Annotated in this window: 41 protein-coding genes and 1 pseudogene (2 of these 42 running past the window's edge); 31 read left to right on the top strand and 11 right to left on the bottom strand. The window is 42.5% G+C overall.

What is annotated here, in order from left to right:
- The 7 genes from ACJAZP_RS02720 to ACJAZP_RS02690 form a co-directional block, all read right to left on the bottom strand.
- A protein-coding gene (locus ACJAZP_RS02720; protein ID WP_415229196.1) for a nitrous oxide reductase accessory protein NosL crosses the window boundary here: on the bottom strand, positions 1–150 show its start. The gene continues 348 nt to the left of window position 1, outside the view; 150 of the gene's 498 nt are visible here — the first part of the coding sequence; its start codon is at positions 148–150; its stop codon lies beyond the left edge, outside the window.
- A gap of 1,534 nt (positions 151–1,684) precedes the next feature.
- Positions 1,685–2,503, bottom strand: a complete 819-nt coding sequence (locus tag ACJAZP_RS02715; protein ID WP_415229195.1) for an ABC transporter permease — start codon at positions 2,501–2,503, stop codon at positions 1,685–1,687.
- Positions 2,500–3,420: an ABC transporter ATP-binding protein gene (locus ACJAZP_RS02710; protein ID WP_415229194.1), complete on the bottom strand. Its 921-nt coding sequence runs from the start codon at positions 3,418–3,420 to the stop codon at positions 2,500–2,502. Before ACJAZP_RS02710 ends, ACJAZP_RS02715 begins: the two co-directional genes overlap by 4 nt.
- A 24-nt stretch (positions 3,421–3,444) precedes the next feature.
- Positions 3,445–4,824, bottom strand: coding sequence for a nitrous oxide reductase family maturation protein NosD (locus ACJAZP_RS02705; protein WP_415229294.1), 1,380 nt, complete (start codon positions 4,822–4,824; stop codon positions 3,445–3,447).
- A 697-nt stretch (positions 4,825–5,521) separates the two neighbouring features.
- Positions 5,522–7,414, bottom strand: a complete 1,893-nt coding sequence (nosZ, locus tag ACJAZP_RS02700) for a TAT-dependent nitrous-oxide reductase (protein ID WP_415229193.1) — start codon at positions 7,412–7,414, stop codon at positions 5,522–5,524.
- Positions 7,415–7,852: 438 nt separating this feature from the next.
- The gene (gene nosR, locus ACJAZP_RS02695) at positions 7,853–9,985 is read right to left on the bottom strand and encodes a transcriptional regulator NosR (protein ID WP_415229192.1); all 2,133 of its coding nucleotides are present in this window, start codon (positions 9,983–9,985) and stop codon (positions 7,853–7,855) included.
- A gap of 1,400 nt (positions 9,986–11,385) precedes the next feature.
- The gene (locus ACJAZP_RS02690) at positions 11,386–11,718 is read right to left on the bottom strand and encodes a hypothetical protein (protein WP_415229191.1); all 333 of its coding nucleotides are present in this window, start codon (positions 11,716–11,718) and stop codon (positions 11,386–11,388) included.
- 149 nt (positions 11,719–11,867) lie between these two features.
- Here ACJAZP_RS02690 and ACJAZP_RS02685 point away from each other — a divergent pair, with 149 nt between their 5' ends.
- From ACJAZP_RS02685 to ACJAZP_RS02655, 7 genes and pseudogenes are all read left to right on the top strand, one after another.
- Entirely contained in the window at positions 11,868–12,194 is a 327-nt protein-coding gene (locus tag ACJAZP_RS02685; protein ID WP_415229190.1) for a hypothetical protein, read from the top strand.
- Positions 12,195–12,276: 82 nt separating this feature from the next.
- Complete coding sequence (locus ACJAZP_RS02680; protein ID WP_415229189.1) at positions 12,277–12,471, top strand: YwbE family protein; 195 nt, start codon at positions 12,277–12,279, stop codon at positions 12,469–12,471.
- Positions 12,472–12,626: 155 nt separating this feature from the next.
- Positions 12,627–13,397, top strand: a complete 771-nt coding sequence (locus ACJAZP_RS02675) for a TSUP family transporter (protein WP_415229293.1) — start codon at positions 12,627–12,629, stop codon at positions 13,395–13,397.
- A gap of 1,012 nt (positions 13,398–14,409) precedes the next feature.
- Entirely contained in the window at positions 14,410–14,820 is a 411-nt protein-coding gene (mntA, locus tag ACJAZP_RS02670; RefSeq protein WP_415229188.1) for a type VII toxin-antitoxin system MntA family adenylyltransferase antitoxin, read from the top strand.
- Positions 14,813–15,241, top strand: a complete 429-nt coding sequence (gene hepT, locus ACJAZP_RS02665; RefSeq protein ID WP_415229187.1) for a type VII toxin-antitoxin system HepT family RNase toxin — start codon at positions 14,813–14,815, stop codon at positions 15,239–15,241. The genes mntA and hepT overlap by 8 nt, the downstream gene beginning before the upstream one ends.
- A 1,875-nt stretch (positions 15,242–17,116) precedes the next feature.
- Positions 17,117–18,690, top strand: a protein-coding gene (locus tag ACJAZP_RS02660; protein ID WP_415229186.1) for an IS3 family transposase whose coding sequence is annotated in 2 segments (ribosomal slippage) — positions 17,117–17,591 and positions 17,591–18,690 — 1,575 coding nt in all. Because the reading frame shifts where the segments join, the coding sequence is not laid out codon by codon here.
- A 35-nt stretch (positions 18,691–18,725) separates the two neighbouring features.
- Positions 18,726–19,841: pseudogene (locus ACJAZP_RS02655) on the top strand (ATP-binding protein); the annotation flags it as partial.
- Positions 19,842–19,966: 125 nt separating this feature from the next.
- On the opposite strand, the gene ettA reads toward ACJAZP_RS02655, so the two are convergent.
- A complete protein-coding gene (gene ettA / locus ACJAZP_RS02650) occupies positions 19,967–21,631 on the bottom strand; it encodes an energy-dependent translational throttle protein EttA (RefSeq protein ID WP_415229185.1) in 1,665 nt (554 codons plus the stop codon).
- 240 nt (positions 21,632–21,871) lie between these two features.
- On the opposite strand from ettA, the gene glyA reads away from it, so the two are divergent.
- From glyA to ACJAZP_RS02600, 10 genes are all read left to right on the top strand, one after another.
- Positions 21,872–23,137: a serine hydroxymethyltransferase gene (gene glyA / locus ACJAZP_RS02645; RefSeq protein WP_415229184.1), complete on the top strand. Its 1,266-nt coding sequence runs from the start codon at positions 21,872–21,874 to the stop codon at positions 23,135–23,137.
- 252 nt (positions 23,138–23,389) lie between these two features.
- Positions 23,390–23,839, top strand: a complete 450-nt coding sequence (gene nrdR / locus ACJAZP_RS02640) for a transcriptional regulator NrdR (RefSeq protein WP_415229183.1) — start codon at positions 23,390–23,392, stop codon at positions 23,837–23,839.
- An 81-nt stretch (positions 23,840–23,920) separates the two neighbouring features.
- A complete protein-coding gene (ribD, locus tag ACJAZP_RS02635) occupies positions 23,921–25,072 on the top strand; it encodes a bifunctional diaminohydroxyphosphoribosylaminopyrimidine deaminase/5-amino-6-(5-phosphoribosylamino)uracil reductase RibD (RefSeq protein WP_415229182.1) in 1,152 nt (383 codons plus the stop codon).
- Between the two features lies 1 nt (position 25,073).
- Positions 25,074–25,736 carry a riboflavin synthase gene (locus tag ACJAZP_RS02630; RefSeq protein WP_415229181.1) on the top strand — a complete coding sequence of 221 codons (663 nt, stop codon included), beginning with the start codon at positions 25,074–25,076 and terminating at the stop codon, positions 25,734–25,736.
- A gap of 198 nt (positions 25,737–25,934) precedes the next feature.
- Complete coding sequence (locus tag ACJAZP_RS02625) at positions 25,935–26,063, top strand: hypothetical protein (RefSeq protein ID WP_415229180.1); 129 nt, start codon at positions 25,935–25,937, stop codon at positions 26,061–26,063.
- Positions 26,064–26,090: 27 nt separating this feature from the next.
- A complete protein-coding gene (gene ribBA, locus ACJAZP_RS02620) occupies positions 26,091–27,197 on the top strand; it encodes a bifunctional 3,4-dihydroxy-2-butanone-4-phosphate synthase/GTP cyclohydrolase II (protein ID WP_415229179.1) in 1,107 nt (368 codons plus the stop codon).
- Between the two features lie 80 nt (positions 27,198–27,277).
- The gene (gene ribE / locus ACJAZP_RS02615; protein ID WP_415229178.1) at positions 27,278–27,745 is read left to right on the top strand and encodes a 6,7-dimethyl-8-ribityllumazine synthase; all 468 of its coding nucleotides are present in this window, start codon (positions 27,278–27,280) and stop codon (positions 27,743–27,745) included.
- A 5-nt stretch (positions 27,746–27,750) separates the two neighbouring features.
- Positions 27,751–28,182, top strand: a complete 432-nt coding sequence (gene nusB, locus ACJAZP_RS02610; protein ID WP_415229292.1) for a transcription antitermination factor NusB — start codon at positions 27,751–27,753, stop codon at positions 28,180–28,182.
- A 280-nt stretch (positions 28,183–28,462) separates the two neighbouring features.
- Positions 28,463–29,182, top strand: coding sequence for a DUF445 domain-containing protein (locus ACJAZP_RS02605; protein WP_415229177.1), 720 nt, complete (start codon positions 28,463–28,465; stop codon positions 29,180–29,182).
- A 25-nt stretch (positions 29,183–29,207) separates the two neighbouring features.
- Positions 29,208–30,107: a DMT family transporter gene (locus tag ACJAZP_RS02600; RefSeq protein WP_415229176.1), complete on the top strand. Its 900-nt coding sequence runs from the start codon at positions 29,208–29,210 to the stop codon at positions 30,105–30,107.
- Positions 30,108–30,755: 648 nt separating this feature from the next.
- On the opposite strand, the gene msrA is transcribed toward ACJAZP_RS02600, so the two are convergent.
- Entirely contained in the window at positions 30,756–31,304 is a 549-nt protein-coding gene (msrA, locus tag ACJAZP_RS02595; RefSeq protein WP_415229175.1) for a peptide-methionine (S)-S-oxide reductase MsrA, read from the bottom strand.
- Between the two features lie 375 nt (positions 31,305–31,679).
- On the opposite strand from msrA, the gene ACJAZP_RS02590 reads away from it, so the two are divergent.
- The 3 genes from ACJAZP_RS02590 to ACJAZP_RS02580 all read left to right on the top strand — a co-directional run bounded on the left by ACJAZP_RS02590 (position 31,680) and on the right by ACJAZP_RS02580 (position 36,127).
- A complete protein-coding gene (locus ACJAZP_RS02590; protein WP_415229174.1) occupies positions 31,680–34,724 on the top strand; it encodes an FAD-binding and (Fe-S)-binding domain-containing protein in 3,045 nt (1,014 codons plus the stop codon).
- A 60-nt stretch (positions 34,725–34,784) separates the two neighbouring features.
- On the top strand, positions 34,785–35,210 hold the full coding sequence (locus ACJAZP_RS02585) for a hotdog fold thioesterase (RefSeq protein ID WP_415229173.1): 426 nt from the start codon (positions 34,785–34,787) through the stop codon (positions 35,208–35,210).
- Positions 35,211–35,293: 83 nt separating this feature from the next.
- On the top strand, positions 35,294–36,127 hold the full coding sequence (locus ACJAZP_RS02580; RefSeq protein ID WP_415229172.1) for a S1 RNA-binding domain-containing protein: 834 nt from the start codon (positions 35,294–35,296) through the stop codon (positions 36,125–36,127).
- Between the two features lie 56 nt (positions 36,128–36,183).
- Here ACJAZP_RS02580 and ACJAZP_RS02575 read toward each other — a convergent pair whose 3' ends face one another.
- Complete coding sequence (locus ACJAZP_RS02575; RefSeq protein WP_415229171.1) at positions 36,184–39,513, bottom strand: mechanosensitive ion channel domain-containing protein; 3,330 nt, start codon at positions 39,511–39,513, stop codon at positions 36,184–36,186.
- A gap of 498 nt (positions 39,514–40,011) precedes the next feature.
- Entirely contained in the window at positions 40,012–41,682 is a 1,671-nt protein-coding gene (locus ACJAZP_RS02570) for a phosphoethanolamine transferase (RefSeq protein ID WP_415229170.1), read from the bottom strand.
- A 288-nt stretch (positions 41,683–41,970) separates the two neighbouring features.
- On the opposite strand from ACJAZP_RS02570, the gene add reads away from it, so the two are divergent.
- The 11 genes from add to ACJAZP_RS02515 form a co-directional block, all read left to right on the top strand.
- The gene (gene add / locus ACJAZP_RS02565) at positions 41,971–42,972 is read left to right on the top strand and encodes an adenosine deaminase (RefSeq protein WP_415229169.1); all 1,002 of its coding nucleotides are present in this window, start codon (positions 41,971–41,973) and stop codon (positions 42,970–42,972) included.
- Between the two features lie 197 nt (positions 42,973–43,169).
- Positions 43,170–43,328 carry a DUF3012 domain-containing protein gene (locus tag ACJAZP_RS02560; protein ID WP_415229168.1) on the top strand — a complete coding sequence of 53 codons (159 nt, stop codon included), beginning with the start codon at positions 43,170–43,172 and terminating at the stop codon, positions 43,326–43,328.
- 49 nt (positions 43,329–43,377) lie between these two features.
- Complete coding sequence (locus ACJAZP_RS02555) at positions 43,378–44,055, top strand: hypothetical protein (protein ID WP_415229167.1); 678 nt, start codon at positions 43,378–43,380, stop codon at positions 44,053–44,055.
- Positions 44,056–44,244: 189 nt separating this feature from the next.
- On the top strand, positions 44,245–47,694 hold the full coding sequence (recC, locus tag ACJAZP_RS02550; RefSeq protein WP_415229166.1) for an exodeoxyribonuclease V subunit gamma: 3,450 nt from the start codon (positions 44,245–44,247) through the stop codon (positions 47,692–47,694).
- Positions 47,694–51,362: an exodeoxyribonuclease V subunit beta gene (gene recB, locus ACJAZP_RS02545; RefSeq protein ID WP_415229165.1), complete on the top strand. Its 3,669-nt coding sequence runs from the start codon at positions 47,694–47,696 to the stop codon at positions 51,360–51,362. Before recC ends, recB begins: the two co-directional genes overlap by 1 nt.
- Entirely contained in the window at positions 51,356–53,452 is a 2,097-nt protein-coding gene (gene recD, locus ACJAZP_RS02540; RefSeq protein ID WP_415229164.1) for an exodeoxyribonuclease V subunit alpha, read from the top strand. The genes recB and recD overlap by 7 nt, the downstream gene beginning before the upstream one ends.
- Before the next feature lie 55 nt (positions 53,453–53,507).
- Positions 53,508–53,975 carry a Cys-tRNA(Pro) deacylase gene (ybaK, locus tag ACJAZP_RS02535; protein WP_415229163.1) on the top strand — a complete coding sequence of 156 codons (468 nt, stop codon included), beginning with the start codon at positions 53,508–53,510 and terminating at the stop codon, positions 53,973–53,975.
- A gap of 104 nt (positions 53,976–54,079) precedes the next feature.
- A complete protein-coding gene (locus ACJAZP_RS02530; protein WP_415229162.1) occupies positions 54,080–54,202 on the top strand; it encodes a hypothetical protein in 123 nt (40 codons plus the stop codon).
- Entirely contained in the window at positions 54,195–55,196 is a 1,002-nt protein-coding gene (locus ACJAZP_RS02525; RefSeq protein WP_415229161.1) for a GlxA family transcriptional regulator, read from the top strand. The genes ACJAZP_RS02530 and ACJAZP_RS02525 overlap by 8 nt, the downstream gene beginning before the upstream one ends.
- Positions 55,197–56,052: 856 nt before the next feature.
- Complete coding sequence (locus tag ACJAZP_RS02520) at positions 56,053–57,267, top strand: bifunctional succinylornithine transaminase/acetylornithine transaminase (RefSeq protein WP_415229160.1); 1,215 nt, start codon at positions 56,053–56,055, stop codon at positions 57,265–57,267.
- Positions 57,268–57,273: 6 nt separating this feature from the next.
- Positions 57,274–57,671 carry the beginning of an arginine N-succinyltransferase gene (locus ACJAZP_RS02515; protein ID WP_415229159.1) on the top strand. It continues 616 nt past the right edge of the window, so 398 of the gene's 1,014 nt are visible here — the first part of the coding sequence; the start codon lies at positions 57,274–57,276; its stop codon lies off the right edge, out of view.

Raw genomic sequence — 57,671 nt, 5'->3', positions numbered from 1 at the left:
AATCATGCCGCACAGGTGGCACTCATCGGAACTCTCAATAGCCACCGCCTGTTTAAGCATCTCTTTTTCGGTTTGTTCGTCCGAGCAGCCCAGTAACAGGGCTAACAGACTGAAAATTAGTATTGATTTGGAATAAAAAAAGCGCTTCATGTTGTTAACCTTTGTTGTTTAAATTAGATCGTTATTCCCTTAACTCAGTAAGAAAACAGTATTTTTTGCTTAAAAAGCCAATCGGCACATAACCAGATCCCCGATTAAAACACCTCGGGGATGACGACTAGAGGCGGCGTAAAGTCCAACATGTTTTACGTCATTCCCGAGGTCTTTTCCTCGTTCCCACGCTCTGCGTTCTCTTTCCAGTACAATAGAATGCCAAGCCAATACGGCTACGAAAATTCCCGTACGTTTTTCTTGAGATGAACAAGCGCTTTAGCAAGAAAAATCAGGGAGGATTTTTCTAATCTCAGCCAGTACAGGGACGTAATGTCTGAGGTGGTGCGTTAAAAAGCGGTTGGGCAGCACAAGAATAAAAAACGTCTAGGCGAATTGAACGCCAGTTCAGGATCATGAGCGGGACAGGCTCTGCCGTCCCTGTATCGGCCTTTATCCTGGCGAGTTATGCAACAGCATAGTGTCACGAGCGGGCTAAGCTCCGCGTGACCTGTTCTCTTTGGCCCTTCAAATAGAAGTAAAGTCGCCGTCAAGGGCGAAAGACCAACAATAAAAGTTAAACCAGACGCCTCAAGCGCAAGCTTAATAAAATCTAATCTGCACATAACTAGATCCCCGATTAAAACACCTCGGGGATGACGACTAGGGGCGGTGTGAAGCCCAACCTTTTTTACGTCATTCCCGAGGTCACCTGATCGGGAAGTGAACGGCAGTTCAGTGTCATGAACGGGCTAAGCTCCGCGTGCCGTTTCTAGTACAATAGAATACCAAGACAATACTGCTACGAAAATTCCCGTACGTTTTTCTTGGGCAAAGCTCCGCGTGTATTTTCCTGTGCACATGGCGCATAAAAGCCAATCCGCACATAACCAGACCTCCGATTAAAACACCTCGGAGGTGACGAAAATACGGTACCTTTATTCCAAATAACAACACCTCCGTCATTCCCGAGGTCTTTTAATCGGGAATCTCGATGAATATTTTCACGGTAAACGCTAATAAACAAAAACCTCCGTCATTTCCTAGGTCACTTAATCGGGCAGTTCAGTGTCACGAGCGGGCTAAGCTCCGCGTGACCTGTTCTCTTTGGCCCTTCAAAGAACATGACTCCCTCGAACTGCGAAACTGCGTTTCGGTTTCTCATCGTCTAGTCGCCGTCAAGGGCGAAAGACCAACAATAAAAGTTAAACCAGAGGCCTCAAGCGTAAGCTTACGAATAACCGATGCGGTATTTACGTTACCACGCAGAGCATGGGAACGAGGAAACGGGCTAAGCTCTGAGTGCCATTTCCAGTGCATATAACGCATAAAATTCAAGCAGCACATAACTAGATCCCCGATTAAAACACCTCGGGGATGACGACTAGGGGCGGCGTAAAGTCCAACATGTTTTACGTCATGAACGAGGAAAGCTCTGCGTGCCGTTTCCAGTGCACATAGCTTATAAAAGCCAATCAGCACATAACCAGACCTCCGATTAAAACACCTCGGAGGTGACGGTTAGGGGAGTCTATCAAATACTTTTTCTACTGAAAATAAACAGCGCCAAAAGCAGTGGCGAAACAACCCAGGCGAGCATCATTAATAACAAACTTGACACCGAATAGTCACTGTTAATAGCAACCGCTAATACCCCGTTAACATCGCCGCTGTCGAGAGCTGCAAGATTAATCAGGCGAAACAGATCCGCGGGATTAAAAAGCATCAACTGCACTAATCCCTGCTGTGTTACGCCGTCCTCAATACCGATTAAAATCGCTAATAACGCCAGATCAAAAATCAGCACAAAAAACAGCCAAATGATCAATGCGAGACCTGCCGCTTTAGATTTTTCCGTTACTGACAAACTGATAATATAAGCCAAACCAACAAAACTCAGGCCGAGCAAACTGGCGGTTAAAATAAACAGCGCAAAGGCCGGTAATACCGAGGCAAAATCGGTACTAAAACCGAGCAGAATAGCGGCACTGCCAAAACCAATAACAGTGGCCAGCGTAATAATGCTGCCTTGACCGATAAACTTACCGAGCAGCAGCTGAGTATGACTGACCGGGTAGGTCAGCAGTAACAATAAAGTGCCGGATTCCTGCTCGCCGACAAAGCTGTCGTAACAAAGTAATAACGCAATCAAAGGAATAATAAACACCGACAGGCTGGATAAACTTGCAATAGTGGTGGATAGCGAAGGGGCGGTAATTTGTCCCGATGCCACCGAGCCATAATAACTAAGGCCAATGGCTAACAGCGCAAAAATGCAGGTGATTGAAATAAACCAACGGTTGCGAAGGCCGTCTTGAAACTCTTTTAAGGCCACCGCCCAGATAGGATTCATAATGCTTTCTCCTGTGTAGTACCAGCCTTCTTATTTTCCAGAAAGTAGTGATATATTTGCGCTAAAGTGGGTGTTTCAACCTGCAGGTCGGTCAATTTTTTAAAGCTCATTAACTCACGAATAACATCAATTTTTTCAGATTCAGGCACGTGCAGCAGGTTAGGGGCAACCATAAAAGCGGCCAATTTTTTATTATCCAAAAGCTTTTCATTAATACCCTGAGTTTTAATCGACACCGGCAGTTGCGCGATATCACGGAGTGTCGAGAGTGTCCCTGCTGCAACGGATTTTCCGCCCGATAAAATCATTGCCCGGTCAATATGCTGCTCTACACCCGGTAAAATATGCGAACAAAGTATAATACTTGCGCCATTACTCCTTAATTGATCAACACTGGCATAAAACTCCTGGGTGGCAATGGGATCTAACCCCACCGTGGGTTCATCAAGTAATAATAATTTAGGGTCGCCTAAAAAAGCCTGGGCTAAGCCTAAACGTTGGCGCATCCCTTTTGAGTAGGTTCTGACCGGACGATTTTCGGCAAAGGACAAGCCGACTTGGTCAAGCAGCGCCGCGACCTGTTTTTTGTCTGCGGATTTTAAACGGGCAAAATAGGTGAGCACCTCAAATCCGGTCAGCTGATCGTAAAAACTGACATTTTCCGGCAGGTAACCAATTTTTTTACGGCTGCTCCAGGCTTTTTTATTTTGCGGATCAACCCCAAACACCGAGACTTTTCCCGAGCCGGCTTTGATGATCCCTAAAATCAGCTTCATCATGGTCGTTTTACCCGCGCCATTATGACCAAACAGACCCAGTACTTCACCGGCGGCAAGCTTTAAATCGATGTTTTGCAGCGCGGCAAGCTGCTGATAATTTTTATTAACCTGCTCTAATAATACAATATTTTCACTCATAAATTTGTTGATCCTTTGAGCAGACTAGTGTGTTGAATTAAGCGTTGTTGCTTCGCCCTTGGTATCAACCTTGGTTTCGGGTTTGGTTTCAGCTTTTATTTCGGCTTTTGTTTCGATATTGGGAGGCAACATGAGCGGAAAACTGTCTTTAATGCCGGCGGGTTTGAGCACCGGAAATTGTTTTTGAATCCAGCGCAGCAATAATACCGCGGGACTGTCTAATAACACTTTAGCCTCGGGGTATTGCCAAATAAGTTTATCGATGCCGTCGTTGGGTTCAAAGGGGGTATCCCCGGTGCCGTTATTATCAAGATCCCAACCTAAATAGTTACTCCAGTAATTACCCCGGCCATCCTGGCTCCATTCCTGCTTTTTATTAGAAACATATTTAACCTGCACCGGATTATTGATAAAGCTGTTGCCGAACAGTTTGCTGTTTTCTGAACCGGCGGTTAAGTGAATGCCAATTTCAGCCGTGTCTATTTTATTGTAACTTATTGTATTGTATGCTGAATTATAAACAAACAAACCTTTCCCCTGACGTCCGAGCACTTTATGTTCCGGTTTGGTCCAAACATCTTTGATGCTGTTATGGTCAATGGTGGATGAGGTAATAAAGTTCAGCAACATACCATAATCTTCGCTGTCACGGCTTTCATTGCCGCTTACCTGCAAGTTTTTAGAGCTCATTAAAGCGTATCCTGCACGGGTATTGTAAGTCAGATTATTAAGCACTTTATTGTCGTAGGAATACATATAATGGATACCATAACGTAAATCGTGCAGGGTGTTATTGCGCAATAGGCTATTCTGACTGGAGATAATATATAAACCATCGCGAGTGAAGCTGACGTCATTGCCAACCACATCGGCGTTAGTGACCACCGATAGCTGGATACCGTTACCCCGGTCTGCGGAGCGTAATTTTGGGTTGCCCTGAATATGATTATTGGCAATTAACACTTGATTCGAGTCCTGTACCCAAATCCCGAAACCATCGCCTTTTAAGTTGTTATTTTTGATAATAAGATGGTCGGATTTTTGTCCGACATAAATAGCGGCGTTTTGCGCGGTTAAATCAGCACCCCAGTTAATGATATTGAGGTTTTTTATACTGATATTCGATGTTAATAATCTCAGGGCATGACCTTTCCCCTGAGCATTGATGGTGGCATTTTCTTTTCCGGTCAGGGTGATGCTGTGACGGATCACAAAATTACCCCGATATTCACCCGCCTGTAAAAACAGTGTATCGCCAGTTAATGCCGAATCTAATTTTTGCTGCAGATTATCACTGCTGTTTACTGCTAGCACAGCAGCGCCAAGACCTGTCTGAAATAGACTTAATACGGTTATTAATAAAACAGTGATAATTTTAGACGAATTAATGTTCAACGAATTTATTTTCCCAATATGTTTATGTAGAAGACTCAGGTTATTTGTTTGTAACACATTTAAAGGTATTACCACCGAGGCGCTGCGCGCTATACGGAGGAAAGACTAAAGCTAATTATTGCTGATTTTTAACAATATGTTTTTGCAAAACATTGCCCCGCCTAAAGACGGGGTTCCAATTTGGGTGCCACTTATACCAAACGCATTAATAAAGTGATCTGATTTGCTATTTAAAATTGATCATAAATTTAATGGCTGTCTTATTTGAACGCCAACTAGCACCAACCATGACAACAAACGCATAGCTCGTAGGGTGCATTCTATGCACCGATTTTCTCTGCCCGCGGTGCATAGAATGCACCCTACCGATAACACCATATCAAATACATTAATAAAGTGATCAGATTTACTATTCAAAATCATACCAACGGCTTTGTGAGTGTAAATTTTTCCTTTGAAGCAACTGATCATAAATTTAATGCTTTTGGTATTAACTGCGGCAGTCCTGTTTTTTGGAACTGAGCCTTTAGGCTCGGCTGTTTGTCTTTTCATCTTTTAACTCTGTTGATGAAGAAGAACCGAAACAACGTTTCGCAGTCTGATGAAGCGTGCGTGGTACATTCTTTAATTTACCGGAGTGAAGTGCATAAGCATGTTTCCTAATAGGATCCCGGTCAATAAGTTACCGGGAACCAATGGGAACGGCTTATGCTTCGACTAACATACGACCGCGCATTTCCATATGCAGCGCATGACAGAACCAGTTACAGTAATACCATTGCACACCCGGCTGATTGGCGGTAAAGGTAACCGATGCCGTTGCCTGCGGGCTAATTTCCATCTGCACACCGTGGTTAATCATACAAAAACCATGGGTAACATCTTCAACCATGTCCAGATTGGTTATGACGACGGTAACTTCATCTCCGAGCTTCACTTTAAATTCAGTCATGCCATACATAGGCGCAACGGAGGTCATGTAGACACGCACTTTGTTACCGTCGCGAATGACTTTGTTGTCGGTCATGACATTGACGCCATCTTTTACACCCATGGCAACGGTTTCAGCAAACATCGGATCATCACGTGACCATAATTTTGCGGTTCTGATTTTGCTGCGGTGCACCAAAATACAGTCATGGGGTTCAGCAAAAGCCGGGCCGTCATGCACCAGTTTCATTTCGTCACCGGAAATATCAACTAACTGATCGTTTTCTGGATGTAACGGGCCAACGGGTAAAAATCTGTCTTTAGAGAACTTGCTCAGTACCACTAACCATTTGCCGTCTGCGTCACGTGTTTCACCCATAGAAGTATGGTTATGACCGGGTTGATAATGCACATCGAGTTTCTGGCGAAGATAATTCACCTTTTCACCGTTATGCGCTCGGATTGCATCGTCAATGTTCCATTTGGCTATCTGACTGTCAAGGAACAGAGTCGTGTAAGCATTACCTTTGTTATCAAAGGCAGTATGCAGCGGACCTAAACCTACTTCAGGCTCTGCCACAACCGTATCGCGCGGCTTGATTTTATCATCAAACAAAGCGTCTAATTTCTCAATTGAAACGATAGAAACCGTTGGAGACAATTTGCCGTTGACAATAAAATATTTGCCGGTAGGTGAGGTATTAACACCATGGGGTGATTTAGGGACCGGAACATAACGGGTAAGCTTTGATCCTTTACGGCCGTCTAATACGGGCACTTTATTATCATTGTAAATTGTGAATTCACCCGCTTTAACGGCTGCTTCACATCGCGCTAAACTAAATACCACCAAATGGTCTCGTTCAGATGTGATCATGGCACCTAAGTTCATGCCCATTTCTGAGTTATAACAGGTAGACGCAAAATATTTACCATCGTAATCAGCATCGGTATTATCGAGGTTTCCGTCGACCATTACCTGGAAAGCAATTTCCATTGTCTGCGCGTTAATCACGCTGAATAATGAACGGTAAGTACTGACATCTTCCAGTGACGCTTTGCCGTCATTATTCATTGGAATTTCAAACTCACCATTACAAATTACATATTTAGTCTCGGGTACTTTTTGCACGCGTAAACCATGGACCCCTTGAACGTTAGGGATAGTGATTATTTTATCGGTTTTCATGACATCACAACGGATACGCGCAACACGTGAGTTAGCTTTGTCGTTGATGAAAAGATACTCGCCGTTATAACGGCCGTCGGTCATACTCATGTGCGGATGATGCGCATCACCGGTCATAAAGTGCGAATTTTCGCCTTTAACGCGTATACTTTCGTTGGTTAATCCCCAACCCGTTGCACCGTCTAAATTAAACACCGGAATACGCATTAATTCGCGCATTGAAGGAATACCCATAATACGGATTTCGCCGGACTGGCCGCCACTCCAGAAACCATAATATTCATCTAAATCACCAGGATGGACAGTGGTACTGTTGCCCGCCTCAGCCGCCTGCGCTTTTGCCATAGTGGAAAACATTGCCGCGCTCATCGGCACTGCAGCTGCTGCTACGCCAAAGGCTGCACTTTTACCAAAAAATTTACGTCGGTCTGAATTTTCTAACTGTTCATTTTTGGGTAGATCGCTTTTATACTCACTCATGCTTCATCTCCATCCTGTTGTTTTATATTAAAATTAATAAGCTATCTGCTTATGTAGATGACTCTGGTCATTTTTGTAAAAAGCTTAAAGACTTCTACCACCGAGAACACAGAGGCGCTGCGCTACACGGAGAAATGACTAAAACTAATTATTGCTTGTGTTGTCTTTTGCTCCTTTCAGCTCGGCGCTTGTTTTTTTACTAAAGCAGTGCATTGCTGATTTTTAACAATATGTTTTTGCAAAACATTGCCCCGCCTAAAGACGGGGTTCCAATTTGGGTGCCACTTAACTGCGGCAGTGCTGTTTTTTGGAACTGAGCCTTTAGGCTCGGCTGTTTGTCTTTTCATCCTTTAACTCTTTGTCCTCGGTTGATGAAGAATAATCGGAACAAAGTTTCGCAGTCTCATGAGGTGTGGGTGGTGGTGCATTTCCACACTTTTAAAGTTCTATTATCGCTATTTCAGTTTCATTTTTTTTACGTTTTTTATAGGCCAACTTTTTCAGCGGTGGACATTTTTCTTCGTTGTAATAGGTGATTTGACAATCCAGACAGTAATGACACTCGCGCATGTTAATCACGCCATCGGGTGCAATCGCCTGAATTTCACACTCTGTCGCACAGATTTTACAGGGCGAACCACATTCCGGGCGGCGTTTTAGCCAATCAAATAAACGCACCGTATTAGAAATAGAAAGCGCAGCACCTAAGGGGCAAAGATAGCGGCAGAAGGTTTTACGGTTAAATAAATTGATTACAAGTAAAAATACCGCCCAAAGTACAAAGGGCCATTCGCGATCAAATTTGAGCAAGAAAGTGGTTTTAAAGGGTTCAATTTCAGCAAACTGTTCGGCTACTGCAATGGAGTCTAAGGAGAGGCCAAACAGGGCTAATAGGATAAGATATTTAATGGCCCATAGACGTTCATGGACGGCCCAGGGTAATTCTATTTGCGGAATTTTCACATGGCGAGCAAAAGTGTTAAGCAATTCCTGCAGGGCACCAAAGGGACATAGCCAGCCACAATAAACCGCTCGGCCCCATAAAAGAATAGTGACCGCTGCGGCGCACCACAGAATAAAGATAACCGGATCTAATAAAAACAGATCCCAGGAAAAATCTTTCACCAAAGCATGTAAAAAGGTGAACACATTAACCACCGACAATTGTCCTCCCCATGACCAGCCGATAAAGACAACGGTCACGGCTAAAAATCCGTGGCGCAGATTGTGCATAAAGGTAGGGTGACGAACGAGAATATCCTGAAAGAATAAAATCAGTAACAGCACGGTTATTAAAATGATCAATATCACCACTTTAACCTGATGCTCTAACCAGATCTGTTCGGTCAGGGTTAATTCCGGCTCAGGATAGATGGCAGGCGGAGTATCAACGTATTTTTCTAATACATCATAACTGCCTTTAAAACTGTTAAATAAACTGTCAACGGGGCCGGTTTGGCGGCGCACTAATAACTCTATTTGCCAAGTTGCGCCGGGATCAAACTCATGGTGTGCAGCGACTTTAAACACCGACATCTCTTTAAATCGGGGGGCATTCTCAGTGTAAAGGTCCGCCACTCGGTTATGTTCTAAATCACGGAAAGAGATATTGTTATCATTTTGATGAATCTGAATGCGGTCAAAAATACCGCCACGTACATAACCGGAGCCTTTATAGGAATAACCGTTACCAAAGACGGCAATCAAATGCTCGCCCGCTTTTAAATCGCGAGTGAACCATTGATAATCAGACTCTCCAAAAAGGTTTTTACCGATTGTTGGAATATCCGCAAGGGCATAATAAATCTCAGCAAACATTGAATCTGCCTGAGATGCCGGAACATTATCGACGCCTTCAGCCTCGGTTCCCACAAAGGCATTCTGCACCGTCCGATTGCTTAAATATAACTTTCTGATGGAGCCGTCTCCGGTCAGGTTGGCCCAGTTTTTCTTTTCAAAAAGATCTTTTTTTATGGTAGAAATAGGCTGAATAGCACCGGACTTTTCCTCAACAATTCCTAATGAAAGGGCGGCTATATGAGCGGCTTTTGTGATTGCTGAATTCATTACAATAACAGTGACCGTAGCGCCGGAGAGTCCGTCAATCGGCACATAACCCTCGCTTGTTGTTCCGCCGACTTTAATAGCATCAGCGACCGATAAACCAACGTATTGATCAATAAACCCCCATAACTTTTCTTCCGGAATACCGGCCAGAATAATTGGCTCATGGTGCTCTAATACTTTTGCGTTAAGATATTTTCCGGCGGGATCAATGATCACCAGCATATTAACGGGTTCGCCGGAATAGGCAGGAATTCTAGCAAGATCATTGGTTTCAAAGGCATAGCCTAATATTTCCGATTCCTGGTAGACAGTCCACAAAAGCGGTTCACCCTGTTTTTCTGAAATTTTGGTGAGTGTTGGAAAGGTTTCTTGAATAAAAGGAATGGGATCTTTAGGCGGGCTGACAAACAGGGCATAAGCAGGTAAAGAGAGACAGATAAGAGCGAGTATCAGTAATTGAATAAAGTTTTTTTTGATTGCCGTATTATTCATCACGTTGTTCATGACAGAGTTCCCTGCTTAAATTGCGACTAACTGCGAGGGTGTAGACTAAGTGGGTTGTTTAACCGGACACTTGATTTCAATCAATAAAGTTAATTTTATGTTAACTTTAGTCCCGTTTGGTGAACTGTGCACTGAAAAATAACCCTTAAATAACATAGGGTTATTGGGCCGGTGAGGTTTGTTTGTTAATTTTTTGTATTTTTATGATATTTATTTAACTTAACTTTTATGTAATTTAGGCATTAAAAGTTATATCCTGTTGATCAGTTTATCTAATGCTTTATTGCTGTCAGGGTGGGCCGTGACAACGTAATAAATGACCTTATCAATCAATCCGTTATTAAAAAACATTAAAAAAATAATTTAATATTTTTTGAGACAAGGTTAAAGTGCTTATATTATGGCATTCGAGTCAGGATATTATGTTTTTATCGGCTGAGCTGAGGCATGTTAACCCGAGATTGGCCTAAAGAAAAACACTAGATTACGTTATTTCTGTCCTGTTTTAGCTGGAATCTCAGAAAGTTAAAAAACAGTTATCTTTCGAATAAGCCTTATCTCGTCGAGATCTTCGATTAAAACACCACCCCTGTCATTCCCGAGGTCTTTTAATCGGGAATCTTAATGCGGTATAAACAGTAACAATAAAAGATATGATTAACGGCGCGCAGAGTTTGGCCCGTTCATGGTATCGAACTATCGTTGAATTGAGACCTCCGATTAAAACACCTCGGAGGTGACGGATAATAGGGCGCGTTATTCCCAAAACACCACCCCCTGTCATTCCCGAGGTCTTTTAATCGGGAATCTTGATGCATAATAAACAGTAACAATAAAAAATATGGTTAATGGCGCGTAGAGTTTAGCCCGTTCAATGTATCGAACTATCGTTGAATTGAGACCTCCGATTAAAACACCACGGAGGTGACGGGGAATAGGGCGTGTCATTCCCAAAACACCACCCCTGTCATTCCCGAGGTCTTTTAATCGGGAATCTCGATGCATAATAAACAGTAACAATAAAAAATATGATTATCGGCGCGCAGAGTTTAGTCCATTCAAGGTATCGAACTATCGTTGAATTGAGACCTCCGATTAAAACACCTCGAAGGTGACGGATAATAGGGCGTGTCATTCCCAAAACACCACCCCCTGTCATTCCCGAGGTCTTTTAATCGGGAATCTTAATGCGTCATAACAGTAACAATATGAAAATATGATTAAAGGCACACAGAGTTTAACTCATTCAATGTATCGAACTATCGTTGAATTGAGACCTCCGATTAAAACACCTCGAAGGTGACGGATAATAGGGCGCGTTATTCCCAAAACAACATCACTGTCATTCCCGAAGTCTTTTAATCGGGAATCTCAGAGAATATTGCAAAAAATCTGAGCGGCTACGAAAATTCCCGTCCATTTTTCTTGTAATGAATAGCTGTTTTAGCAAGTGGAAACATGGATGTTTCCACTAAGTTCGGCTCTGCACAGGGATGTGCGGTCCGAACTGGTGCGTCAAAAATAGCTGGGCAGTACAAGATCAAAAAATGGCCCGGGCGGCTTTTCTCTTGCTTACTTCTCTTTGGCCGTTCAAAGAGAAGTAAAGTCGCCGTCAAGGGCGAAAGACCAACAAAGAAAGTTAAACCAGACGCCTCAAGCGCAAGCTTACAAACAATTCGTACGGTATTTACGTTACCACGCAGAGCATGGGAACGAGGAAAAATCGCCATCAAGGGCGGAACTCCCTCTAAGAATTAAAACCATTAGCCTCAAGCGCAAGCTTACAAACAAGGAAAATCGGCTACAAGAGTTTTCATTGGCTAAGCACGAAGCCAAAGCATCAAGGGCTGGCTGTGTTGTATTATCACCTTATGGGGTATAGTTGCCAGCTATCACAACCATGGAGAATTTGATGGGTCATTGTAGCGAATTTGCAGTCTTTAGCGTTTCCAAAGAGAATCTTGCCCGCGTCATTAAATTGAGCGAGTCTCTGTTTGCCGAGATAAATGCGCATGATAAAGTGATCATTTCCCATGAGATACTGCAAAAAACCGATAATCCTCAAGAAATCTGCTGGCATATCATCTGGTCCAGTGAAGAGAGCGTAAAGTTAACCGCACAAAAATGGGCAACATTTCCAAGCAGCAAAGCGCTGGAATCCCTGGTTGATGAAAAACGCTATTATGGTCATTTTATTCCGTTGATTTAAGCAACAATCAGAGGCTCTGTTATTATCCTGTGCCGAAGGTCATTAACAAGTAAACATTTTATAGACATTTAATAGGAAAATTATGAGCGGTACACAAAGAAGCAATATCCAAAAAGGTTTAACAGTGTCGATAGTTTTAAAACAGGATCAGCGTAGCGGTAAGCTCACCGAAGGTGTTGTTAAAGATATTCTCACTAATTCAACCTTTCATCCCCACTGTATAAAGGTACGCTTAGAAGATGGCCAGGTAGGCCGAGTAAAAACAGTTAATAGTTAAGAAATGTTTATCATAAAAACAGCGAATATCTTGCTGGCAACTTATTGTCAGCAAAAAACCATATCATTATCTTTAATATCAATCTGTTGTTGCGCCGCTATGGTAAATCCCGTCTAATAGTCACCTGTTATTGCAATTCAAAAAGAGTACAAACCTTGCCGATTGAACTTTCCTATCAAATTATCACCTTATTATTTGCCGTTGCCATTTTAGCCGGTTTTATCGACGCTATCGCCGGTGGCGGTGGTTTGTTAACTATTCCCGCCTTAATGTGGGCGGGACTTCCGCCAACCGTGGCACTGGGAACCAATAAATTACAGGCCTGCGGTGGTAGTTTTTTTGCGAGTGTTTATTTTGTGCGTAAAGGGCGGGTGATTTTAGGGGAGATGAAACTTTCGATACTGTGCGCTTTTATCGGGGCAGCGATTGGCACAATCGCAGTGCAGTTAATTGATATCGTTTATCTACAGATGATTTTACCCTTCCTGATGCTGGCCATTGGCGGTTATTTTCTGTTTTCTAAAAAGATCAGCGAAGATGATCGTCACCAATTGTTAACGCCTGCCGTATTTGCTTTAACGGCAGCATTGGGTGTGGGTTTATACGATGGATTTTTTGGTCCGGGAACCGGCAGTTTTTTTGCCCTTGCCTTTGTCTCGTTATCTGGATACGGCTTAGCCAAAGCAACCGCTCATGCTAAGGTTCTGAATTTTTCAACGAATATTGCCTCGTTAATTTTCTTCGCTCTGGGCGGTAAAGTATTTTGGATGTTAGGCGCAATAATGCTGGTGGGCCAGGCGCTGGGCGCAACACTGGGATCACGTTTGGTGGTTAGCAAAGGCACCAAAATGATAAAACCGCTGGTGGTCTGCATGTCGGTATTAATGAGCGTGAAACTATTGTCCAGCCAATACGCACTGTTTTGATACAAAACACCTACCCGGCAATTCCCCGATAAAAACATCTCGGGGATGACTACTAAATGATCAACAGCGCGTAGAGTTTAGTCCGTTCAAGGTATCGAACTGTCGTTGAATTGAGACCTCCGATTAAAACACCTCGGAGGTGACGGCTACTGCGGTGGCGTCATTCTTAATAACAATATTCCGTCAACACTGAATTCTCCCTTGTTATCCCCGAATAACACCACTTCGTCATTCCCGAGGTCTTTTAATCGGGAATCTTAGAGAACATTGCACAAAATCTGAGCGGTTAGCTAATGTCAAACAAACGCCGAGCCTAAAGGCTCAGTTCCAAAAACACACCGCCATCTCGCTTTTAAGTTGCACGCCATTTGGAATCCCGCCTTTAGGCGGGCGATTTTAACTAATCTATAATGACCATACTTCTACACTCGAATACCAAACCAATGCGGCTACGAAAATTCCCGTACGTTTTTCCTGTGCTGCACAAACGCTTTAGCAAGAAAAATCATGGAGGATTTTTCTAACCTCAGCCAGTACAGGGTTGTAATGTCTGAGGTGGTGCGTTAAAAAGTGGTTGAGCAGCGCAAGATAAAAAACGTCCCGGGCGGCTTTTCTCTTGCTTACTTCTCTTTGGCCGTTCAAAGAGAAGTAAAGTCGCCGTCAAGGGCGAAATTCCAACAATAAAAGTTAAACCAGACGCCTTAAGCTAAAGCTTACAAACAATCCGTGCGGTATTTACATTACCACGCAGAGCGGTGGGAACGAGAAAAGCGAAAGCATAAAACAAAGCCAATCGGCTAGCGAATACCAAACAAACACCTATTCTAAAGCCTCAGTTCCGAAAACACACAAAAATCCTACCTTAAAAGGGCGGTTACACAATGAAGCAAATAGTCGAGCATTTTAAAGTGCATTATTTACTGGTGAGCCGTATAGTAATAACAAGTAAAAAGTAAATAAAAAAGAACGGCAAAATGAAAGAGTTGCCCCCTCGTATTTTTTCAGGTGCAAGATGAATTTTAAAAAATTAAAACCGCAAATAATAAAATTAGCAGAAGCAGATGATGATATCGAACTGCTTTGGCTTTATGGCTCTTACGCCAAAGGGTGTGCGCATGAACACAGCGATATTGATTTAGCGGTTGTATTTAAAACATGGGTTGATGAGGTCATAGAGCGTAGAATACGACCTGAGTTGTTAGCCATCGAATGGCAAAAAAAACTAAATTTGCAGGAAGGTGATGTAAGTATCTTAGATATGAGCAATGCACCTATTCCAATTGCCATGTCAGTACTTAAAAGTGGTCAGTTATTATTAAGTAAAAATATTTCCAGACAGCTTCAGGAGCAACAACGCATCATGTCAAAATGGGAAATAGATTATTTATATCACTACAAAAATAAGAAGACAATTTATGGATGACACTTATCTATTTTCAATGCGCGAGCACCTTGCAGAGTTAAAAAGCGAACTACAAGGTCTAACTGAAATTACAGACGAGCGCGTATTAAGCCGTTATGAATATCGTGCATCGGAGCGGACACTGCAAGTGCTTATAGAGGCTTGTATCGGCATCGCCAAGCATTGGTGTTATGCCTCAACTAAAACGGCTCCGGCAGATGCTTATTCTGCTTTTGAAAAGTTATCGCAGCAAGGTGTTGAATCCGTTAATGAAGTGCCTTGGCGTAAAATAATTGGGATGAGAAATGCGCTGGTTCACGACTATTTGAATATCGAGCCCGAAATTATCCGAGCAGTGATAAAAAAAGCCACCTACTTAGCGCTATTTGATTTTGCTGAAAGTGGTTTAAATGAACTCGAAAAAATATTTAAGAAAGTTTGACGGATAATACGGCACTGTCATGCCGAATAACGCCACCCTGTCATTCCCGTAGTCTTTTAATCGGGAATCTTAATGCGTCATAACAGTAGCAATATAAAAATATGATTAAAGGCGCACAGATTTTAACCCGTTCATAGTTGTGAACTATCGTTGAATTGAGACCTCCGATTAAAACACCACGGAGGTGACGGGGAATAGGGCACTGTCATTCCCAAAACACCATCCCCTGTCATTCCCGATGTCTTTTAATCGGGAATCTTAGAGAACATTGCACAAAATCTGAGCGGTTAGCTAATATCAAACAAACGCCGAGCCTAAAGGCTCAGTTTCAAAAACACACCGCCATCTCGCTTTTAAGTTGCACGACATTTGGAATCCCGTCTTTAGGCAGGCGGTCTTGAGCAATTGATAAATGCCCAGGCTTCCGATTAAAAAAACTGCTGGGCCTGAAGTCGCCGTCAAGGGCTAAACTCCAAAAAATAAAGTTAAACCCAATGCTTCAAGCGAAAGCCTACAAATAACCCGTGCGGTATTTACATTGCCACGCAGAGCGCTGGGAACGAGAAAAAGATATAATTAATGACGCGCAGAATTTAACCCGTTCAAGGTATCGAACTATCGTTGAATTGAGACCTCCGATTAAAATACCTCGGAGGTGACGGATAATACGGCACTGTCATGCCGAATAACGCCACCCTGTCATTCCCGAAGTCTTTTAATCGGGAAGTGACAAATTTGTCAGGAACAAATTTGAACGTTGGAACTTACGACAACGACCTGAAAGGCGGAGAGCTGGACGCCCGGGGTGATTAAACAGTAACAATAAAAGATATAATCAATAGCGCGTAGAGTTTAGATAATTCAAGGTATCGAGCTGTCGTTGAATTGAGACCTCCGATTAAAACACCTCGGAGGTGACGGGTAAAATAGGGCGCGTAGAGTTTAACCCGTTCATAGTAGTGAACTGTCCTTCAATTCAGATCCCCGATTAAAACACCTCGGGGATGACCGGGAATAGGGCGGTGTTATTCCCAAAACACCATCCTGTCATTCCCGAGGTCAGTTAATCGGGAATCTCGATGAGTGATTAGACAGTAAAAAATATGATCAACGGCGCGTAGAGTTTAGACCATTCAAGGTATCGAACTGTCGTAGAATTGAGACCTCCGATCAAGTGACCTCGGGAATGACTGGGGGGTGTTGCCATTCGCGAAATGTTTCCTAAATCGTCATCCTCGAGGTGTTTTGATCGGGGATCTTTTATTTATTTGATATTAACCAGCCGATTGGTTTTTATCTGCATTAAGATTCCCGATCAAGTGACCTCGGGAATGACGGGGGGTGTTGCCATTCGCGAAATGTTTCCTAAATCGTCATCCTCGAGGTGTTTTGATCGGGGATCTATCTGTTGGTATTTACGGTGGTTAGTGAATGACGTAGTAGGGTAGGGGGAGTGATCTTTTTTTACATTTTAAAGTACGAATAAAAGTTTATAATCACACTTTTTAGTACTAATAATAGGTATTTAGTACACTTTTCATGATGAATGTTGTTTTAGTTAAGCACAGATAATTGTATAATTTCGTTAAATAACGAGATATCAAGCGAGCATAAACGATGAAACGATTATTATTGAGCAAACTTTTAGAGTGGAAGAAAAAGACACAGAGAAAGCCTCTACTTATAGATGGTGCAAGGCAGACGGGGAAAACCTACCTTTTGGGTGACTTACTGGGTGCCCACTTTGATAAGGTAGTTAGGTTGGACTTTTTGGAAAAACCAGCGTTAGCCAATGCATTCGCAGGCTCTCTCTCCCCGCAAGCCCCCTGTGTCAGGATAGTTGTCGCCTCTAATTTTTAGTTAGAGGCAATTATAATGAAGAGAAAATTTACTACATCATTTAAGATACAAGCAGTCGAAAAGGCACTTAGTCGAAATGAAAATACCACATTAACTGAGATAGCTAATACATTAGGCATTGGCGCTTCAACACTCAATAAGTGGATTGTTAAAGCGAGCAACCAAGAATTTGAAACAGCTTCACATGATGAGATCACAAGCATGGATAATGATAAACGACCGCAAGATTGGACTTCAGAAGAAAGGCTTAATATGGTTGCGACATGTGCCGCTTTGAGCGGCGAAGCACTCAACGCTCATTGTCGAATGCAAGGCATCTATCCTCATCATGTTAAGCAATGGAAGCTTGATTTTATTAATGGTAATTCTCCCAAACAAAAAGTGGTTTCCCCTTCAGAAATCAAAACCTTAAAGCGAGAAAATAAATCATTAATAAAAGAGCTTAATCGTAAAGATAAAGCGTTAGCAGAAACGGCTGCGTTATTGGTTCTCAAAAAAAAAGTCCACGAGATTTGGGGAAACGACGAGGACAATTAAGTACCAGTTCAGAGCGACAAACTATTTTACGTCTTGTAAAAGAAACAACCGATGCGGGTGCTAGACAAGCGCCGGCTTGTGAAGTGATTAGGATGAGTGCCAAAACGCTACAGCGATGGTCTCAGCCGAGCAATGACAACGATGGCCGAAGAGAAGCAATACGTTCGCCCCAAAATAAGTTAACAGCACTTGAGCGGAAACGAATATTAAAAGTGGTCAATGAGCCTGAATTTGCCCATTTACCCGCGAGTCAAATCGTACCGATACTGGCAGATAAAGAAATATATATTGGCTCAGAATCGACTATTTATCGGATATTAAAAAAGGAAAAGCAGCTTCAGCATCGACTAAAAGACAAGCCTGCCAGGAGGGTGATTAAGCCAAAATTCTTAACAGCAGTCGCGCCCAATCAAGTGTATACATGGGACATTACCTATTTACCGACAAGGGTTAAAGGAAGCTTTTTTTACTTATATTTAGTGCTTGATATTTTTAGTCGTAAAATTGTTGGCTGGCAGGTACACAGTGAGGAACTCAGTGCACTGGCGGCTGATTTGATGACCGATATTTGCTTGCGAGAGGAGGTGAAGCCTCATCAAGTTACGCTACATTCTGATAATGGTAGCCCAATGAAAGGAGCAACCATGCTGGCAACACTACAAGAATTAGGTGTAATGCCCTCATTTAGCCGACCGTCAGTGAGTAATGACAATCCTTATTCTGAGTCAATATTTAGGACATTAAAATATCGGCCAGAATACCCTGAAAAAGCGTTTTCTGATCTTGATGATGCCCGGAAATGGGTGATCGGGTTTAGTCAGTGGTATAACGATGAGCACCGTCATAGTGGTATTAAATTCGTGACGCCATCCCATCGTCATCAGGGGCTTGATAATGATATTTTATTAAACCGAGTGGACGTTTATAACAGAGCGAAAGCACAAAACCCAAGTCGTTGGTCGGGTGACATTAAGAATTGGGAGCCAATTAAAGAGGTTCCTCTTAACCCCGAGAAATCAAAGGTTGAAATAAAAGAGAATAAGGTGGCATAAATTTAAACATCAGGCGACAACTCCCTTGAAAAACACCGCAAGATATCCTTGATAACATTGAATTGCTTACTGGAAAAAGTTTAAATCCTGATAAAGATCTGTTAATACTGGATGAAATCGGTGAATGTCAACGAGCCGTCACTTCGTTAAAGTATTTTGCTGAGAAAGCACCTCAAATGTATGTTGCGGCAAGCGGCTCTAATATTGGGTTATTAGAGTCCTTTCCTGTTGGGAAGGTAGAGCAGCATAACCTACGACCTCTATCTTTTGGAGAGTTCTTGCTTGCTTCCAACGAAAAGGCGTTATTGAAGGCGTATAACAGCAAGGCATCAAATGCCGCTGTTCACCTTAAGTTAATGGATAAGCTTACTGACTACTATTTTGTTGGCGGAATGCCTGAGGCTGTGAGTGCGTGGTTTTCAGACAGCACAAGCAGTACAAAAGAAAGGGTTGATGCTGTTAATACGATCCATGCAAACCTTGTTGATGGGTATGTTAGAGACTTCGGTAAATATTCAGCTAAGGTGAATGCTCAACTTATAGAAGCAGTATTTAGCAGTGTACCGAGCCAGTTATCCGGCGTTTTAGATCAGTCAGTAAAAAGATTCCAGTTTAAAGATGTTTACCCTAAAAAGTCACGTTACAGTGATTTTGAAAATCCAATTACTTGGCTGCATAAATGTCGCCTTGTACTGAAAAACTATCCTATTGACGGAATGCCTCGTACGCCTTTTGCCGGCTATCAAAAGCAAAACGTAGTGAAGCTGTTTCTGTTCGATGTGGGGTTATTGAATCATATGCTTTCAACGGGCTATATCGAGATTAAGCAGCAGAGCTACGAATATAAGGGGTATATTGCTGAGAATTTTGTTCAACAAGAGTTTGCTGTTTTAAACCGGGAGCCAACCAGCTCATGGACTCAAGCAACGGCTGAAATTGAATTTATCCTTAATAACGAGATGGGAGAAGTTATTCCCGTAGAAGTAAAAAGTGGACGCCGTACAAAGGCAAAGTCACTGCAAGCATACATGGAGAGGTACAACCCCAATAAAACGATTAAGCTTACGGGTACTCAAGGTTCAGATGCTCTTGAAACAACGAATATTGTCCTCCCTCTGTACTATACAGAGTATCTATTTGGGATGATTTAGTTAATGCGTGGATTCTGGTGTGTTTTCGGAACTGAGCCTTCAGGCTTGGCGGTAGATACAAATAAGCCTCCGAATGGGAGGCTTATTTAAAGTATTAAAGCTTAAAGTTCAGCTCTCTTTTTAGATTAAGAAATGCGTTTGTATTTAATACGATGCGGCTCAATAGATGCGGCGCCGTAGGTTTTCTTCATCCATTCTTCGTAATCCGTGAAGTTACCTTCGTAGAAATTCACTTTGCCTTCGTCGCGGTAGTCGATGATATGGGTAGCTATTCTGTCTAAGAACCAGCGGTCATGGGAAATAACCATGACGCAACCGGCAAAATCGAGCAGGGCATTTTCTAGGGCACGCAGTGTTTCGATATCAAGGTCATTGGTGGGCTCATCGAGTAATAAAACGTTGCCGCCGGATTTAAGCAGTTTAGCCAGATGTAAACGGCCACGTTCACCGCCGGATAAATTGCCGACAATCTTCTGCTGATCGCCGCCTTTAAAGTTGAAGCGACCCAGATAAGCACGACTTGGAATTTCGATATTGCCAATTTTAATAATATCGCTGCCGCCGGAGACTTCCTGAAACACGCTGACTTTATCATCCATATGGTCGCGGAACTGATCGACACTGGCGAGTTGTACACTTGTACCTATGGTGATTTCACCTGAATCGGGTTTTTCCGCTCCAGACAACATTTTAAACAGGGTGGATTTACCGGCACCGTTGGCACCGATAATGCCGACTATGGCGCCCTTGGGAATACTGAAGCTTAAATCATCAATTAATACTCGGCCGTCAAAGGATTTACTGAGGTGATTGACATCAATTACCTGGTCACCTAAACGCTGACCCGGTGGAATAAACAGCTCATTGGTTTCGTTACGTTTTTGAAAGTCCTGATTGTTGAGCTCTTCAAAGCGCGATAAACGTGATTTGCTTTTAGACTGACGGCCTTTGGCGTTGGAACGAACCCATTCCAGCTCCTGCTCAATTTGGCGTTGACGGGCTTTTTCCTGAGAGGCTTCCTGTTTTAAGCGTTCATCTTTCTGCTCCAGCCATGATGAGTAGTTACCTTCCCATGGAATACCGTAACCGCGATCCAGCTCTAAAATCCAGCCGGCGACGTTATCCAGAAAATATCTATCGTGGGTAATGGCGACAACAGTCCCTTCATAGTCATGTAAAAAACGCTCTAACCAGCCAACAGATTCTGCATCCAAATGGTTGGTGGGTTCATCCAGTAATAACATGTCCGGTTTTTCGAGAAGCAGACGACACAAGGCCACACGGCGGCGTTCACCACCGGAAAGGATTGAGATTTTTGCATCCCAGGCTGGCAGGCGAAGTGCATCGGCAGCACGCTCTAATTGGTTGTCTAAGTTATGACCGTCGTGTGCCTGAATAATGGCCTCTAATTCACCTTGGCGTTTTGCCAGTGCATCAAAGTCTGCGTCGGGCTCTGCATAGGCGGCGTAAAGCGCATCTAAGTCGCTTAAGGCATTTTTAACTTCGCTGACCGCTTCTTCAATCGTTTCGCGGACGTTTTTATTAAGATCTAATACCGGCTCCTGGGCTAAGTAACCGATTTTTGTGCCCGATAAAGGCCGTGCTTCACCGGCAAACTCTTTATCTAGACCTGCCATAATACGTAATAAGGTTGATTTACCTGAGCCGTTTAAGCCTAATACGCCAATTTTTGCGCCGGGGAAAAAACTCAGGGAGATATCTTTTAAAATAGTGCGCTTGGGTGGAACGACCTTGCTCACCTGGTCCATTGTGTATATAAACTGTGCCATGAATGATTGCTCTTATTAAAGAAAAGAAAAAGACTGTGTCCCGATGATAGGGCAAAGCAACGGAAAATAAAACACTCCGGTTAATGATAAAAGGGCTGTATCTTGCTCAATACGCGCTTTTCTCATTTTAAATCTTAAAATTATTCATTTGTTTACGCTATGCAACGGGGGAAAGTTTGCGTAAAATGCGTTACATCAATAAATAAGCCTATTTGAAACCAGACCTAGCAGGAGTTATGCATGTTTAACCGTGATATGAATATTGCCGATTATGATCCAGAATTGTGGCAGTCAATAACTGATGAAGTTCAGCGCCAAGAAGACCACATTGAACTGATTGCATCAGAAAATTACACCAGTCCACGTGTAATGGAAGCGCAAGGCAGTCAGTTAACCAATAAATACGCAGAAGGTTACCCGGGTAAACGTTATTACGGCGGTTGTGAATACGTTGATGTGGCGGAATCTTTAGCCGTTGAACGTGCGAAGGCTTTATTTGGTGCGGATTATGCAAACGTCCAGCCGCACTCGGGTTCACAAGCTAATGCTTCAGTTTATCAGGCGCTTTGTGCACCGGGTGATACTATTCTGGGCATGAGTCTTGCTCATGGTGGCCATTTGACCCATGGTTCTCACGTTAGTTTTTCCGGTAAAATGTACAATGCAGTGCAATACGGAATCACCCCTGAAACTGGCATTCTAGATTACGCTGAAATTGAACGTCTTGCTATCGAACATAAACCAACCATGATTATCGCAGGTTTCTCTGCTTATTCAGGTATTGTTGATTGGGCTAAATTTCGTGAAATCGCCGACAAAGTAGGTGCTTATCTGTTTGTTGATATGGCGCACGTTGCAGGACTAGTGGCTGCGGGTCTTTACCCTAACCCTGTACCTTTTGCTGATGTTGTTACTACTACAACCCATAAAACATTAGGCGGCCCGCGCGGCGGCCTTATTCTTGCCAAGGCCAATGAAGCGATTGAGAAAAAATTAAACTCAGCAGTTTTCCCCGGCCAGCAAGGTGGTCCGTTAATGCACGTTATTGCGGCTAAAGCGGTTGCATTTAAAGAGTGTGCTGAGCCTGAATTTGCTGTTTACCAGCAACAGGTTTTAGATAATGCGAAAGCGATGGTTAAATCATTCCTGGCGCGCGGTTACAAAATCGTTTCCGGTGGCACTGAAAACCATCTCTTCCTGGTTGATTTAATCGCTCAGGATATTACCGGTAAAGAAGCGGATGCTGCTTTAGGTAATGCGCATATTACGGTTAACAAAAACTCTGTGCCGAATGATCCGCGTTCTCCTTTTGTGACTTCCGGTTTGCGTATCGGTACTCCGGCACTGGCACGTCGTGGCGTGAATGCTCAACAGTCTGCTGAGCTTGCGTTATGGATGTGTGACATTCTTGATGCAATCAAAGATGAAGCTAAACTTGCGACAACCATTGAAGCGGTTAAAGTTAAAGTTGCTGCACTTTGTAAAGCTTGCCCTGTTTACGGATAATCTGTAACGAATAAGCAATTAGAAGCTACGCATTGCGTGGCTTTTTTTTACCCTTTTTTTGAGCTTGCCGTTAAAAAATTATTCATAAGCAAATTACTTGAAATGCATTTTCAAGTAATTTGCTTATAAACAGAGTATTATTACCCATTACTATTAAATGCAGGGTAACTTCCTGATATTTTCAATAGATCCGGTCAATTTTTATGCTTGGCATTAATTCTGAACCTTAATTCTGAATAAGAGTGAGATTAAATGTACTGTCCTTTTTGTAATGCTCAAGATACTAAAGTAATCGACTCGCGCTTAGTGTCAGAAGGATCTCAAGTCCGTCGTCGGCGCAGTTGTAATGAATGTAATGAACGTTTTACTACCTATGAATTTGCAGAACTGCTGATGCCGCGTTTAATTAAGTCCGATGGACGTCGTGAACCCTTTAATGATGATAAATTGCTGGTGGGTATTAACCGTGCTTTAGAAAAAAGACCGGTGAGTCTGGAAGACATTGATGCGGCGGTTAATAAACTTAAATCAACCCTGCGGGCGACCGGTGAGCGTGAAATTACCTCTAAAATAGTCGGCGAATTGGTAATGGAATTACTGAAAGGGTTAGATAAAATTGCCTACATACGTTTTGCGTCGGTTTACCGTTCCTTTAAAGATGTTAAAGAGTTTGGTGAAGAAATAGCCAAGCTCGAAGAGTGATTTTAAGCTCGATGGCATTATGCTTGTTAGGCTAAAATTTTTACTGTTTTTACTCTTGTTAATGTAGAAGATTGAATATTAATGAATACTGCGGTTTTTTCGAATTTAGATAAACACTATATGGCCCGTGCTATCATGCTGGCCAAAAAAGGGCGCTTTACCAGCTCACCCAATCCCAATGTAGGCTGCGTGATTGTCGCCAATGAGATAATAGTAGGCGAAGGATTTCATCAAAAAGCCGGCCTCGGACATGCGGAAGTAAATGCGCTGGCGATGGCTAAAGACAAAGCTCTGGGTGCAACCTGTTACGTGACCCTGGAGCCCTGTTCCCACTTCGGCCGTACGCCGCCCTGCGCTTTAGCTTTAACCAAAGCCGGTGTCAAACGGGTGGTCGTGGCGATGGTTGATCCTAACCCTAAGGTTGCCGGGCAGGGCATTAAAATATTAATCGATGCGGGTATAAAAGTTGACCTTGGCCTGCTGGAAAATGAAGCGATGGATTTAAACTGTGGTTTTATTAAACGTATGCAGTTTAAACAGCCTCGTGTCACGGTTAAGTTAGCCAGCAGTTTAGACGGTAAAACCGCTCTTAAAAATGGTCAAAGCCAATGGATCACAGGCGCTGAAGCACGCTGTGACGTGCAGTATTTTCGCGCCCAGCAAAGTGCGTTATTAACCGGAAGCGCGACTGTGATTGCCGATGATCCAAGCTTAAATGTGCGCTATGAAAGCTTAAAAAATCATCCTGATTTTGATCTGGAGTTGACGGCCTCTGAAATACGCCAACCGATACGCATTATTTTAGACTCCCACAATAAATTGACCCTGAAGGAAAAGCTGTTTTCACTTGCAGGTAAAGTGCTGCTGGTATCTCTACTTCCGCGCAACGATTTATTAGATAATCAAAATCAATCAGGCGCTGATATAGAGCAGCTGATCGGCAGCGATGATGGCCAGGGGCGTATCGACCTTAAGCTGTTGTTAACCCAGTTAAGTGATTATGAAATTAATGACCTTTGGGTTGAGGCCGGGGCGACACTCGCAGGTGAATTTTTTAATCAGCAGCTGGTTGATCAGTTTATCCTTTATCAAGCACCAAAATTAATGGGCAGTCAGGCTCGAAACTTAGTAAACTTGCCTGATTATTCAACCATGGACAATGTTGTGCAATTAACGCTGCAGGATGTGCAGTTGATTGGCAATGATATTCGCATCACAAGTAACAGGGGTTAGTATGTTTACAGGAATTATAGCGGCAGTGGGAAAGGTAACTGCCATTAAACACAATGCCAAAGATATCACCATCAGCGTGGATTCGGGCAGCCTTGATTTAAGTGATGTAAAACTGGGTGATAGCATTTCCAATAATGGCGTTTGCTTAACGGTTACCAAGTTAAATAATAACGGGTTTGATGCCGATCTTTCCCATGAGACATTAAAACGCAGCGGTTTTTCGCAAATTAAAAGCGGTTTTTTACTTAATTTAGAAAAAGCGATGCAGATGAATGACCGTTTTGGCGGACACATTGTTAGCGGGCACGTCGATGGTGTGGGTGAAGTGACTTCCGTTAATCCGCTTGGTAATGCCGTTGAATACTGGATTAAAGCGCCTGCCCAACTGGCTAAATATATCGCAGAAAAAGGCTCTATTACCGTTGATGGTGTGAGTTTAACCACCAATGAAATTGACGGTGCTGCTTTCAAATTGACTATTATCCCGCACACCATATCGCAAACCACTATGGTGAACTACAAGGTAGGCACCCAAGTTAATTTAGAAGTTGATCTTATTGCCCGTTATTTAGAACGTTTAATGCTCGGTGAAAAAGCCGCTGAAAGTCATAATGACCATAAATCAACCATGGATCTGCTCGCTCGAAGTGGTTTCTTAGGTTAAGTCGCAAATGCTATAGGCCAACTATAAAGTGGTTATCCAAGTGAATTTAGAAGTTGATCTTATCGCCCGTTATTTAGAAAGTTTAATGCTCGGTGAGAAAGCATCGACAAGTCACAATGACCATAAATCTGCTCGTTCGAAGTGGTTTCTTAGGTTAAGTCGCAAATGCTATAGGTCAACTATAAAGTGGTTATCCAAGTGAATTTAGAAGTTGATCTTATTGCCCGTTATTTAGAACGTTTAATGCTCGGTGAGAAAGCATCGACAAGTCACAATGAACATAAATCAACCATGGTTCTGCTCGCTCGAAGTGGTTTCTTAGGTTAAATCGTAAAAGAATAATAAGGGAACAAAATGAAATTAAGTACTACCGCTGAAATTATCGAAGATATTCGTTTAGGTAAAATGGTTATTTTGATGGACGATGAAGATCGCGAAAACGAAGGCGATCTTATTATGGCAGCCGATCTAGTCACTCCGGAAGCCATTAACTTTATGGCAACCTATGGTCGTGGTCTGGTTTGTCTAACATTAATGGCTGAGCGCTGTGAGCAGCTTAAATTACCATTAATGGTAGATGATAATACGGCGGCATTTTCGACCAACTTTACGGTTTCTATTGAAGCTGCCCTTGGTGTAACAACGGGTATTTCAGCGGCAGATCGCGCAGCTACGGTACTCGCTGCCGTGGCTAAAAACGCCCAACCTGCAGATATTGTTATGCCCGGTCATATTTTTCCGTTGCGCGCCCAACCGGGTGGTGTATTAACCCGTGCCGGACACACTGAAGCGGGTTGTGACTTGGCTCGCCTGGCCGGTCGCGAGCCAGCAGGGACGATTGTGGAAATATTAAATGAAGATGGCAGCATGGCTCGCCGCGCAGACCTTGAGATTTTTTCCGAGAAGCACGGCATTAAATTAGGCACCGTTGCGGATTTAATTGAATACCGTAATAACAATGAAACCACCATTGAACGTGTCAGCACCTGCAAATTACCGACAGAATTTGGTGACTTTGATTTAATCGCTTATCAGGACACTATTGATAAACGAGTTCATTTTGCGTTAGTTAACGGTGAGATTAAAGAAGGGCAAACCACCAATGTGCGTGTGCATCTACAAAACACCTTCGCCGATAACTTCTTTTCTGATCGCTTAAGTAAACGCACCTGGCCATTAAATGCTGCGCTGCAGCGTTTAAATAAAGAGGGTGGCGTGTTGGTTATGCTCGGCCATCAGGAAACTCCTAATTCATTAATTGAACAAATAAAACAAATTGCCAATGAAGATGCCGGTGAACGTGTGGCCAAAAGAGAACCAAAAGTTAGCCGCCGCGTGGGTGTTGGTTCGCAGATTCTGCGTGATTTAGGCGTGCAGAAAATGGCCCTGTTAAGCTCCGAGAAAAAATACCATGCGTTATCAGGATTTGGTTTGGAAGTGGTCGATTACATTACGGAATAGCCCGTATTGTCATTCGTAATACAGTTAACAAATAATAAAAATGTGTTAAGATTCACAAAATTTTGTAATAAGGGTAGGAAATGAAAATTATTGAAGGTGGCTTAGCTGCACCACAAGCGCAGATAGCAATTGTTATCTCTCGTTTTAATAGCTTTATTAACGAGCAGTTATTAGCAGGAGCAATCGATACCCTTAAGCGTACTGGTCAAGTTGCTGATGATAATATTACTGTCGTTCGTGTACCTGGTGCCGTTGAGCTGCCATTGATCGCTAAACGTGTCGCAGCCTCTAAAAAATTCGATGCAATTATTGCATTAGGCACCGTCATTCGTGGCGGTACACCACACTTTGAATTTGTTGCTAACGAATGTAATAAAGGCCTTGCTCAAGTCTCTCTGGATTTTGACGTGCCGGTTGCTTTTGGCGTATTAACAACAGATTCAATTGAACAAGCGATTGAACGTGCGGGTACTAAAATGGGTAATAAAGGCAGTGAAGCGGCCTTAAGTGCATTAGAAATGGTTAATGTATTGGCGGAGCTTGGATAATGAAAATGAAACCAGCTGAGCGCCGACGCGCCCGTCAATTTGCGGTACAGGCAATTTACCAATGGCAAATCACTAAACTGAATGCCGGTCAAATTATTGAGCAATTCAGTGTTGATCAGGATATGTCAAAAACCGACGTTCCTTATTTTAAAGAATTATTAGCCGGTGTTATTCATCGTGTTGATACTTTAGATGAAAAATTATCTCCTTATCTTTCTCGTAAAATTGAAGATGTTGATATGGTCGATAAAGCCGTATTACGTCTGGCCATGTTTGAGTTAACTCAGCGCCCGGATATTCCACATAAAGTGGTTTTAAACGAAGCGATTGAATTAGCAAAAGACTTTGCTACGGACGAAAGTTACAAGTTCGTCAACGGCGTTTTAGATAAAGCATTACGCAGTTTGAAACTACGAGAAGAAGAACAGAGCAACTAATTCTGCTTCTAGGTTTAGTTATACAATACCAAATCCAGTCGCTTCGGCACTGGATTTTTTGTGTAAAAAGATAATACCAAATCCATTAATTGTCTGCTCATTTATGCTGGTTAAAACACATGCTAGCTAGACATAAAACTACGTTTTAGTCTTTGTTATTAATTTTATAATTAGAACAACTAGTTACTGCAATTAATGCCTTGCTTTCATGAGTTTTTCCGGCGCCTAAATAGATCACCTAATTAGTGGAATTGGTATACATATTAAAACAGGAAAAAAAATGAATAAAAGTTTATTGACCAATTTAGTATCAGCCGCCATTTTAGCGGTCGGTTTATTGCTAGATGAAACAGAGCTTTCGGCTATTCTAACCATGGTGGGTTTATTTGCGCTGTCCGGTGCATTAACTAACTGGCTGGCCATTTTCATGTTATTCGAAAAAGTACCTTTTTTGTATGGTTCAGGTGTTGTACCGGCCCATTTTGAGGAATTCAAAAAAAGTATTCACCGATTAATGATGGATGAATTTTTCACCCCTGAAAACGTCGATCGTTTTTTAACTGCCGGATCCTTTTCGGCGGCCAGCATCAACCTTGAACCGGTGATTGAAAAAGTTGATTTAAATCCGACCTATGATGGTTTGGTGGAGGTTATTATGGCCTCGTCATTTGGCGGAATGCTGGTTATGTTTGGTGGTAAAGAGGCACTGATACCGCTGCGTGAACCCTTTATCGAACACATGAAAAAATCCATTATTGAAATGACTAATGATGATAAATTTATTCAGCTACTTAAAGACGAAGTTGAACAACCGAAGATAATGCAGGACATTTTAAGCAAAGTTGAGCAGATTATTGAGCAGCGTTTAAGTGAATTAACCCCGACTATTGTTAAAAACATTATTCAAAAAATGATCAAACGTCACCTTGGTTGGCTGGTTATTTGGGGCGGTGTGTTTGGTGGCCTGATTGGTCTTGTCAGCGCCTTTGTTATCGCCTGATAGCCGGCAGAAGAGAACATTTGTTATGAAATCATCACTCGGGTTAAATACATTTCTGTTTTCTGTATTAGCGTTGCTGGCCTTTGCCGCTAATTCAATTCTTGCACGCCTGGCTTTAGGGGCGGGTGATATCGACGCGGCTGGTTTTACCATAGTGCGTTTATTATCAGCGATGGTGATGTTGACTATTCTGCTGCATGTTAGGCATAAATCCAATGCTAATGCACTGGCCGCTGTTAAACCTGAATCCAGCTGGTTTGCCGCGTTGATGTTATTTATTTATGCCGGCAGTTTTTCCTTTGCTTATCTGTCACTTGATACCGGCACCGGGGCATTAGTGTTGTTTGCTGCGGTTCAAATTACCATGGTGATTAAAAATCACCTGCAAGGCAACCGTTTAGCCTTTATGGAGTTTCTGGGTTTGCTTATTGCGTTCAGTGGTTTTGTTTATCTGGTTTTACCAAACTTAAGCACACCGTCACTGATGGGCTTTGTGTTAATGGCCATATCCGGGATAGCCTGGGCTTTTTATACTCTAAAAGGGCAAGGCAGCCGTGATCCTTTGTCTGCTACTAATACAAATTTTTTACGCACTCTACCTTTTATTTTTATATTGTTCCTGTTTTCGTATTCAGAAATTATCTATAGCTGGCAGGGTATATTATTGGCCAGCGTATCCGGTGCTTTGGCGTCAGCATTGGGTTATTATTGCTGGTATTTGGCATTGCCGGGATTATCAATTACGCAGGCGTCGGTAATACAGTTGTCGGTGCCTGTTATTGCAGCACTGGGCGGCGTAGTATTTATGAGCGAGTCAATCAGCTTAGATTTTATTGTTTCAGCGATATTAGTCTCCACCGGTATTTTGCTGGTGGTGCTGGCTCACTATCAAAAAAACAAAGCGGCATCATCACGCAGAGCGTAGGAACAATCGAACAGTCGAGCCTAAAGGCTCAGTTCCGAAAACATATGTGTACCAGTATTTGGAACCGCGCCTTCAGGCGTGCTTGGGTAAATCACAGACCTTCGATTAAAACACCAAAACGGCATCATCACGCAGAGCGTAGGTACAATCGAATAGCCGAGCCTAAAGGCTCAGTTCCGAAAATATATGTGTACCAGCATTTGGAACCGCGCCTTCAGGCGGGCTTGGGTAAATCACAGACCTCCGATTAAAATACCAAAGCGGCATCATCACGCAGAGCGTAGGAACAATCGAACAGCCGAGCCTAAAGGCTCAGTTCCGAAAACATATGTGTACCAGCATTTGGAACCGCGCCTTCAGGCGTGCTGAGTAAATAACTAACGACTCGCAGAGCTCTGCCCGTTCTTAATACTGAACTGTCGTAAATTACTTCGGGCGTCCTGCCCTACGCCTTTCAGGTCGTTGTCGTAAATTCCAACGTTCAAATTTGTTCCTGATAAATTTGTCACACCTTCGATTAAAAGATCTTGAAGGTGACGATTAATAGGCGAGAGTGTGCAGAAAAGCGAAGGTGTACAAAGGGGCAAGTGCATCACCCCTCATCAAAAACAAGTTTTACACTTACCTGATTCATCTGCATAAGCATGTCTAACTAGTGAGACCTTCTTTTAATGCGGCTTGGTATTTTTCTTTAAATTTATTAAATTTTGGTTGAATGACCATAGAGCAGTAACCTTGTTCCGGATTTTTAAGAAAGTATCCCTGATGATAATCTTCAGCGGGGTAAAATTTTTCTAACTTATCAATCGTTGTTTTAATACTCTTCGAAAATATTTGTTTTTCCTCCAGCAGGTGAAGAAATTCTTCTGCCAGTTGCTTTTGCTGCAGATCATGATAAAAAATCGCCGAACGATATTGCGTGCCGGTATCATGACCCTGACGGTTTAATTGGGTTGCATCATGCAGACTGAAAAAAACAGTTAATAATTCCTGATAACTGATAACGGCATCATCAAATTTGATCTGCACAACTTCGGCGTGGCCGGTTGTACCAGTACAAATATCTTCATAAGTAGGAGAATCAGTTTCGCCGCCCGTATAACCCGAAACCGCACTTTCTACGCCCTTTAAAGCATTAAAAGCTGCTTCAATACACCAAAAACATCCGCCTGCAAAATTTGCTGTCGAAATTGCCATTTTATACTCCGTATTTAATTGTTAAACCTGATACCAAATCCATTAATTTAGCCTGAAAAATTTGCGATTTACTGCCAGTTGATACTCAACATTATGCTTTATATTACATTTGAAGAATGTATCATAAATGATGTGACTTAGCCTGTCTGATATATCATGAGACCTCTGTTTCTGCAATCATAGCCTCTGAGAGAAATAAAAATCCATTTACACCGCTTATTGATTTATTTTCTAGCGCAACAACCCTCAGATAATCTTACTAAATGCGATTTTTTAACGTAAAATTATAAATCTAAACAGATTGAAACTTGTGTTAAAATAACAGCCATTTTTGAATCTGCATATCAGTAATTAACCGACTAGGGTACTTTAGACATGATCCCAAACTTATCTCATCAAGAGAATATTAAACAAGATTACTTTGCATTTTTAAGCGCCTTAAGTGCAACAAAATATAGTGGCGAAATAGAAAAAAGTTATGCTAGTCGTCTTGCTGTGGCAACGGATAACAGTGTTTATCAATGTTTGCCGCAGGCGGTTCTGTTTCCTCGTTCTACCCAGGATATTGTTGAGATTTGTAAACTTGCTCAAGATGCGCAATTTAAAAATATTCGTTTTTCACCTCGTGGTGGCGGCACGGGTACCAACGGCCAGTCCTTAAGCAATGACCTGGTATTAGACCTGTCCCGTTTTATGAATCAAATTATTGAACTGAATGAGGGTGAAGGCTGGGTGCGGGTACAAACCGGCGTGGTTAAAGATCAGCTCAACGACTATTTGCGCCCCTTTGGGCTGTTTTTTTCTCCGGACTTATCGACCAGTAACCGCGCTACCATTGGCGGTATGGTAAGTTGTGATGCTTCCGGACAAGGGTCGCTCGTTTACGGTAAAACCAGTGATCATGTTCTGGCATTAAAATCGGTATTGGTAGACGGTCAGGTTCTGGACAGTGCACCGCTTATGGGTGATGCTTTAGCAGAACAGAGTGCCCGTCAGGACAGTATTGGTGCTGTTTACCGTCAGGTGATTGAAACCTGCGCGGGTAAGCAGCCGCAAATTGAGCAGGGCTTTCCCAAGCTAAATCGCTTCTTAACCGGTTATGATTTAAAGCACGTTTATGATGCGCAAACGGGGTCGGTGGATTTAACCCGTATTTTGTGCGGCGCAGAGGGCTCTCTGGCTTTTATTACCGAAGCCAAATTACACGTGCAAAAAATTCCCACTTATCGCACCCTGTTTAATGTTAAATACGACAGTTTCCAATCGGCATTACAAAATGCTCCTTTTTTGGTGCAGGCTAATGCGTTATCGGTCGAAACCATTGATTCCAAAGTTTTAAACCTGGCCAAACAAGATATTGTCTGGCACAGCGTCAGCCGCTTAATCACCGATGTGCCGAATAAAATTGTCGAAGGTTTAAATGTCGTTGAATTTGTTGAGGAAGACGAGCAAATACAAGCGCAAAAGGTTAACGATTTAATTATCAAATTAGATCAATTAATTGCCAGTGAAGAAGCCGGTGTGATTGCTTACCAAATTTGTAATGATCTGGACGATATTAATAAAATTTACGGCATGCGTAAAAAAGCGGTCGGCTTGTTAGGCAAGACCGCAGGCAGCGCAAAACCGATTGCATTTGTGGAAGACACTTGCGTTCCGCCGGAAAATTTAGCGGCTTACATTATTGAATTCCGGCAGTTATTGGATGATCATAATCTCCATTACGGCATGTTTGGTCACGTCGACGCCGGCGTATTACACGTCCGTCCGGCGCTGGATATGTGCGATCCGGAGCAGGAAAAAATGCTGCGTAACATTTCCGATAAGGTGGTGGCATTAACCTCTAAATATAAAGGGTTAATGTGGGGAGAACATGGTAAGGGCTTTCGCAGTGAATACAGTCCTGAATTTTTTGGTGAAGAATTGTTTACCGAGTTACGTAAAATTAAAGCCGTCTTTGATCCGCAAAACCGCGTCAATCCGGGGAAAATCTGTACACCTATCAATTCCGATGAGTTGCTAGTCAGTGTCGACGCGGTAAAACGCGGGACCTTTGACCGTCAAATCCCGATCAAGGTGCGCGAAAGTTTTAAAGAGAGCATTGACTGTAACGGTAACGGTTTATGTTTTAACTATGATACAAAATCCCCGATGTGTCCCTCGGTTAAAATAACCCGCGATCGCCGTCATTCACCTAAAGGCCGTGCGGGTTTAATGCGCGAATGGTTACGTCAGTTAGCCAATAATGATATCGATGTATTACAACTCGAAGAGGATCTTTACGCCGGTAAAAATGCCAGTATATTCCGGAAATTTACCAATACTCTGGGCAAACGTAAAGGTGAATATGACTTTTCACACGAAGTGATGGAAGCGATGCAGGGCTGCTTAGCCTGTAAAGCCTGTACCAGCCAGTGTCCTATTCAGGTGGACGTGCCCACTTTCCGGGCCCGTTTTATGCATCTTTATCACGACCGTTATTTACGCCCCTTAAAAGATTATTTTGTTGCCTACGTCGAGCAGTACGCCCCGGTGATGGGTAAAGCGCCGCAATTTTTTAATTTTTTCATGGGCATGAAACTGACCGCCACATTAACCGAAAAGTTTGTGGGCATGGTTGATATCCCCTTACTTTCAAGCCCGACACTGAGCGCTTCACTTAAAAATCAAGATGTTGTTGAGTTTGATTTAAGCAGGTTGCAGGCATTAACCGATGCGCAACGTAAAGAGTACGTGCTGATAGTACAGGATCCTTTTACCACTTTTTATGATACGGATGTGGTCAGAGATGTGGTCTTAACGATTAAAAAATTAGGTTATAAACCGGTGATTCTGCCCTTTAAAGCCAACGGCAAACCGCAGCATATTAAAGGTTTTCTGGATAAATTTGCTAAAACGGCCAAGGATTCAGCACAATTTTTAAATCAAATGGCAGACCTTAATATTCCTATGGTGGGGACAGATCCGGCCATGGTATTGTGTTACCGTGACGAGTACAAACAAGCATTGGGTGAAAATCGCGGTAATTTTCATGTGCAGCTTTTCCAGGAGTGGTTGTTAACGCGTTTAAGCGGTGATAAAAAAGCATCAAACGGCAAACAATATTTTTTATTGGGTCACTGTACAGAAGTCACCGCAGAGCCGACATCAAGCACAGACTGGGCTGCAATATTTAATCATTTTGGCGCTCAGTTTATTAATGTGCCCGTGGGATGTTGCGGTATGGCCGGTACTTATGGTCATGATGCGGCTCATCTGGCCGATTCAAAAGCCATCTACAGTCTAAGCTGGGAAGCTGAAATTGCTAAACGTGAGCGCGGGCAATGTTTGGCAACGGGTTATTCATGCCGCAGTCAAGTTAAGCGCATAGAAGGGCAGACCTTAAAACACCCTGTACAGGCGCTACTGGAAATTCTATAGCAATTTATAAAAATTTTATAGATAGAAAATAATTTACTGAAAAAAAAGCACAGGATAAAAATGTCGATTTGGAAAAAAAACACCGATTTGGCGCGCTTAAATGCCACCAGTGAAAATACACTGACCGCGCACTTGGGGATCTTATATACCGAGGTGGGTGATAACTCACTCACCGGAACAATGCCCGTTGATCAACGCACCGTCCAGCCTTTTGGGCTGTTACACGGCGGTGCATCTGTGGCATTAGCTGAAACCCTGGGCAGCCTGGCGGCTAATTTGGCCGTTCCGCCGAGTAAAGTTTGTGTGGGTCTGGAAGTTAACGCCAATCATATCCGCGGTGTAAAATCCGGGATTGTTAGCGGCACGGCAACGGCGCTGCACATTGGTTACACAACACAAATTTGGTCAATTGCAATAAACAACGAAAGAGGGCAACTGGTTTGTACATCACGGCTGACCGTTGCGGTGATCAACAAACCTGCCTAACTAGATAATTTGGCTAGTCTAAAACAGATAACATCACCCCGTGGTAATTGATCACCGGGCATTTAAATTAAAAAGAGAAAGTTATGATTAAAATTGGTGCTTATAATGAGCTCACTATTATTAAGCAAGTTGATTTCGGGCTGTACCTTGATGGGCAGGCCGATGGTGAAATATTATTACCCCGCCGTTATGTCACCGACGATATGAAAATCGGGGAAACGGTGGTGGTCTTTCTGTATTGTGATTCAGAAGATCGTTTGATTGCTACCACCCAAAAACCTAAAGCGGAAGTGGGTGAATTTAGCTCTCTGAAAGTCGTTGATACAAATAGAGCAGGCGCGTTTTTAGATTGGGGATTACCAAAAGACTTATTGGTTCCTTTTAATCAGCAAAAAATACCGATGAAAGAAGGTTATGGATATATTGTATATATTTATCAAGATGATATAAGCGAGCGTTTAGTCGCTTCTTCAAAACTGGATCGTTTTTTAGACAAAGAAGAAGCAACCTATAAAGTCGGCGATAAAGTCGATTTATTAATCGCAGAAAGAAGCGATATCGGTTTTAAAGCGATTATTAATAATAAACACTGGGGCGTTTTATTCCCAAGCGAAATTTTTGGTGAGATGGGCATTGGTAAAAGGTGCAAAGGGTATATCAAGCAGATGCGCGAAGACGGCAAAATTGATTTGACCCTGACCCAGATAGGTTACGGAAAAATTGATTCCTTAGCCGAGCGTGTTGTGCAAACCTTGAAACAGCATCAGGGTTACCTGCAGCTGTCGGATAAAAGTTCACCTGAGAAAATAGCCAAAATTTTAAAAATGAGTAAAGCTAATTTCAAAAAAACAATCGGTCAGTTATATCGTAAGAAAGTGATAGATATTGAAGATAATGGCATTCGTTTAGTCGAATAATCTCCGCCTTGGCTTGAGTACTGGCGCATTCGCTGCCAGTACTTACCAAGCCGACCTTAGAGTTTACTCTTCTCCGGTGTAATAAGATGAACGTCCTGCTGCGGAAACGGAATAATAATTCCTGCCACCTTAAAGCGTTTATGAATTTCTTTATGCAGTTCAGTAATGGCACGTAAACGATCGCCTTGAGTGGCAACATAGGCCCTTAAAGATATCGATAAGCTGCTGTCGGCAAACTCTTCAAAGTTAACAAAGGGAGGCGGCTCATTGAGTATACGCTCATTCTCCTTGGCACTCTCCTCGATAATTTCCATTGCCAATTCTACGTCACTGCCGTAATCAATACCGACCTTAATCATGATTCGGGTAATTTCATCACTGAGCGTCCAATTAAGCACGCGGCCGGTAATCAGCTCTTTATTGGGGATCAATAACTCTTTTTCATCAAAGTTACGGATGGTGGTGGCGCGAATACGAATACGTATTACCGTGCCCGATGACTCATCGGTACTGCCGGTACTGATAATATCGCCAACGCGAATCGGACGTTCAAATAATAAAATTAAACCGCAAATAAAATTGGCGACCACTTCCTGCAGACCAAAACCAATGCCCACACTCAGTGCGGCAAACATCCATCCGATGCGCGAGGAGTTTATTCCAAGAAAGTTCATGGTTATCAAAATTGTAATAATAACAATACTATAACGTGTTAACGTGACAATGGCATAACGGGAACCGGGGCTGACTTCGCCGTTTTTAAGTAAAATAATGTCGATTAAAGAGGGCAGGTTTTGGGATAATATATAACCTCCCAAACTCACTAAAAAAGCCACCAGGACCTCATCCAGTGTCACCGCAAATAACAGTTCTTTGCCATCCACCAGAACGTCTTTATTCCACAGCTCTATCTGTTCAAGAAAGCTTAATGCCGGTAACATCTGACCCCAGACGATAACGAATCCGACCACGGCTAATACTAAGGTCGCTGCGTTAATCAGTTTGTGACTGTCGCCGTCTAATGTTTTTAAATCGACCTCATGCTCTAATATTTCCTCATGAACCAATTCAGGGGTTTCGCTGCCTGTTGATTTGAGGCGATCCCATTTAACTTTTCGAGCAATGACCAAATTATCATAGGTTAGCCTCTTGCTGGTCATTAATAACCAGCGGCTTAAAAGGGAATGAAAAAGCCACAGAACAGCGGCAAATAAAATCGAGAAATACAGGCGTTCGCCAAATACGCCTGCTGTATAGGTGTATCCCGCTAAAGACATAATAATGATGGCGACGGGCAAGCACATAGTGAACAAAAAAATGATTTTTCTGGCTTTAAATGTTGCCGCCGGATCCGTTGTTTGTGCTTTATATATCAACCCTTTATGGGGGTGTAAAATGCTATAAACGATTCTTACCAGCGCAAACATCATACCTGAGTAGCCTAATATTGCCAGCGCTCCGCCCAATGTTGCGGGAAATAATATAATGGCACTCAGGGTGATGAAGTAGCAGGGAATACCGAAGTAAATGAACAGATTGAGTTTTTTCACATAGATAGAGAGCGCTTCTATTTTTCGCCCAAAATGTACTTCGGAAACCCCTTTTTCAATGCATAGCACTTTTAACAATTGTACCGCAAAGAGCGAAACAGCTGTGTAAATGCCTACATTGGCTAATTCGCCTGAACTGTTCGACGCTGTTTCCGGAAGCTTGATAGCCCAACTGATAATAAATAATATTAATCCGGCGGGCAATGCCAGCAGCGTGGAATAAATCAATGCTTTGACGGTATGCAGGATACTATCCTGTTTTGCACGGCCGACTTTTTCACCACAGAGTTGCAGTGAGGTGAGTATATTTTTGTGTAAAAAGATTAACAAAAATACCAATGATAAGGGGATGAAAAGTAAAAAGAGATCCTGTAATCTGATGTTTTTTAAATTCTGAAATGTATCTTTTAAATGGCTTATGTACAGTTTAATGTCCGAGGGTAATTGGGTAAACATAATAAAATCAAAGGCATTACTGCTTTTTAACCACAACAGGTGCTCAGTTAAATAATTATCATAATCAGTGGTTTTATTTATTAATTGCAGATATCTGGCATCCAGTTCGTATAATCCGCTCTGTTGTACTTGGTCATTTTTGATCACCCTGTCAAGCATATTTTGACGGTCTTCCAACAATTCAGACAGGGTCTGATTATATTCACTGTTTATTTGATTATCGGGCCGTGCGATTTTTGGCGGTTCCTGCATGTCGTTAATTAACATCTCTTCGTGACGGAACAAGCGCAGGCTTATTTTAGCAATATCATCAATCACCACACTTCGTGATTTTGTATAGGTTTGACTCTTGGGGAGTTTCTCTCTTTGGGCACGAATGGATAAAGCGATAAAAGATGAGTCGCTTTGCAGCTGCAATCTTTTGCGGGCATTGTGGAATGCTTCGGAGACCTGCAGTGATAATTTTCGTTCGCTGGTCTCTTTCTCTAACAGTCTTTGCAGCTCCTTAAATTGTAATTCCAATACCGCAATCAGCGCTAAATTTTGTGTGGCTATTTCCTCAAGGTAACTGTCCTCTGCTAATTCACCGTTGAGCACAAAATTTGCCGTTGCAGATATCTTTTTTGTTGACTCGGCTCGTTTGTTAAACATTTTTTCATTTAAAAATGCGATCCGTATTTCTATTTTTTTGAGCAGGGCAATTTCGTTTTTCTGTTTCTCCTGCAGCAGGTTCAGTAACGTGGTGTTGCCGGCGATCTCCTGATCGAGCATTAATAGCTCTGTTTGTAACGATTGACGTTTTGTCTCGCGGTACCAATTATCCGCTTCTGTAAAAGCAGGGCCGCTATCGGATTGCTGATCTATCTGTTTTTCATCAAATTCTGTCAGCTCTAAACGGATATAATTAATTCTTTCTCGAGCTTGGCTGGGGCGTAAAGTGCGCTCCCCAATAGCGGTATTGATGATATTGAGTCTGTCTTCCGATGCCGAACGCTTTACTTCTTCATCTGAAATTAGCTTTTCTAAGCTCTCCAGAGCAGTGAATTGATTGATTTTTAAGCTTTCTAAGGGATCCGTTGTTGAACGTTCCTCCTGCATTTTTTTCAGTTCGTTTATTTCTTGAGGGGCGGTTACTAATGCACTTTTATATTGTGCAGTGGCCTCATTGTGCTGTTGAATCTGATGCCGGTTGGAAATGCTGTCGCGATACAGCTGGATTAATTTATCTTGTGTTTCTGGATCATACTCTTGAGATTTTTTAGCCACTTCAATACTTTTCTCAAGCAGATCAATCTTTACATTATCCAGTGCTTGAGCTAACCCGAGAGTGGTAAAACAAATAAGGCTCAAAAACAAGAACAGGCGGCTAATATTGTTCATCGAAACTCCATGGTCATTTATATAAATGCTGCTGTAAAAAATTCCGGCCGCTAATTCCGGCTACTATAGATGACAGTACTTTCACTTGCCATCATCCAGAGGGGCTATTTTGCTGTTACCTGTTCAGTGTTGACCAAAATGTAAAAATTAATCAAAAGTTGTTAAAGTCTACACCAATTTACTATTTTAAAAGTAGCAGGCGTAAGCATTTTTAATTTTTCAGGGATCATTGCAGCGGTCTGTTATAGCGCAATTTAAACTTTTGGAGGTGTTTTGCTAAAATCGCATAAAAAGGAATTGATGTCAATGAGGTGCTGCTGTCATCACTTTATTTGCAGAGCCTGTTTGGGTTAAAGCAAAGTCAGAGGATGACGGTTGATATTATCAGCAAATGAGTAAAACAAGATGTGCCGCAGGCTGACAAAAGAAAATCAGTTGAAAGGTGCTTGAAATGCTTGGTCAGAGCATTCCAATAACGGGTTTGATTTGCTAATAAAGCTAAGGTGCTGTTTTATTCACTATGGCAATATTATTTAGTCCCTGTTTACAACTGGCAATAATATCCAGTTGCTTATCTTTTGCTGTCGTATCAACACCATAGAGCCCAAGGATAGTATGGAAAAGATTATCGTGAGAAAAAGTACCATTGTTTGCTTTATCAAGCAGACACTGTTTATTGATCCCTTTTGCATCGGCATAATCATTTCCAAGCCACATAAACCAGGGAACATGAGTTTGTTGTTCAGGGGCAATCATATATGGAGCACCGTGCAGATATAAACCGTTTTCACCAAGCGATTCGCCATGGTCTGAGATATACATTAAGGCAACATTATATTGCTTTGAATATTCTGTTAATTTTTTAATGGTCTCGGCAATAACATAATCCGTATAAGCAAGGGTATTATCATAAACATTGAGGATCTCCTGATCGCTGCAGTTTTCAATATCACTTTGATTACAGGCCGGAGTGAATCGTGCTTTATCTTCCGGATAGCGTTGCCAGTAGGTCGGGCCATGACTGCCTTTAATATGTAAAGCGATAAACTGATTACCTTTATCTTTTTTGATTTTTTCGTCTAATTTCTGCACCAATAGTTCATCGTAACAGGATCCAGCAGCACATAAATCCGAGCTGTCGTCAGATGAAATCTCTATTTTGGAAAAATGGTTAGCGACGTTTTTATCACCACCATCATTTTCAAGCCAGAGCATATTTACGCCTGCATGAGAAATAACATCTAAGGCATTATCCTGGTTATTAGCTCGGTTTTTGTCGTAGTTAGAGCGCTTCATATTTGAAAACATGCAGGGTAATGAGTGCGCAGTCGCTGTGCCGCATGAGGAAACATTCTTAAAAGAAATTATCCCCATATCCTCTGTGTAGGGGTCGGTATTACGTGCATAACCATTATAAAAAATATTTTGTGAACGGGCGGTCTCACCCACTACTAAAACCATTAAAGTCGGTTTGTTATTAGCGCTGCTTTCCAGACTCGCATCCTCGCCAATGGTTTTGTATTCCAATTTTTTTGTAAGATATGTTTTATTTATATATCTAAATGAATTGAATGCATGAGCCGGATTAATCATTTTATTCAGGTAGCTGTTATTGCGCCCGATAGAGGAATAATCTTTATAATAAAAAAACGCGATCAACAAAATCCCGATAACAGCAATAATCACCAATAAAAGCCGGTTAACTGCCTCACGAATGATACTTTTTGCATAGGTTATTTTTATTTTAAAAAGCAAAAATGCAGGTAACAGGCCTAACACTATAAAGTATAAAACCGACGTAAGATTGACATAGGTTAAAGCCTCCCCGGTATCCGTTTCAAAAACATTTTCTATCATAGAATAATCAAACATGATGTTATATTTGAGACTGGCATAAAAAGCTAATGCGGATGTTAATAGCAGCGGAATCTGTATTGCTTTGAATAGATAGGGCAGGGCGAGCAGTGAAAAAATAATGATAAATGCAAAAGTTAAAATGATCGGTGAAAGGAAATAAAATATTCCCTGGTTACCCGATAAAATATAGAATTTATCAATGATCGGATAATTGAAAACAAAACCGTAATAGATTGCAAGCAGGGTGATCAAAAACACCATATTGATGGAAAATTTGGGGTTCTTAATAGTTTTTGACGAAGTCGATTCCAAGGTGATTATCCTGAACAGTTAATAATAGGTCAGTATCTTACTTAGTTAACCTTAAGGTTTACTGACGAAATTTCATTTACTGGAAAATGAAAATTTATATTCATTTGGGTTTAAATTGTAGGTCATTTTTCAATTCAAAACTTGATCGAGCTCACCAACAGATTATGTAAACAGATCGAAGAATATATTCGCGGTTTAGTATTTCAGTCGATTTCCTACAGACAGACAAACTGCCATTCTTTATACTGCTTTTTTACATCAATATATTGTTTCAAGGACTATTGAATAATGATTACTAACTCTCTCCCATTAACCGATCTTCATCGTCATCTGGACGGTAATATCCGCATCGCAACTATTTTAGAATTAGGTCAAAAATTTGCCTTACCTTTGCCAGCTTATAATATTGAAGGGTTACGTCCCCACGTGCAGATAGTAGAAACAGAGCCAAATTTGCTGGCTTTTTTATCTAAATTGGATTGGGGAGTGGCGGTATTGGGCGATCTGGATGCCTGCCGCCGTGTTGCCTATGAAAATGTGCAGGATGCCATGGCGGCACAAATAGATTACGCGGAATTGCGCTTTTCACCTTATTACATGGCCATGAAACACAATTTGCCGCTGATCGGGGTTGTTGAAGCCGTGGTCGACGGCGTGCAGGCGGGATGTCGCGACTTTGCTGTCAAAGCAAATTTAATTGGTATTTTGAGCCGTACTTTTGGTCAGCAACACTGTCAGCAGGAGCTTGAAGCGTTATTAACTCAAAAAGATAACTTAGTTGCCGTTGATCTGGCGGGCGATGAATCGGGTCATCCGGGTGAGCATTTTGTCGAACATTTTAAAACCGTGCGCAATGCCAATTTACAGGTCACCGTGCATGCCGGAGAAGCTGCCGGTGCGAGCAGTGTTTGGCAGGCGATTAATGAGCTTGGTGCAACCCGCATTGGTCATGGTGTGAGAGCGGTTGAAGATCCTAAGTTGCTGGATTATTTGGTTAAACATAAAATAGGCATTGAATCTTGTTTAACCTCCAACATACAAACAAGCACCGTGGATTCTCTGGCAAAGCATCCCATAAAGACTTTTTTAGAAAGCGGCGTGCTCGCCTGTTTAAACAGCGATGATCCTGCTGTTGAGGGGATTGAACTGCCCCACGAATACCAAATAGCAGCAACAAAAGTCGGTTTAAATCAAGATCAAATTCGACAGGCACAAATTAATGGTATGGAAGTAGCGTTTCTGTCCGATGCCGAAAAATCTGCATTACGTAAGATTGCACTAAATCGTTAGTTATTTATATAAGCGCTTATATCTTAAGCTGTTATATTGTCTTAGCAAACGCATAAAAGGGATAATTGCTGACAGGAGAGGCACTTCCTGTCACTCTATTTTTCCGGCGTTATGCACTATCACTTGTTATCAATCCGTCTGCAGATTTATATTCAAGGGGATTGGGTATATTATTAAGTAACATCTTGGAGTTATTGATGAAAAAAATTATTGGTGTTGTAGTTATGGGGTTGTTTGTTTTGGGTTGTACGCCTGAAGTGGGAACTGAAGAGTGGTGCACCTATGTAGAAAAACAACCTAAAGGGGATTTAACGGCTAATGAAGTTCGCGATTACGCCAAATTTTGTCTTTTTTAAAAACTTAATCCGGTGTTCAGTCTGTTTTTTAATCTAGGAGTTGTAAGCGATGAATCCAATCTATGAAATGAGCCTGATTGTCTTAATTGCGGGTGGGTTACTGATCTTTTTATTGTCAATCTGGATTGCGAAAGTGTGGCAGAAGAGTGCATTGGTCAAAGAAAAGCTTAAGTCTGATGCTTATCTTGAAACCCTTAAAGCCAAACAGGCACAAATAATACAATCTCTGGAGAATGAGTTAAAAGTTGATCGGCACTCCCTGCGACTTGCTGATACTCACCTTATTGAAAAGCGAGCCGCAGTGATTGATCAATGTTACAAATACCTTGCAGATTTTGATCTGGCTATTGTTGAAGTGAAGATAAGTGACAACAGCCAATCACCACAGGAAAGTTATGACACTGCGCTGCTTAGATTTACTACCTTTGCCTCTTTTTTTGAAAGAAACCGGGTGTATTTTTGCGCGCTTACTGCTAAAAAAGTCTCTAAATCCCATGCTTCAGCGCGAGCAACACTGGATTTGATAAAAGCATTAGTATACACAAACCAACCCTTGTCAAACGGCATCAATGATCAGCTGCAGAGCCTTTTTAATAAGTTAAGTGCCGACATTAATCGCAGCAGAAAGGAAATTGAATCTGAACTGCGCGCTATTTTACAAATCGATGATACCAGCCAGGATAGTGATCCCGACAACAGTCTTGATGCACTGTCAATGTTCCGCTGAGTGTGCTTTTAGTGTTCTTTATTTCGGTTTTTAAAGCACTTTATCCGGGACTGTTTTTATGACATGCCCGGCAATGTTATGCTGTTAAAAATCATAGCCATTCCCCTCATTAAGTGATTCATTTTAACCTCCACAACTGAATGAAATGAGCGGATTGGATGTTCTATAAATTCAACAGGGAAGAGAATCGTGTTTCAAGTATATCATTCAAATCAACTGGCGCTTTTAAAAGATCTATTGGTGGCGTTAATGCAGGGTTCGAAGCTGACGGATCCCTTTGCAAGCGAAACGATTTTGGTTCAAAGCCCGGGTATGGCGCAGTGGTTACAACTAGAGATTGCACAGTCAACGGGGATCAGTGCCAATATTGATTTTCCTTTACCTGCAAGTTTTATCTGGCAGCAGTTCAAACATGTTTTAAAAGATGTGCCCGATAAAAGCCCCTATAATAAAATGTCCATGACCTGGCAGATAATGCGCCTTCTACCCGATTGTTTGGAGGATCCCGACTTTTCAGCTTTATTACATTATCTTGAAGATGATTTATACCTGCGCAAGCGTTTCCAGTTAAGCCAGAAAATCGCTGATATTTTTGACCAATATTTAGTTTATCGTCCGGAATGGATTGCAGCCTGGGAAAACGCCAGCGAAGAAGAACTCAGCCAGTGGCATGCTGCTAATAAGCAATCGATCCCTTTGTGGTTAGAGGATCAGCGCTGGCAAGCCAAGTTATGGAAAAAACTCACCCTGACTATTGCCGATTCATTTGAAGCGCAGGGCAAAGCTTATCACCGTGCCGGTTTATATAAAGACTTTTTAGACACCCTTGCCACTAAAAAAACACTGGATCATCTGCCTGAACGTATTTTTGTCTTTGGCATATCGGCACTGCCGGAATCTTATCTGCAGGCATTATTGGGCCTCGCTGAACATTGTGATGTGCATTTTTTATTAACTAATCCGTGCCGTTATTATTGGGCCGATATTGTTGATCCTAAATTGTTAGCCAAACGTTTTGCGCAAAGTCGTCAGAAATTAACCGTCAGCGACGGTGCCATTAAAAATTTACCGGACTCCAGCTGGCAAAAAGATAAGTCGCATTTACAGTGGACTCAAAGCGGCGATTCCGACAGTGAAGTGGGTAATCCTCTGCTTGCGTCGATGGGCAAAATGGGACGTGATTTTCTTTTCCAGTTGTACTCCTTAGAGCAGCAGGAAGTGGATGCTTTTGTTGATATTCAGCGTGATAGTTTACTGCATCATATTCAAGCCGATGTTTTGGATCTGCAGGACAGCAGTCAGGCATTAAGCCCCGATGCAAGCCAGCGCATCAGCCTTGTCCCGGAAGATAACTCTCTGACCTTACACTTATGCCACAGCGTGATGCGCGAAGTGGAAATCTTACACGACAACCTGTTGACCATGTTTGCCGCTGATAATAACCTCACGCCGAAAGATATTATCGTGATGGTACCCAACATTGATCTTTATGCGCCTTACGTGCAGGCGGTTTTTGCCAGCGTTGAACAGCAACGTTATATCCCCTTCAGTATTTCGGATGTCAGTGCGCAGCAGGAAAATCCTATTCTGATCAGTTTTTTACAGCTATTGAATCTCAACCAGACGCGTTATACCCGGGAAGATATTTTAGCCCTGCTGGAAGTGCCGGCTATATTACAACGTTTCAAATTGAATCAAGATGAATTTGTGCTGTTACAAAAGTGGATCAACGAAAGTGGTATTCGCTGGGGTTTAGATGAAAAAAGTGCGGCGCAGTGGGATTTACCCAAACTGTCGCAGAACAGCTGGTTATTTGGCATAAGGCGTATGCTGCTCGGTTATGCCATGAGTGACTCCTTGTTTGAAGGTGTTTCTGCCTATGATGAAGTGCAGGGGTTGCAGGGGGACTTGTTGGGGCGTTTTATTGACTTCATTGATGCGCTGATACAATTACAGGAGGGTTTGAAAGCGTCCTATAATGCCGCACAATGGCAGGCTTTTGTATATCAGCTACTGGAAGACTTTTACCTCGAAGATGACGACAATAGCGCGGTATTATCTATTATCCGCAATGAACTGGATAATTTATTAGCGCATACCGGGCAGGCGGATTTTACTCAGGATATCTCCTTATTTGTCTTAGTTGAGCACCTCCAGACGCATCTCTCGGGTCAGGAAAATAGCCAGCGATTTTTAGCCGGGCAAGTCAATTTTTGTACTCTGATGCCGATGCGCTCTATTCCCTTTAAAGTTGTTTGCCTGCTGGGCATGAACGATGGTCAATATCCGCGCAACATTGTTCCGATGGGGTTTGATTTAATGTCCGGGCACCGTAAACGCGGTGATCGTTCCCGCCGCGAAGAAGATCGTTATCTCTTTTTAGAAGCTTTGCTTTCAGCGCAGGATAAATTTTATATCAGTTATATTGGCCGGGATATTAATGATAACAGTGAGAAAATGCCCAGCGTATTAGTCTCGGAGTTGCTTAACTATTGCCAGCAAAGTTTTGTATTAAAAGAGAATCAGCAGGACAAAAGCCGTGTTGCAGAAAAAGCGCTCAAGGCATTTATCTCTTTTCATTATCCGATGCAGAGCTTTAGTGAAAGTTATTATCAGGGTGAGGTTACAACCTATAATCCGAATTGGTGGGCGGCATTAAACTTTTCAAAAAATGCACCGCCAGAGTCTTTTGATCATCTTCTGGCGCTAGAGCAACCTCTAATAGAGGTGCCCCTAGAGCAATTGAAACAATTTTTGAAACACCCCTGTAAGGCCTTTTTTAATCAGCGTTTAGAGGCTTACTTTGAGTTGGATGACAGTGAGCAGGATAATAACGAACCCTTTTCTTTAGATAATTTGCAGAAGTATTATCTTAAACATGAGCAGTTTGAGTACGCCCTGGAGGGTAAATCATTAGACCATTTGTTTATTGAAAAGAGGGCGGCGGGTGAATTGCCCTTTGGCGAATTTGCCGCACTTATTTTTAATAAAGATCTCGCGCGAATGGAAGATTTAGCGGATTTAACCGCAAGTTATTATATTGGTGAGATTGAAACCATCAATATCGATATTCAGTTTGCTGAAAAACGCTTATTTGGTGAGATAAATGATCATTGTGCAAAAGGATTAGTACGGGTTAAAACCGGCAATATCAAAGGCAAAGATATTTTAACACTGTGGTTAGAGCATCTTTGTTACTGCATCGCCTATGGCCACAATCTGAACTCCAGTCTGTTTGGCCAGGAAAATGGCATCTTTTTTGAAGAGCTGCCCGCGGATTATGCCTACAACAGAATAAGTGAAATGCTTGAGTTATATGAAGCGGGTTTACAGCAACCGCTGCCCTTCTTTATTCAGAGTGCTTTTGCCTGGTGCACTCTGGTGCATGCACTACAGCCCGAATGTTTTGTCTTTGAAGATTTGGAGTTTGCAACTATTGCTGAAGCGCAGCAGGCAGCCTTGGCGTGTTTCTGCAGCGAGCGTGGTTTTTCAGAAGGCGCTGATCCTTATATCAATCGTTGTTATGAAAACCTGGAAGATTATTGGGATACCTTTCAACCTTTAGCATTAAAAATATTCATGCCTATTTTATCCAATATGAACGCGATTGAATATGCTGTATCGGACGAGGCAGAATAATGGATAACTTAAATACAATAAAAACCACTAAAACAGAGCTGTCAGTCCAGCCGCTTGATGCATTAACTTTTCCCCTGTATGGGCAGCGTTTAATTGAAGCCTCCGCCGGAACCGGTAAAACCTATACCATTGCCAGTTTATTTATTCGTTTGTTGCTCGGTCATGGGCAGCAAGCCGCGCATCAACGGCCTTTAACCGTCGACCAAATTTTAGTAGTCACTTTTACCGAAGCGGCAACGGCGGAACTGCGCACTCGGATCCGAGAGCGTATTCAGGAGGTCCGTTTAGACTTTATTCAAGACCACAGTGATGATCCTTTTACCCAAAGTTTGCTCAATGAGGTAGAGGATCATCAGGTTGCCATCCGTTTATTACGTTTTGCCGAACTGCAAATGGACGAAGCGGCTGTCTACACTATTCATGGTTTCTGCCAGCGCATGTTGATGCAGAATGCCTTTGAGTCGGGCAGTTTATTTCAACAAAATTTATTAGAGGACGATGCGCAGCTGTTACAGTTAGCCTGCAATGATTTCTGGCGGACTTTTTTCTATGATTTATCCACGCCCCTGACCGAGCTTATTTTCAGTTATTGGGAGAGTCCCGAGCAGTTGCAGAAAAATTTACGGCCTTTTTTGTCACGCAGCGACCTGCACTTTTTACCTGAAATTAATGATTTTGATTTTAAAGCGAAATATGAGCGCAGTATCTCGGCCATTGAAACCCTTAAAGTAAACTGGCTTAATGATCAGGCGGACTATGCCGATATTATTAACCATTCCGCGGTTTCTAAACGCAGTTACAGCAAGAAACATCTGCCAAACTGGTTAGAAGAAGTCTCTCAATGGGCGTTAACCTCCAGCTCCAGTTTAAGTTTACCTAAAAGTCTGATTAAATTTTCACAAAAATCATTAGATGAAAAAACCCCCAAGGGCGAAATTCCAAAACATTCGGTCTTTAGTGAGATTGAAGCCCTGTTAGCGCTGGATCTTTCATTAGAAAATACCATTTTGGTCAAAGCCACCCATTGGGTGAAGGCGCATCTGCAATCGAATAAAAATAAACAGATGTTATTAGGTTTTGATGATCTGTTAACACGCTTAGATGCGGCGCTGCAAAACGGCAATGAAAACAGCTTAGCCTTAAATATTAGAACGGCGTATCCGATTGCCCTGATCGATGAATTTCAAGATACCGACCCTGTCCAATACCGTATTTTCACTACAATTTATCAGTCCGTTGAAGGTGAGGAATCAGCTGCAGCTGAGAAGAGCCTGGGTTTATTTATGATTGGTGACCCCAAACAGGCCATTTACAGCTTTCGCGGGGCTGATATTTTCACCTATATGCAGGCGCGTCAGAATGTCAGCGCGCATTACAGCCTGGATTATAACTACCGTTCCACGCCGGAAATGATTAATGCCAGTAATACCTTTTTTGAGTTTTGCCCGGCGCCTTTTATCTACAATGACGATATCCCTTTTATTGCGGTGCAGGCACCGAATATTTCACGCAAAAAATTAGTGGTGGAGAACAGTGACGACCCGGCTCAAAGCGCATTACAATTTATTCACCCCGTTGGCGGCGAAAATATTCAAGGTTATAAAGATTCGATAACCCATGCCTGCGTCAATGAAATCAAAAAAATCCTGCTGTTAGCCCAGCAGGACAAAGCCTACCTGGAAGATAAAAAGGGTAATCGAAGCATCATCAGGGCAAATCATATTGCCGTTTTAGTGCGCACCGGAAAAGAAGCTCAGCTTGTTCGCAAAGCCTTATTTGATGAAAATATTAACAGTGTTTATTTGTCACTCAAAGAGAGTGTTTACGCCACCTCCCATGCGCAGGATTTACTGCGTATTTTACAGGCTTGTTTAAACCCCGAAGACGAGCGTTTATTACGCGCCGCCATCGCCTGTAAATTGTTCTGTCAAACCCCTTACCAGGTGCATCAGATTTTATTGAATACGCGTTTATGGGAAGAGAAAATAGGACAATTTATCGAGTACCGCAGACTCTGGAGCAGCGTGGGTGTTCTGGCGATGTTACATAAATTATTTCATCAGCAGGGAATAAGCGCCTATTTACTTAAAAATGCACAGGGTGAACGTTTATTAACCGACGTCTTACATTTAGCGGAATTATTGCAAAAGAACAGCGTTGATTATGATGGTGAATTTGCTTTGTTACGCTGGTTCAGCGAGCAGATAAAACAGGGCAATAGCGGTGAAAGTGAGCAGAAACAACGCTTAGAAAGTGAAAAAGATCTGGTTCAGGTAAGTACCCTGCATAAAGCCAAAGGGCTGGAATACGATATTGTATTTATGCCCTTTACCGGGTTATATCAAAAACCTCATGAATGTTTATATCATGATCCCGAGAAGGATAATGCGCTTATTTTTGACCTGCAAAATGCCAAAAATAATGCCGCCTTGGCTGAAAAAGAGCAGCTCGCGGAAGACTTGCGTTTATTGTACGTCGGGCTGACGCGCAGCGTCTACCGCTGTTATATCGGTATTGGTAACTACCGAAAAGGGCGCGAGAAAAACAGCCCGCTGTGCAAAAGCGCCCTGGGGTATATCTGCCTGCAAGGCGGCAAAGATCTGTTAGCCGGGGATACCGAAAAATTAAACCAACAGTTACAAAAAATGGCGGATAACAGTGACAATATCTGTATTCGCCCGACCCCGCTGTTAGATGAAACACCTTATCAGGTAATACAAAGCGAGCAAGCTTTACAGGCGCCCCTGGTACTTGCAAAACAGGTTGAAAAAAACTGGTGGATCAGCAGTTATTCTTCACTGTCACGCTTTCATACACAGGCCGTGTCAGTGACTTTGGTTGATGTCGACAAAGAACCGAGTGATATCGACAAAGAGCCGACTGAAGTGTCGCCGGTGCTCTTAACCGCGCCTGAAAAAACTCCCTTCAGCTTTCCACGAGGGGCCAAGCACGGTACTTTTTTACATGAATTATTTGAGTTAATTGATGTTGAAAATAGCGATCTCGAAACACTTAATGAACTGATATTTGAGCAACTCTCATTGCGCCATTATTCGGAACCGGAATTGTGGGCACCGGTCCTCTGCACCTGGATAGCGCAGATTTTAGGGCAAAACTTAGCGGCTGATATTACACTAGGTGATTTATCTGCACAGCAGAAAAAAGTTGAGATGCAGTTTTTCATTCCGATGCAGGAAGTGCAGGCACATGAAGTTAATAAGCTGCTGCAAAAATATGACCCCTTATCTGCGCGGGCAGGGGAACTGCAGTTTCGAACGGTGCAGGGTTTTTTAAAAGGATTTATCGATTTAACATTTGAAAAAGATGGCAAATATTACGTGCTTGATTATAAATCTAATCATCTTGGTGACGCTTTGCAGGATTATAATCAAACCAAAATGGAAGCGGCTTTGATTGAGCACCGTTACGATTTTCAATACCAGCTTTATACGCTGGCGCTGCATCGGCTGCTTAAATCCCGGTTAGCGGATTACGATTATGAAACCCATATCGGCGGAGTTTTTTATACCTTTTTACGCGGTATGCAGGGAGAAGCAGAATACGGGGTGTATTTTGTCAAACCCAGTTTTAAGCTGATAGACGGACTGGATAAACTTTTTTCCGGGCAAAAACACAGCACTAAATCAACAGCGGAGCCGATATGTTAAGACAACTAAAACAGTGGAAAGAACAAGGTCTGCTGCGTTCAATTGATTACCATTTTGCCGCCTTTATGGCGGAATTAGGGGCAGATAAATTAACCCAGTTAAGCGCCGCCTTCTGCAGTGAATATCTAGGTCTTGGGCATATCTGTTTGCCCGTTGAAGAAATCATCATTCGCTTAAATGATAAATGTTTAAGCGCTGAGATTGATTTGCAGGCGTTTTGCCGGGAGCATGATATTGAATGTTTACTGCACAATAATTCGAATGCCCATGCGTTATTAAATAACTCCATCTGTGTCGGTGAGGATGCGCCGCTGTGTTTACAGTTTAATGCTCTGTACCTTGCGCGTTATGCCCAATTTGAGCAGCTTATCGCTGATAAATTACTGGATCAACCGCTGCTCTCTTTAGAGACCGACATTAAAGTCGAATTAGATGCTTTATTTGCCACCGATTATAATTATTTATGGCAGACCTGGTATGACGATCCAAAACAATCCCTGCCCTTATTATGTGAAAAATACATTGATCTGCTGCCTGAATCTACAGTTGACTGGCCGGCGGTTGAGCTGTTATTTAATCAGGCAAAAAATGCGCAGGATTTACAACCGCTTGAATCCCTGATTCCGGAAAAGTTACGCTGCAACTGGCAAAAGGTTAGCGCCGCATTAGCCTTTACCACCGCGCGCTGTGTCATCTCTGGTGGGCCCGGCACGGGTAAAACCACCACGGTGACTAAACTGCTTGCGCTTCTGCTGAAATTTCAACCACAGCTGCTGATTAAACTGGTTGCTCCGACGGGCAAAGCGGCGGCGCGTTTAACCGAATCTATTACCCATGCGTTAGTGGAGTTAGACATAGATTCTGAGCTTAAAGAAAAGATTCCCAAGGTGGCCACCACCATTCACCGTTTGTTGGGGGTTAAAGCCAACAGTAATCACTTTCGTTTTAATCAGGTAAAAAACTTAAATGTCGATCTGCTGCTGGTGGATGAAGCTTCGATGGTCGATTTGCCGCTGATGGCAAAACTGTTAATGGCCTTACCGGACCATGCACGGCTGATTTTATTGGGCGATAAAGACCAGCTCGCATCGGTTGAAGCCGGGGCTGTTTTGGGGGATATTTGCCACTTTATTGAATCGGGCTACAGTACTGAAAAAGCGCAACTGTTAGCAGATTTAAGCGGTTATACTTCATTAATCAGCTGCGTTCCGCGCGCTCCTAATATGGCGGATAATTTAGCGTTGCTGCGTAAAAGTTACCGTTTCGATCAATACTCGGGAATCGGCTATTTAGCCAAGGCGATTAATAGCGGCCACGCCAACAGCAAACAGGTGATGGCCCTATGTGAAAATTATGATGATTTGCAGCATTATTCGAATACCGAGTCGGGTAAAAAACAGTTAGCGACTCTGGTACTGGAAGGTTACCGTCCTTATTTACAAAATCTGGCGATTATCAGCGCAGACAATAGGAAGCTTGCTGGGCAGCTGTTAAAGCAGTTTAACCACTTTAAAATATTGTGCGCGACGCGCGAAGGGGAGTGGGGAGTAAAGAGCTTAAATAAACTTTGCGAGAGCGTGTTAGAAAAGGCCAGCCTGTTAAGTACCGGACAAGCGTATAACGATCCAAAAAGTGACTTTACGCATTGGTATGCCGGTCGGCCGATCATGATCACTCAAAATAATTATAATTTGGGTTTATATAACGGTGATATTGGCCTGTGTTTACTGGATGAATCTTTGCAGTTACGGGTTTATTTCCAGATGCCCGATGCCTCCATTGCCGATTTTCAGCCAAGCCGTTTACCCAACCATGAAACCGTTTTTGCCATGACGGTCCATAAAAGCCAGGGCTCTGAATTTGAGCATACGGTCTTGGCATTGCCAGAAAACCATGTTTCCGTGGTCAGCCGAGAGCTTATTTATACCGCTATTACCCGCGCCAAAAAACAGCTCACCCTGTTTGCCGATTTAGCCTTGATGGCCAGTGCGATGCGCCATAAAACCAAACGCTTTAGCCGTTTAGTTGAGCGTTTGAAAAGCGTGCCCGTGACCCTCGAAGAAAAAGTAAAACAGAAAATAAAAGAATAGAACTGCAGCTTATGTGCAGAGTCGTAAACAACTTGCTTAACAAGGTGAAAGGAAAATGACGCCGGCCGTGGATCTGCTTAATAAACACAAAATAGAATTTAAAATTCATCACTACCTGCACGATAAAAACTGTGATTCCTATGGGCTGGAAGCTGCCCAGAAAATGGGCGTGGATGCCGAGCTGGTTTTTAAAACATTAGTGGTTAATGTTGATAATGACAGTCTGCTGGTGTGCATTTTACCGGTTACAAAAATGCTCAACCTGAAACACGTTGCCAAAGTCTGCGCGGCTAAAAAAGTGCAGTTGGCAGATAAACAAGCGGTACTGCGTTCAACGGGTTATGTGCTCGGCGGCGTGAGCCCTCTGGGACAGAAAAAACCCTTAAAAACCGTTTTAGATAATAGCGCCATAGGCTTGCCGCGTATTTATGTCAGTGCAGGGAAAAGAGGGCTGGATATTGCATTAGATCCGGCTGATTTAATTAGCTTATTAAATGCCCTTAACGCGGATATTTGTCAATAACGCTAATAACTTTGATAATGTTGATAACTCTAATAACTCAGATAACTCTAATAATGGCGAATTTTTCAATTTTGCGGAAGATTATTAATAATACAGGAAACATGATGTTCGTACCTATTGAACAACTCGACAAGCGCAATCTGCGTCCTTTAGACATTTTCTGTGAAATTGCTCAGCAGGGCGGAAACACTGATGCGCTGCAAAGGCTGCTGACTGATCATGCCTAATAGGGTCAATTCACCTCAGGCGGTTATTCGCATCGCACTGCTTGCTCCACAAGATTGCTCGTTGTTGAGTTATGGTGTTATTAGCGAAGTATTCATATTGGCAAACCAGCTATTAGGTGTGCACAAATATCATTTAAGTTTACTCGCTGGTACTGATGACGATAGTACTGATGACGCTTGTACAAATAACCCCAGTTCAAAGCTGTTTGAGAAACACGTCTTTAGCGATCAGCAAAAATACGATTTACTGATTGTTACTGCAGAAACTCCGCCTGAAACAGCTGTTTCTATTGATATTAAAAAATTTCTGCAACGCTATTATCGTCAACAAACCGGGCAAATTATCGCCCTGAAAGCCGGTTTGTGGTGGTTACTTGATAGCGCCATTGGATTGGATCAAGCGTGGGTAGTGCATTGGTCATTAATGGATGATTTTAAAGATCGTTATCCAAATGTGATGCTTAGCCATGAGCTTTATCAGCAGGACGGGCGTCTTGATAGCTGTGCAGGGCAGTTAGCGACCTTAGATTATTTGTTAGCGTATTTAGGGGGGCGTGAGGAGGAAAGTTTGATTAATCAAATATGCGATCACCTCTGTCTCGACCGTCTGCGTTGCGCTAATGAAAGACAACGTTTGCCTAACCACGCCTTTGGTGGTGAAGATGTACAGCCAAGATTGACCATGGCGGTGGAATTAATGGAAACTAATATTGAAGAAACCCTGACAACCGATCAAATTGCCGAGCTGGTGTGTCTTTCCAGGCGTCAACTGGAACGTTTATTTAAACGTCATATGAATACCATGCCTGCCCGTCATTATCTGCAAATTCGCCTCAAACGCGCCCATCATCTGTTACAGACCAGTAATATGTCTATTGTACAGATTGGATTAAGCTGCGGTTTCTCCAGTGGGCCGCATTTTTCCTCAAGTTATAAGTCTTTTTATCAATCCACGCCAAGAGAAGAACGCACAAAATGTTTCGCTAATCACTGACGAATGCGAGTAACAAACATTTTTGTATTCGTCTTGAGATCATAAATTTAATGACTGTCTTATTTGAACGCCAACTAGCACCAACCATGACAACAAACGCATAGCTCGTAGAGTGCATTCTATGCACCGATTGTCGCTGCCCTAGTCTTCATAAGATGTTGATAATAAAGCACAGACTGTCGGCGGCCATTAGAAATACTTTGGCATTTTTATTGTTGCCGCGCTCTGCGTGATGATGCCGGATCGGTTATTCGTAAGCTTTCGCTTGAGGCGTTTGGTTTAACTTTTTTGTTGGAATTTCGCCCTTGACGGCGACTTTACTTCTCTTTGAACGGCCAAAGAGAAGTAAGCAAGAGAAAAGCCGCCCGAGACTTTTTTTATTCTTGTACTGCTCAACCACTTTTTAACGCACCACCTCAGACATTACATCCCTGTACTGGCTGAGGTTAGAAAAATCCTCCATGATTTTTCTTGCTAAAGCGTTTGTGCAGCACAAGCAAAACGTACGGGAATTTTCGTAGCCGCATTGGTTTGGTATTTTAATGTATTGGAAACGGCACGCAGAGCATAGCTCGTAGGGTGCATTCTATGCACCTATTTTCGCTGCCCGCGGTGCATAGAATGCACCCTACCGATAACACCATATCAAATGCATTAATAAAATAATCAGATTTACTATTCAAAATCATACCGACGGCTTTGTGAGCGTAAATTTTTCCTTTGAAGCAACTGCTCATAAATTTAATGCTTTGGTAGAATAGGGCTAAATCTGTACGTTTTAGTCGTTTTTTTGAATGCCAGTCATCCGCTAATCTATTAATCTTTAGTTAAGTTGATAACTAAAAAGGCAAAAAAAATGACTCAAGGACCGATTAGAACTGATTTTGACCAATATATGTTCCCTACTTATGCTCCGGCGCCATTTATTCCGGTAAAAGGCAAAGGCTCGGTGATTGTTGATCAGCAAGGCAAAGAATACATTGATTTTGCCGGTGGTATTGCCGTCAATGCGCTTGGACATGCAAATGAAAAATTAAAAAAAGCATTAACGGATCAAGCGGATTCACTTTGGCATGTTGGTAACGGTTATACCAATGAGCCTGTTTTAAAGTTGGCAAAAAAATTAGTTGAAAGCACCTTTGCCGATAAAGTCTTTTTTTGTAATTCCGGTGCAGAAGCCAATGAAGCGGCCTTAAAGTTAGCCAGAAAATATGCTCATGATCATTATGGAGCTGCTAAAAATGAGATAGTCGCATTTACCAATTCTTTCCACGGCCGAACCTTATTTACCGTGAGTGCTGGCGGACAACCAAAATATTCACAGGACTTCGCGCCTTTACCCGGTGGCATTAAACACGTTGCTTTTAATGACATTGAGGCGGCAAAAGCGGTGATTGGTGCAAATACCTGTGCGGTCATTGTCGAGCCTGTTCAAGGAGAAGGGGGCGTTGTTGCTGCCAATTCTGAATTTTTACAAAGCTTACGCGACCTTTGTGACCAACATGATGCGCTGCTGATTTTTGATGAAGTGCAAACTGGTGTTGGTCGTACCGGGCATCTTTATGCCTACATGCATTATAGTGTACAGCCCGATGTTCTCTCCAGCGCCAAAGCACTCGGTGGCGGTTTCCCCATTGGCGCGGTGTTAACAACGGATAAGTATGCGAGTACTTTATCGGTTGGCGCACATGGTACAACTTTTGGCGGTAATCCCCTTGCTGCCGCCGTCGCTAACGCGGTATTAAAAGAAATCAATCAGCCGGTATTTCTACAGGGTGTTCGGGACCGTCATGATCTGTTTGTCACAAGATTAAATGAGATCAATGAGAAATTCGGATTGTTCAAAGAAATCCGCGGTTTGGGCTTATTGATTGGTTGTGAACTAACTCCTGAGCACAGCGGACAGGCAAAATTAATCAGTAATTTAGCCGCACAGCAAGGACTTATCTTCCTGATAGCCGGTCCAGATGTCATTCGTTTTGCTCCTGCTTTAAATATTCCAGTAAAGGATATTGAAACCGGTCTGGCGCGCTTTACTGCGGCAATCGAAATCTACCTGAAAAAGGAATAACCGCCGATGATTATATTACGCCCGGCAGCACTGAGTGATATCAGCAATCTTGAACGTTTAGCACATGACAGCGGAACAATGGTGAGCACTCTTCCGGCAAAACGCTCACACTTAGTTAATAAAGTTGAGCGTTCAATCTGTTCATTTGAGCAAGATGTTGATACCGCCGGCGAAGAGTCCTATTTATTTGTATTGGAAGAAACCTTAACGGGACAAATATTGGGAACCGGCGCAGTTAACGCATTAGCCGGAAACCGCGAGCCATTTTATGCTTTTCGTAACGATATCAAAATCCATTCATCTCGAGAGCTAAATGTGCATAGCCGCATTCATGCACTGACCCTAAATCATGATCTCAGTGACCATTCTCAACTCTGTTCTTTTTATATTGTGCCTGCGCTGGT

The organism is Psychromonas sp. (genome assembly GCF_047632955.1).
Lineage (GTDB): Bacteria > Pseudomonadota > Gammaproteobacteria > Enterobacterales > Psychromonadaceae > Psychromonas.
The sequence above is the reverse complement of the archived record's forward strand: the minus strand, read 5'-3'. Positions and strand labels throughout refer to the sequence as shown.

Excerpts from the sequence above, each read along its gene's own strand:
- recB (WP_415229165.1), top strand. The coding sequence starts at position 47,694 with ATGGATAACTTAAATACAATAAAAACCACTAAAACAGAGCTGTCAGTC.
- msrA (WP_415229175.1), bottom strand. The coding sequence starts at position 31,304 with ATGGCAATTTCGACAGCAAATTTTGCAGGCGGATGTTTTTGGTGTATT.
- ACJAZP_RS02605 (WP_415229177.1), top strand. The coding sequence starts at position 28,463 with ATGAATAAAAGTTTATTGACCAATTTAGTATCAGCCGCCATTTTAGCG.
- nosZ (WP_415229193.1), bottom strand. The coding sequence starts at position 7,414 with ATGAGTGAGTATAAAAGCGATCTACCCAAAAATGAACAGTTAGAAAAT.
- ACJAZP_RS02590 (WP_415229174.1), top strand. The coding sequence starts at position 31,680 with ATGATCCCAAACTTATCTCATCAAGAGAATATTAAACAAGATTACTTT.
- glyA (WP_415229184.1), top strand. The coding sequence starts at position 21,872 with ATGTTTAACCGTGATATGAATATTGCCGATTATGATCCAGAATTGTGG.
- mntA (WP_415229188.1), top strand. The coding sequence starts at position 14,410 with ATGAATTTTAAAAAATTAAAACCGCAAATAATAAAATTAGCAGAAGCA.
- ACJAZP_RS02555 (WP_415229167.1), top strand. The coding sequence starts at position 43,378 with ATGAATCCAATCTATGAAATGAGCCTGATTGTCTTAATTGCGGGTGGG.
- ybaK (WP_415229163.1), top strand. The coding sequence starts at position 53,508 with ATGACGCCGGCCGTGGATCTGCTTAATAAACACAAAATAGAATTTAAA.
- recD (WP_415229164.1), top strand. The coding sequence starts at position 51,356 with ATGTTAAGACAACTAAAACAGTGGAAAGAACAAGGTCTGCTGCGTTCA.
- ribBA (WP_415229179.1), top strand. The coding sequence starts at position 26,091 with ATGAAATTAAGTACTACCGCTGAAATTATCGAAGATATTCGTTTAGGT.
- ACJAZP_RS02525 (WP_415229161.1), top strand. The coding sequence starts at position 54,195 with ATGCCTAATAGGGTCAATTCACCTCAGGCGGTTATTCGCATCGCACTG.
- ACJAZP_RS02575 (WP_415229171.1), bottom strand. The coding sequence starts at position 39,513 with ATGAACAATATTAGCCGCCTGTTCTTGTTTTTGAGCCTTATTTGTTTT.
- ACJAZP_RS02600 (WP_415229176.1), top strand. The coding sequence starts at position 29,208 with ATGAAATCATCACTCGGGTTAAATACATTTCTGTTTTCTGTATTAGCG.
- ACJAZP_RS02710 (WP_415229194.1), bottom strand. The coding sequence starts at position 3,420 with ATGAGTGAAAATATTGTATTATTAGAGCAGGTTAATAAAAATTATCAG.
- nrdR (WP_415229183.1), top strand. The coding sequence starts at position 23,390 with ATGTACTGTCCTTTTTGTAATGCTCAAGATACTAAAGTAATCGACTCG.
- ettA (WP_415229185.1), bottom strand. The coding sequence starts at position 21,631 with ATGGCACAGTTTATATACACAATGGACCAGGTGAGCAAGGTCGTTCCA.
- hepT (WP_415229187.1), top strand. The coding sequence starts at position 14,813 with ATGGATGACACTTATCTATTTTCAATGCGCGAGCACCTTGCAGAGTTA.
- ACJAZP_RS02630 (WP_415229181.1), top strand. The coding sequence starts at position 25,074 with ATGTTTACAGGAATTATAGCGGCAGTGGGAAAGGTAACTGCCATTAAA.
- ACJAZP_RS02530 (WP_415229162.1), top strand. The coding sequence starts at position 54,080 with ATGTTCGTACCTATTGAACAACTCGACAAGCGCAATCTGCGTCCTTTA.
- ACJAZP_RS02560 (WP_415229168.1), top strand. The coding sequence starts at position 43,170 with ATGAAAAAAATTATTGGTGTTGTAGTTATGGGGTTGTTTGTTTTGGGT.
- ACJAZP_RS02585 (WP_415229173.1), top strand. The coding sequence starts at position 34,785 with ATGTCGATTTGGAAAAAAAACACCGATTTGGCGCGCTTAAATGCCACC.
- add (WP_415229169.1), top strand. The coding sequence starts at position 41,971 with ATGATTACTAACTCTCTCCCATTAACCGATCTTCATCGTCATCTGGAC.
- ACJAZP_RS02715 (WP_415229195.1), bottom strand. The coding sequence starts at position 2,503 with ATGAATCCTATCTGGGCGGTGGCCTTAAAAGAGTTTCAAGACGGCCTT.
- ribD (WP_415229182.1), top strand. The coding sequence starts at position 23,921 with ATGAATACTGCGGTTTTTTCGAATTTAGATAAACACTATATGGCCCGT.
- ACJAZP_RS02520 (WP_415229160.1), top strand. The coding sequence starts at position 56,053 with ATGACTCAAGGACCGATTAGAACTGATTTTGACCAATATATGTTCCCT.
- ACJAZP_RS02680 (WP_415229189.1), top strand. The coding sequence starts at position 12,277 with ATGAGCGGTACACAAAGAAGCAATATCCAAAAAGGTTTAACAGTGTCG.
- ribE (WP_415229178.1), top strand. The coding sequence starts at position 27,278 with ATGAAAATTATTGAAGGTGGCTTAGCTGCACCACAAGCGCAGATAGCA.
- nusB (WP_415229292.1), top strand. The coding sequence starts at position 27,751 with ATGAAACCAGCTGAGCGCCGACGCGCCCGTCAATTTGCGGTACAGGCA.
- nosR (WP_415229192.1), bottom strand. The coding sequence starts at position 9,985 with ATGAACAACGTGATGAATAATACGGCAATCAAAAAAAACTTTATTCAA.
- ACJAZP_RS02580 (WP_415229172.1), top strand. The coding sequence starts at position 35,294 with ATGATTAAAATTGGTGCTTATAATGAGCTCACTATTATTAAGCAAGTT.